At 51.6% G+C, this 57,671-nt stretch carries 52 protein-coding genes; 22 read left to right on the top strand and 30 right to left on the bottom strand.

Going from position 1 to position 57,671, the window contains the following annotated elements:
* The first annotated feature begins 25 nt into the window (after nt 1–25).
* The 5 genes from ACFMKP_RS13570 to ACFMKP_RS13550 all read left to right on the top strand — a co-directional run bounded on the left by ACFMKP_RS13570 (nt 26) and on the right by ACFMKP_RS13550 (nt 4,638).
* Complete coding sequence (locus tag ACFMKP_RS13570) at nt 26–790, top strand: glycosyltransferase family 2 protein (protein WP_204756603.1); 765 nt, start codon at nt 26–28, stop codon at nt 788–790.
* 20 nt (nt 791–810) lie between these two features.
* The gene (locus ACFMKP_RS13565) at nt 811–1,800 is read left to right on the top strand and encodes an NAD-dependent epimerase/dehydratase family protein (RefSeq protein ID WP_204756602.1); all 990 of its coding nucleotides are present in this window, start codon (nt 811–813) and stop codon (nt 1,798–1,800) included.
* Between the two features lie 135 nt (nt 1,801–1,935).
* Complete coding sequence (locus tag ACFMKP_RS13560; RefSeq protein WP_382292512.1) at nt 1,936–3,237, top strand: glycosyltransferase family 4 protein; 1,302 nt, start codon at nt 1,936–1,938, stop codon at nt 3,235–3,237.
* On the top strand, nt 3,234–3,869 hold the full coding sequence (locus ACFMKP_RS13555; protein WP_382292511.1) for a hypothetical protein: 636 nt from the start codon (nt 3,234–3,236) through the stop codon (nt 3,867–3,869). Before ACFMKP_RS13560 ends, ACFMKP_RS13555 begins: the two co-directional genes overlap by 4 nt.
* Nucleotides 3,853–4,638: a helical backbone metal receptor gene (locus tag ACFMKP_RS13550; RefSeq protein WP_382292510.1), complete on the top strand. Its 786-nt coding sequence runs from the start codon at nt 3,853–3,855 to the stop codon at nt 4,636–4,638. Before ACFMKP_RS13555 ends, ACFMKP_RS13550 begins: the two co-directional genes overlap by 17 nt.
* A 3-nt stretch (nt 4,639–4,641) precedes the next feature.
* On the opposite strand, the gene ACFMKP_RS13545 is transcribed toward ACFMKP_RS13550, so the two are convergent.
* Nucleotides 4,642–5,028, bottom strand: a complete 387-nt coding sequence (locus tag ACFMKP_RS13545; protein WP_382292656.1) for a winged helix-turn-helix transcriptional regulator — start codon at nt 5,026–5,028, stop codon at nt 4,642–4,644.
* A 110-nt stretch (nt 5,029–5,138) separates the two neighbouring features.
* Here ACFMKP_RS13545 and ACFMKP_RS13540 point away from each other — a divergent pair, with 110 nt between their 5' ends.
* Together ACFMKP_RS13540 and ACFMKP_RS13535 are read left to right on the top strand one after the other, a co-directional pair.
* Nucleotides 5,139–6,077 carry an NADP-dependent oxidoreductase gene (locus ACFMKP_RS13540; RefSeq protein ID WP_382292509.1) on the top strand — a complete coding sequence of 313 codons (939 nt, stop codon included), beginning with the start codon at nt 5,139–5,141 and terminating at the stop codon, nt 6,075–6,077.
* Between the two features lie 356 nt (nt 6,078–6,433).
* Complete coding sequence (locus tag ACFMKP_RS13535; RefSeq protein ID WP_382292508.1) at nt 6,434–7,471, top strand: choice-of-anchor J domain-containing protein; 1,038 nt, start codon at nt 6,434–6,436, stop codon at nt 7,469–7,471.
* A gap of 68 nt (nt 7,472–7,539) precedes the next feature.
* Here the strand turns inward: ACFMKP_RS13535 and ACFMKP_RS13530 are convergent, their stop codons facing one another.
* Nucleotides 7,540–8,703 carry a glycoside hydrolase family 27 protein gene (locus tag ACFMKP_RS13530; protein ID WP_382292507.1) on the bottom strand — a complete coding sequence of 388 codons (1,164 nt, stop codon included), beginning with the start codon at nt 8,701–8,703 and terminating at the stop codon, nt 7,540–7,542.
* 164 nt (nt 8,704–8,867) lie between these two features.
* Between ACFMKP_RS13530 and ACFMKP_RS13525 the strand changes: the two genes are divergently transcribed.
* The 6 genes from ACFMKP_RS13525 to ACFMKP_RS13500 all read left to right on the top strand — a co-directional run bounded on the left by ACFMKP_RS13525 (nt 8,868) and on the right by ACFMKP_RS13500 (nt 13,164).
* The gene (locus tag ACFMKP_RS13525) at nt 8,868–9,491 is read left to right on the top strand and encodes a TetR/AcrR family transcriptional regulator (protein WP_382292506.1); all 624 of its coding nucleotides are present in this window, start codon (nt 8,868–8,870) and stop codon (nt 9,489–9,491) included.
* The gene (locus ACFMKP_RS13520; protein WP_382292505.1) at nt 9,433–9,954 is read left to right on the top strand and encodes a DUF2867 domain-containing protein; all 522 of its coding nucleotides are present in this window, start codon (nt 9,433–9,435) and stop codon (nt 9,952–9,954) included. The genes ACFMKP_RS13525 and ACFMKP_RS13520 overlap by 59 nt, the downstream gene beginning before the upstream one ends.
* Before the next feature lie 9 nt (nt 9,955–9,963).
* The gene (locus ACFMKP_RS13515; RefSeq protein WP_382292504.1) at nt 9,964–10,359 is read left to right on the top strand and encodes a hypothetical protein; all 396 of its coding nucleotides are present in this window, start codon (nt 9,964–9,966) and stop codon (nt 10,357–10,359) included.
* Entirely contained in the window at nt 10,359–10,784 is a 426-nt protein-coding gene (locus ACFMKP_RS13510) for a hypothetical protein (RefSeq protein WP_382292503.1), read from the top strand. The genes ACFMKP_RS13515 and ACFMKP_RS13510 overlap by 1 nt, the downstream gene beginning before the upstream one ends.
* Before the next feature lie 95 nt (nt 10,785–10,879).
* Nucleotides 10,880–11,833 carry a DUF6263 family protein gene (locus tag ACFMKP_RS13505; protein WP_382292502.1) on the top strand — a complete coding sequence of 318 codons (954 nt, stop codon included), beginning with the start codon at nt 10,880–10,882 and terminating at the stop codon, nt 11,831–11,833.
* A 98-nt stretch (nt 11,834–11,931) separates the two neighbouring features.
* Nucleotides 11,932–13,164 (top strand): hypothetical protein, encoded by a 1,233-nt coding sequence (locus tag ACFMKP_RS13500; protein ID WP_382292501.1) that lies wholly within the window; start codon nt 11,932–11,934, stop codon nt 13,162–13,164.
* A 429-nt stretch (nt 13,165–13,593) separates the two neighbouring features.
* Here the strand turns inward: ACFMKP_RS13500 and ACFMKP_RS13495 are convergent, their stop codons facing one another.
* The 15 genes from ACFMKP_RS13495 to ACFMKP_RS13425 all read right to left on the bottom strand — a co-directional run bounded on the left by ACFMKP_RS13495 (nt 13,594) and on the right by ACFMKP_RS13425 (nt 37,811).
* Nucleotides 13,594–14,373: a DUF4388 domain-containing protein gene (locus ACFMKP_RS13495; protein ID WP_382292500.1), complete on the bottom strand. Its 780-nt coding sequence runs from the start codon at nt 14,371–14,373 to the stop codon at nt 13,594–13,596.
* Between the two features lie 126 nt (nt 14,374–14,499).
* Entirely contained in the window at nt 14,500–23,814 is a 9,315-nt protein-coding gene (locus ACFMKP_RS13490) for a beta strand repeat-containing protein (RefSeq protein ID WP_382292499.1), read from the bottom strand.
* 31 nt (nt 23,815–23,845) lie between these two features.
* Complete coding sequence (locus ACFMKP_RS13485) at nt 23,846–24,967, bottom strand: ABC transporter substrate-binding protein (RefSeq protein WP_382292498.1); 1,122 nt, start codon at nt 24,965–24,967, stop codon at nt 23,846–23,848.
* A gap of 21 nt (nt 24,968–24,988) precedes the next feature.
* Nucleotides 24,989–25,486 (bottom strand): phage tail protein, encoded by a 498-nt coding sequence (locus ACFMKP_RS13480; protein WP_382292497.1) that lies wholly within the window; start codon nt 25,484–25,486, stop codon nt 24,989–24,991.
* Between the two features lie 42 nt (nt 25,487–25,528).
* Nucleotides 25,529–26,044: a phage tail protein gene (locus ACFMKP_RS13475; RefSeq protein ID WP_382292496.1), complete on the bottom strand. Its 516-nt coding sequence runs from the start codon at nt 26,042–26,044 to the stop codon at nt 25,529–25,531.
* A 53-nt stretch (nt 26,045–26,097) separates the two neighbouring features.
* Nucleotides 26,098–26,610 (bottom strand): phage tail protein, encoded by a 513-nt coding sequence (locus ACFMKP_RS13470; RefSeq protein WP_382292495.1) that lies wholly within the window; start codon nt 26,608–26,610, stop codon nt 26,098–26,100.
* A gap of 17 nt (nt 26,611–26,627) precedes the next feature.
* Complete coding sequence (locus ACFMKP_RS13465) at nt 26,628–27,110, bottom strand: GNAT family N-acetyltransferase (RefSeq protein WP_382292494.1); 483 nt, start codon at nt 27,108–27,110, stop codon at nt 26,628–26,630.
* A gap of 62 nt (nt 27,111–27,172) precedes the next feature.
* The gene (locus ACFMKP_RS13460) at nt 27,173–28,324 is read right to left on the bottom strand and encodes an ABC transporter substrate-binding protein (RefSeq protein WP_382292493.1); all 1,152 of its coding nucleotides are present in this window, start codon (nt 28,322–28,324) and stop codon (nt 27,173–27,175) included.
* Nucleotides 28,325–28,618: 294 nt separating this feature from the next.
* Complete coding sequence (frr, locus tag ACFMKP_RS13455; protein ID WP_110519021.1) at nt 28,619–29,179, bottom strand: ribosome recycling factor; 561 nt, start codon at nt 29,177–29,179, stop codon at nt 28,619–28,621.
* 28 nt (nt 29,180–29,207) lie between these two features.
* Nucleotides 29,208–29,954 carry a UMP kinase gene (gene pyrH, locus ACFMKP_RS13450; protein ID WP_204756580.1) on the bottom strand — a complete coding sequence of 249 codons (747 nt, stop codon included), beginning with the start codon at nt 29,952–29,954 and terminating at the stop codon, nt 29,208–29,210.
* A gap of 155 nt (nt 29,955–30,109) precedes the next feature.
* Nucleotides 30,110–30,694 (bottom strand): translation elongation factor Ts, encoded by a 585-nt coding sequence (tsf, locus tag ACFMKP_RS13445; protein ID WP_239583929.1) that lies wholly within the window; start codon nt 30,692–30,694, stop codon nt 30,110–30,112.
* 122 nt (nt 30,695–30,816) lie between these two features.
* Nucleotides 30,817–31,584 carry a 30S ribosomal protein S2 gene (gene rpsB, locus ACFMKP_RS13440; protein ID WP_110519027.1) on the bottom strand — a complete coding sequence of 256 codons (768 nt, stop codon included), beginning with the start codon at nt 31,582–31,584 and terminating at the stop codon, nt 30,817–30,819.
* Between the two features lie 659 nt (nt 31,585–32,243).
* On the bottom strand, nt 32,244–33,560 hold the full coding sequence (locus ACFMKP_RS13435) for a nucleotide sugar dehydrogenase (RefSeq protein WP_382292492.1): 1,317 nt from the start codon (nt 33,558–33,560) through the stop codon (nt 32,244–32,246).
* A gap of 83 nt (nt 33,561–33,643) precedes the next feature.
* A complete protein-coding gene (locus tag ACFMKP_RS13430; RefSeq protein WP_382292491.1) occupies nt 33,644–34,876 on the bottom strand; it encodes a glycosyltransferase in 1,233 nt (410 codons plus the stop codon).
* 112 nt (nt 34,877–34,988) lie between these two features.
* The gene (locus ACFMKP_RS13425; protein WP_382292490.1) at nt 34,989–37,811 is read right to left on the bottom strand and encodes a glycosyltransferase family 39 protein; all 2,823 of its coding nucleotides are present in this window, start codon (nt 37,809–37,811) and stop codon (nt 34,989–34,991) included.
* 32 nt (nt 37,812–37,843) lie between these two features.
* On the opposite strand from ACFMKP_RS13425, the gene ACFMKP_RS13420 reads away from it, so the two are divergent.
* Nucleotides 37,844–38,548: an HAD family hydrolase gene (locus tag ACFMKP_RS13420; protein ID WP_382292489.1), complete on the top strand. Its 705-nt coding sequence runs from the start codon at nt 37,844–37,846 to the stop codon at nt 38,546–38,548.
* Here ACFMKP_RS13420 and ACFMKP_RS13415 read toward each other — a convergent pair.
* Nucleotides 38,524–39,333, bottom strand: a complete 810-nt coding sequence (locus tag ACFMKP_RS13415) for a TrmH family RNA methyltransferase (protein ID WP_382292488.1) — start codon at nt 39,331–39,333, stop codon at nt 38,524–38,526. The genes ACFMKP_RS13420 and ACFMKP_RS13415 overlap by 25 nt on opposite strands.
* A 400-nt stretch (nt 39,334–39,733) precedes the next feature.
* Here ACFMKP_RS13415 and ACFMKP_RS13410 point away from each other — a divergent pair, with 400 nt between their 5' ends.
* The 5 genes from ACFMKP_RS13410 (at nt 39,734) to ACFMKP_RS13390 (ending at nt 44,040) form a co-directional block, all read left to right on the top strand.
* Entirely contained in the window at nt 39,734–40,489 is a 756-nt protein-coding gene (locus ACFMKP_RS13410; protein ID WP_382292487.1) for a class I SAM-dependent methyltransferase, read from the top strand.
* Between the two features lie 33 nt (nt 40,490–40,522).
* Nucleotides 40,523–41,134 carry a class I SAM-dependent methyltransferase gene (locus ACFMKP_RS13405; protein WP_110519106.1) on the top strand — a complete coding sequence of 204 codons (612 nt, stop codon included), beginning with the start codon at nt 40,523–40,525 and terminating at the stop codon, nt 41,132–41,134.
* Entirely contained in the window at nt 41,103–41,513 is a 411-nt protein-coding gene (locus tag ACFMKP_RS13400; protein ID WP_382292486.1) for a hypothetical protein, read from the top strand. Before ACFMKP_RS13405 ends, ACFMKP_RS13400 begins: the two co-directional genes overlap by 32 nt.
* 214 nt (nt 41,514–41,727) lie before the next feature.
* Nucleotides 41,728–42,102 carry an EamA family transporter gene (locus ACFMKP_RS13395; RefSeq protein WP_382292485.1) on the top strand — a complete coding sequence of 125 codons (375 nt, stop codon included), beginning with the start codon at nt 41,728–41,730 and terminating at the stop codon, nt 42,100–42,102.
* 15 nt (nt 42,103–42,117) lie between these two features.
* On the top strand, nt 42,118–44,040 hold the full coding sequence (locus tag ACFMKP_RS13390; RefSeq protein WP_382292484.1) for a hypothetical protein: 1,923 nt from the start codon (nt 42,118–42,120) through the stop codon (nt 44,038–44,040).
* A 399-nt stretch (nt 44,041–44,439) separates the two neighbouring features.
* On the opposite strand, the gene ACFMKP_RS13385 is transcribed toward ACFMKP_RS13390, so the two are convergent.
* Together ACFMKP_RS13385 and ACFMKP_RS13380 are read right to left on the bottom strand one after the other, a co-directional pair.
* Nucleotides 44,440–45,537 (bottom strand): M20 family metallopeptidase, encoded by a 1,098-nt coding sequence (locus ACFMKP_RS13385; RefSeq protein WP_382292483.1) that lies wholly within the window; start codon nt 45,535–45,537, stop codon nt 44,440–44,442.
* A 417-nt stretch (nt 45,538–45,954) separates the two neighbouring features.
* Nucleotides 45,955–47,079, bottom strand: coding sequence for a S1C family serine protease (locus ACFMKP_RS13380; protein ID WP_382292482.1), 1,125 nt, complete (start codon nt 47,077–47,079; stop codon nt 45,955–45,957).
* Between the two features lie 184 nt (nt 47,080–47,263).
* On the opposite strand from ACFMKP_RS13380, the gene ACFMKP_RS13375 reads away from it, so the two are divergent.
* Nucleotides 47,264–47,941 (top strand): YitT family protein, encoded by a 678-nt coding sequence (locus ACFMKP_RS13375; RefSeq protein WP_382292481.1) that lies wholly within the window; start codon nt 47,264–47,266, stop codon nt 47,939–47,941.
* Nucleotides 47,942–48,208: 267 nt separating this feature from the next.
* Here ACFMKP_RS13375 and scpB read toward each other — a convergent pair whose 3' ends face one another.
* The 7 genes from scpB to ACFMKP_RS13340 form a co-directional block, all read right to left on the bottom strand.
* The gene (scpB, locus tag ACFMKP_RS13370) at nt 48,209–48,985 is read right to left on the bottom strand and encodes an SMC-Scp complex subunit ScpB (protein WP_382292480.1); all 777 of its coding nucleotides are present in this window, start codon (nt 48,983–48,985) and stop codon (nt 48,209–48,211) included.
* A gap of 32 nt (nt 48,986–49,017) precedes the next feature.
* Nucleotides 49,018–49,770, bottom strand: coding sequence for a succinate dehydrogenase/fumarate reductase iron-sulfur subunit (locus ACFMKP_RS13365; RefSeq protein WP_382292479.1), 753 nt, complete (start codon nt 49,768–49,770; stop codon nt 49,018–49,020).
* 28 nt (nt 49,771–49,798) lie between these two features.
* Nucleotides 49,799–51,289: an FAD-binding protein gene (locus ACFMKP_RS13360; RefSeq protein ID WP_382292478.1), complete on the bottom strand. Its 1,491-nt coding sequence runs from the start codon at nt 51,287–51,289 to the stop codon at nt 49,799–49,801.
* A 12-nt stretch (nt 51,290–51,301) separates the two neighbouring features.
* On the bottom strand, nt 51,302–51,703 hold the full coding sequence (locus tag ACFMKP_RS13355; RefSeq protein ID WP_382292477.1) for a succinate dehydrogenase, hydrophobic membrane anchor protein: 402 nt from the start codon (nt 51,701–51,703) through the stop codon (nt 51,302–51,304).
* 22 nt (nt 51,704–51,725) lie between these two features.
* The gene (locus ACFMKP_RS13350; protein ID WP_054536518.1) at nt 51,726–52,121 is read right to left on the bottom strand and encodes a hypothetical protein; all 396 of its coding nucleotides are present in this window, start codon (nt 52,119–52,121) and stop codon (nt 51,726–51,728) included.
* 30 nt (nt 52,122–52,151) lie between these two features.
* Nucleotides 52,152–53,306, bottom strand: coding sequence for an aminotransferase class V-fold PLP-dependent enzyme (locus ACFMKP_RS13345; RefSeq protein ID WP_382292476.1), 1,155 nt, complete (start codon nt 53,304–53,306; stop codon nt 52,152–52,154).
* A 165-nt stretch (nt 53,307–53,471) separates the two neighbouring features.
* On the bottom strand, nt 53,472–54,323 hold the full coding sequence (locus tag ACFMKP_RS13340; protein ID WP_382292475.1) for a tetratricopeptide repeat protein: 852 nt from the start codon (nt 54,321–54,323) through the stop codon (nt 53,472–53,474).
* A gap of 285 nt (nt 54,324–54,608) precedes the next feature.
* On the opposite strand from ACFMKP_RS13340, the gene ACFMKP_RS13335 reads away from it, so the two are divergent.
* A complete protein-coding gene (locus ACFMKP_RS13335; RefSeq protein ID WP_382292474.1) occupies nt 54,609–54,902 on the top strand; it encodes a hypothetical protein in 294 nt (97 codons plus the stop codon).
* 24 nt (nt 54,903–54,926) lie between these two features.
* The gene (locus ACFMKP_RS13330; protein WP_382292473.1) at nt 54,927–55,574 is read left to right on the top strand and encodes a hypothetical protein; all 648 of its coding nucleotides are present in this window, start codon (nt 54,927–54,929) and stop codon (nt 55,572–55,574) included.
* Nucleotides 55,575–55,700: 126 nt separating this feature from the next.
* Here the strand turns inward: ACFMKP_RS13330 and ACFMKP_RS13325 are convergent, their stop codons facing one another.
* Genes ACFMKP_RS13325 through ACFMKP_RS13315 form a run of 3 tightly spaced genes read right to left on the bottom strand, consistent with a single transcriptional unit; the run spans nt 55,701 to nt 57,380 of the window.
* Nucleotides 55,701–56,324, bottom strand: a complete 624-nt coding sequence (locus ACFMKP_RS13325) for a histidine phosphatase family protein (protein WP_382292472.1) — start codon at nt 56,322–56,324, stop codon at nt 55,701–55,703.
* Nucleotides 56,317–56,523 (bottom strand): YwbE family protein, encoded by a 207-nt coding sequence (locus ACFMKP_RS13320; RefSeq protein WP_382292471.1) that lies wholly within the window; start codon nt 56,521–56,523, stop codon nt 56,317–56,319. The genes ACFMKP_RS13325 and ACFMKP_RS13320 overlap by 8 nt, the downstream gene beginning before the upstream one ends.
* A gap of 29 nt (nt 56,524–56,552) precedes the next feature.
* On the bottom strand, nt 56,553–57,380 hold the full coding sequence (locus ACFMKP_RS13315) for an MOSC domain-containing protein (RefSeq protein ID WP_382292470.1): 828 nt from the start codon (nt 57,378–57,380) through the stop codon (nt 56,553–56,555).
* Nucleotides 57,381–57,671: the final 291 nt, after the last annotated feature.

Genomic DNA, 57,671 nt, shown 5'->3' with positions numbered 1-57,671 from the left:
TTAAAAACCAGTCAAAGGATTATAAATGACCAGCGAACGTCCAAGTATTTCGGTCTTCTTTCCTGCCTATAACGATGCTGGCACCATTGGTAGCTTGGTGATCACAGCATTTCACGTTTTACCCGAACTCACCGATGATTATGAAGTGATCGTGGTTAACGATGGTAGCAGTGATTATACCGCGCAAGTGCTTGATGATTTAGCCACCAAATATCCACGGTTTCGCCCAATTCACCACCCCAAAAACCGCGGTTATGGCGGAGCGTTACGCACCGGCTTTGCCTCGGCCACCAAAGATTTGGTGTTTTATACCGATGGCGATGCCCAATACGACCCCAATGAATTACGCGATTTGTACCAACAGCTAACCCCTGAGGTTGATATTGTCAACGGCTATAAGATTGCCCGTTCTGACCCATTGCATCGGAAAATTATTGGCCGAATCTATCACCATGGAGTCAAATTTTTATTTGGCTTTAAATTACGTGATGTTGATTGTGATTTTCGTTTGATTCGGCGCAATGTCTTCGATGTGGTCAACCTTGAATCGGATAGTGGCACAATTTGTTTGGAATTGGTGAAAAAGTTGCAGGATGCAGGCTTTAATTTCGCCGAAGTGCCAGTCCATCATTATCATCGGACATATGGCAAATCACAGTTTTTTAATTTTCCCCGTTTGTGGCGCACGCTGATTCAGCTGTTGCAGCTGTGGTGGAAATTGGTCATCCTTGGCAAGCATCTTAAGGAACAAGCCGCTCGCCAACGTGCGCTTGGGCGTGACGTAGGCTAAATGGCTCGTATGGAGGTTGTGTGATACAGCAGGCATTTCGCGGTAAACGCTGTTTGATTACTGGCGGTTTGGGTTTTATTGGCTCGAATTTAGCCTTTCGCTTGGTTGATTTAGGCGCAGAAGTTGTTATCGTTGATTCATTGGTGCCAGAGTATGGCGGCAATATGGCGAATGTGCACGGCTTGGCCGACCACGTTCGAATTAATATTGCCGATGTGCGCGACCAACATTCATTGCAATATTTGGTGCAAGGCCAAGATTATCTGTTTAATCTTGCTGGCCAAGTTAGCCATATTGATTCAATGGAAAATCCCTTCAACGACTTGGATATTAATTGTCGGGCGCAGCTTTCGATTTTGGAAGCTTGTCGCCACAATAACCCTGCGATCAAAATTGTCTTTGCCAGCACCCGCCAAATCTATGGCCGCCCCGATTATGTGCCAGTCGATGAGCAGCATCTGTTGCACCCAACTGATGTGAATGGCATCAACAAAATGGCTGGCGAGTGGTATCACATTCTCTATAATAATGTCTATGGGATTCGGGCTTGTGCCTTGCGCATGACCAACACCTATGGGCCGCGCATGTTGGTGCGCCATGCCCGCCAAACGGCGTTGGGCTGGTTTGTGCGCCAAGCGCTCGATAACGAAGTGATTAGCATTTATGGTGATGGTGAGCAGCAGCGTGATTATACCTATGTCGATGATGCGGTTGAAGCCTTTTTGTTGGCCGCAATCAATCCTGCCGCCGATGGTCAAGTGTTTAATCTTGGTGGCCCTGAGCCAATTAGCCATTTGCAGTTGATTTCGACCTTGACTGAGGTGGCGGGCACTGGCTCGTATCGTTTGGTGCCGTTTCCCCCCGAAAAAGCTCGCATCGATATTGGCAGCGTCTATAGCGATTATCGCCGAATTCAAGCAGTATTGGGCTGGCAACCAACCACCAGTTTGCGCCAAGGCCTAGAGCATACAGTCGGCTTTTATCGCGATTTTCGCGAAGCTTATTGGTAGTTTTGGGTATGCCCTCACCCCCAGCCCCTCTCCCACTGAACGCGGGAGAGGGGGAACCACTCAATCAAAAAAGCCCTTTTCTGCATCGTGGGCGAGGGGTTGGGGCGAGGGGCTTTTGTTTAGTTTGGTTGTGCAATGTCACCAACGCCTGCGCCTTCAATCGATGATCAATTGCGTGTCGCCATGCTTTGTCGGGCGGTTTTTCCGTTGCACGGCTTTGGTGGCATCGAACGCCATGTTTTTCATTTGGTCACCCATTTGAGCGATTTGGGCGTTAAGCTTGATCTCTGGACTCAAACGATTCCCAATGCTGCGCCAAGCTCAGGCACGGCCTATGATCGTTTGTGCCAAAACCCGTTGATTAAGTTGCACGAAACCCGCTATGATCGCACCAGCCCTTGGTTGCGGCCAAACAGCATTCTTGGCCGCCAAATTAATTATCCGATTTTTACCTGGCAGCAAGCCAGCGCGATGGCAAAAACCGCCCAGCAAAGCCAGATTGACATCGTGCATAGCCAAGGCTTGTGTGCTTTGGGCTGGGGCTTGGTACGCCAACAGCAGCCAGATTTGCGCCGCATTCCGCATATTGCCAACCCGCATGGCATGGAAGAATATAAGAATATTGATTGGCGCAAGCAAATTGCTTACGCGCCGTTTCGTGCCCAATATTCGTGGAGCCATCGCCAAGCAGATTGTGCGATTGCCACCGATGCCTGCACCGCCGATGATCTGCCGCACTTTTTGGGCGTTGATCCTGCGCGGGTGGCGGTGTTGCCTTCGGCGATTGATGTTGCCGAAGCCTTGGAGCAGGTTGATGCTGAATTGGGCCATGATTTAGCGCAACGCTTGGATTTAGCCAGTAGCGAGGTTGTGTTTTTAACCGTTAGTCGCTTGGAGCGCAACAAAGGCTACCATCTGCTGCTGGCGGCCTTGGCCGAATTGCGTACTGTGTTGCCTGCAAACTGGCGCTTGTTGATGGTTGGCACTGGCAAAGAGCAGCCAGCCTTGGAGCAGCAGGCCCAAAATCTGGGCTTGGCGCAACATGTCAGCCTGCTCGGTCGTCTGAGTGATCGTGAATTGCATTCATTGTATGAACATGTTGATTTGTTCATTCATCCAACCTTGTATGAAGGTTCGTCGTTGGTCACGCTTGAAGCGATGATTCATCGCTTGCCGGTGGTAGCAACCGCTGCTGGCGGCATTCCCGATAAAGTTATCAGCGGCCATAATGGCTTGTTGGTGCCAGCGAACAATCAACAGGCTTTGGCCAATGCGCTGCGTTTAGCGCTCGATTTGCGCGAATACTGGCCGCAATGGGGTGCTGCTGGCGCGGCGATTGTGCGCCAGAGTTTTGATTGGCCGGTTGTGGCGCGGCAAACCCTAGCCACCTACCGCGAACTTTTGCAAGCTCGCTCTTTGCGTGGAGGATTCCAATGAGTTTTCGTAACCCTCAGCCGTCGTCATCACAATCTGCTCCATCGTCGCCGCCATCACCTCCCATCCCAACAATGCAACTTCCTGAACTGCTACAAGCCTCGATTGCCTTGGCTGGCAAGCCCAGCGAGCCGCCATTTGGCCTTGTGCGCGGGCGTGGCTCGCTCAAAAATGCTTTGATCTATGTCGCAATTGGGGCGTTTGTCAGTGGTTTGTTGTTGTTGGTGATTGGTTTGCTGATTTATCATTATCCAGCTAAGTTGGCTAGCCAAAGCTTGGTAGCTAGCGTGGTTGGGCATACTGCTGGTTTTGCGGCCTTGATTTCATTTATTGCCCAACGTCAGCGCCTCAGTTTTCGCCAACGTGATGAATTTGCCACGGCCTTAGCCATGGCTTGGCCGCCGATTATGCTTGTTGTAGGTGGGCTTTTCTATTTGCTAACGGGCTTTGTGAGCTTTGTTGGTGGAATTTCGAGCTTGGCTTTGAGTTTGCTGTTTATGGTTGCAACTTTGAAGGCGCTGCGGGTGCTTTTTTCCAAGCCCTATGAAGAAACCTTCGTCAGCGTTGCCTATGGTTTGCTGTTCTATAACCTGATTCTGAGTTTCTTGGGGTATTTGATTGGCCAAATCGTATAACATAACCGATGATTTAGGGCGTGAATTGCGCTTCGATCGCGTGCCACAGCGGATTGTCTGCTTGGTGCCAAGCCTCACCGAGTATCTTTTTTGGTTGGGTTTGGCCGAGCAGATTGTCGGGATTACCGATTATTGTATTGTGCCCGCCGCACAAGTGGCCACAGTGCCCAAAGTGCGCGGCACGAAAAATCCCAATCGCGAGCAGATTATTGCGCTTGCGCCCGATTTAATTATCGCCAACAAGGAAGAAAATCGTGAGCGCGATATTGCCGCGCTCGCAGCCGCTGGCTTGACGATTTATGTGAGCGAGATTGATAGCGTGCAACAGGCCATGGCTTCGTTGCAAACGATTGCGAGCATGCTTGGACGGACCGCGCAGGCTGCGCCCTTGATCGCCGCGATTCAGGCTGAATTGGCGCTTGCGCCTGTTCGGCAACAACGAGTGGCTACTGCAATTTGGCGCGACCCATGGATGTGGGTTGGTAAAGCGACCTACGCCGCCGATTTGTTGGCATACTGTGGGGCAAGCAATTGTTTGGCTGATCCAGCGGGCCGCTATCCACGCTTGGAATTGGCTGAAATTGCGGCTTTGCAACCAGATCGCATTTTACTGCCCGACGAACCATACCCATTTAGCCAAGCAGATGCTGAGGAATTGCAGGGCTTGGCTCCCCAAATTAATTGCTGCGATGGCCAATTGCTCACCTGGTATGGCCCGCGAATTCCACTTGCTTTGCAAACCTATCGCCGCTTGTTAAATGCCGATTGATATTTAGTTGGTTTGGCTCGCTTGACGGGTTTTGGTATCCACAATCGTATCACGATACTCCTGGCCCCAATCACGCATCAGAAAGAGAATTGGCCGCAAACTCTCGCCAAACTCAGTCAGGGCATATTCGACTCGTGGCGGCACTTCGGCGTAGACGGTGCGGCTAATCACGCCATCGGCTTCAAGTTCGCGCAGTTGCAAGGTCAGCATACGCTGGGTAATTTCGGGCAAAAAGCGTTGCAATTGGCTAAAGCGCTTCTTGCCATCGCACAGATGAAACAAAATCACACACTTCCACTTGCCACCAATCACCGCAATGGTTGCCTCAACTGGGCATGAATAGCTGAACCTATAATCATGACACATACTATTTAGCCCTTTGTAATCCAATAGTATCAAAATTGTTAGTACCCAACAAAATTGTGCGTTCTTGTAAAAATCATAGCACGGTTTATACTTATGGCAAAGTTATGGTTCTCTAGATGGAAGGATACCTGGATATGGCAACGATGCAAGCAGTTCAAATTAAGCGCTATGGTGGCATCGACGAATTGGAGCAGGTTGAAATTGAGCGGCCTGAGCCAGCAGCTGATCAAGTATTAATTAAAGTGCATGCGATTGGGATTAATCCGGTTGATTATAAAGTGCGTTCGGGCATGGTTGCCTTTTTTGATGAAGCTGCTTTTCCGGTGGTGCTGGGCTGGGATGTGGCGGGCACGATTGCTGCGGTTGGTGCGAACGTCGCGCAGTGGCAGGTTGGCGATGCAGTCTATGGCATGGTCAATTTTCCAACGCCTGCTGGAGCCTATGCAGAATATGTGCTTGCGCCAGCGAGCGAAGTTGCGGCTAAGCCCGCCAGCCTGAGTTTTGAAGCAGCGGCAGCTGTGCCATTGGTGGCCTTGACCGCTTGGCAAGCCTTCGATCTTGTTGGTTTGCAGGCTGGGGATCGGGCGCTGATTCATGCTGCTGCTGGTGGCGTTGGCCATGTGGCGGTGCAATTGGCCAAGTTACGCGGCGCACATGTGATTGCGACTGCTTCGGCCCGCAACGAAGGCTTTGTGCGCGAACTGGGCGTTGATCAATATGTTGATTATACGGCTGCCCCATTTGAGCAACAAATCGAGCCTGTTGATGTAGTGTTTGATACGGTTGGCGGCGAGGTTCAAGCGCGTTCGTATGCAGTGCTAAAACCCCACGCTGGCTTGGTCACGATTGTTGGCTCGCCCCCAGAAGATTTGGCTGCGGCCCACGCAGGCAAGAGCTTGAGCCACTTAGTGCAAGCGAATCAAGCCCAACTTGCCGCAATTGCCCAACTGATCGACAGCCAACAACTGCGGATTGAAGTTGAGCATGTTTTTGGCTTTGCCGAACTTGCTGCGGCCCACGAGCGCATGCAAAGCAATCGGGTGCGCGGCAAAATTGTGGTCAAAGTGATCTAAGTTTATTTATCCTCAATGGCAGATAGTCCTAGTAACTATCGATACTGATTCATTGAGTTGGCAACCGTGTCCCCTCACCCCCCAGCCCCCTCTCCCACGAAAACGCGGGCGAGGGGGAGCAGATGTTTTTACCACGCAGTGTGGTAGAACCACGCGATTAAAGCCCCTCGCCCGCCACGTGGGAGAGGGGTTGGGGTGAGGGGATCAGGCGGTGGTTAACCTGATGTACCAGTACAACTATCTGCCATAGGCTACGCACGCGCCTAGGACTATCTGCCCATTTGCATGTTGCAGATTGTTAAGTGTTTTCTTATACTTAGGGCTATCTGCACTTATATGGGGAGGTCATCGCACACATGGCAACACGCTTTCGAGCTTCGCTTTTAGGGATACTCTTGCTAGCCGGGATCGGTCTACAGGGTTTGGTTCAGCCGCAAGCGCCTAGCGCACCGGCAGCACCCACCGTTTTGAATGAAAACTTCGATTCATTTTCCGGAGCCTTAGCTGATGGCTGGGTGATTGTGAATGCTAGTGATCCAATTAACCCAGACACAACCGAGCATGATCGTTGGAAACAAGGTCGCTCTAATGGCTTTACAAACATGGGGTCTCATTCAGGTGCAGCGAATTCATTTGCTGGATCGGCTTGGGAGGCGGCAACATCCGATAGTGATGCAATTGTCAGCAACTGGTTGTTAACCCCGCCATTGTGGCTCGAAAATGGAAAAACTGTTTCATTTTGGTCACGCTCAGTTGGCTGTACAGGCGGTCCCGATCGCTTGGATATTCGCTATAGCCTTGCCGGAACCAGCACCAATGTTGCGAGTGGCAATAACACTGGTGATTTCTCAAACCTGCTTGGTCGAATTAATCCCGATCTGGAATTTGGTAATGATCCTGATGGTAGCGATGGCTATCCATGTAACGATTGGGCCGAATTTAGCTATACGATCAGTGGCCTGAATCAACCGATGATTGGACGGATTGGGTTTCGCCACCACGTTGTCAATACAATAACCCGTGGTTTGTATCTTGGGATTGACGATTTTAGCTATTCGGGCAATGTGGCTGGTGGCGATACCCCAACCCCAATTACCCACACGCCAACGCCTTCAAACACCGCTACAGCAACAACGACAGCTACGAGCACGGCAACCAATACGCCAACTAACACGGCAACCAATACGCCAACCAACACGGCAACTAACACGCCAACCAACACGCAGACTCCAACCGGTACGCCGCCAACGATTACCCCAAGCCATACCCCAACCAACACCCCAACCCGAACCCCAACGAATACGCCGACCAACACGCCAACGATTACCCCTAGCCGCACGCCTGAAATTCCAGTCTTCAAAGTCTTTATGGCCCCAATCCAAAAAGATGCCTAAGCTTGATTAAGCAAAAAGCCCCGTGAGATGTTATAGATCTCACGGGGCTTTCGCTTGCGGCGTTAATTTTAGGCTTTGATTTTGAGCAATAAGGTTTCGTGGGGCTGGATGCGGGTTTGCCATGCTTCGCCAAATTCAGCAATATCTTCTTGCTCCCATAAGTTGCGCACCGATTTTGGTGTGTCGAGCAGGCCAATATCGCAAGCGCGCAAGGTCAAATCGCTGCCATTCGCGCCACGATTAATCAAGGCAACCGCAACTGAGCCATCAGCCAGCGGCTTTTTCCAAATTTCGCAGCTGCCAATTTGCTTGACTCGTCGGCCTGCAATGCCCAACAGATCTTGGTTAACGGCCAACACTTCGCGGTTGGTTAATAAGCTGTTGGTCTCGCGATCCATGTTGCGAATATCGCAGCCGATCATCAAGGGCGAACAGGCCATGACCCACAATGACATATGGGTTTGATATTCGATGAATGATAAGCCGCCGCCGGAGATTTGGCCTTTGCCCTTCAACCCGACCACCAGCATATCCAAATCGTTCCACGCATCGGGGCCTGCGTATTCAGCCAAATTGGCAGCAATATCAATTGCCGTGTCAATGCCTAGGCCATAATATTTGTGCGGCGCGACCCAAATATCGACCCAGCTATCGAAAATATCGCCAGTGACCCGCCACATATGTCCGCCAACCGAGCGGCCCCAAAGCTGTGGGCTGCGGCCACCCCACTCACAGAGCGAGTAGAGAAACTGACGGTTGGTTTTGCGCAAGGCCTCGCCCATGCGGCTGTAGCGGTCGATCGCTGTGGCTTGGTCGGTTGGCGCAAAACAAAAATCATATTTCAGAAAATCGATGCCCCACGAAGCCCATAATTGTGCATCTTGCTCTTCGAAGCCAAAGCTACCAGGATAGCTGGCGCAGGTCAGATGCGCTGCGTCGGAGTAGATGCCAATTTTCAAATCTAGGCTATGAATATAATCGGCCAGCGCTTTGATGCCGCTGGGGAATTTTTCGGGGTCGGCGACCAAATTGCCATTGCCATCGCGGCCAACTTTGGTCGACCAGCAATCATCAATCACCACATAGTTATAACCAAGATCCTTAAGCCCTGAGCTAACAATCACGTCAGCTGTGGCCCGGACTGAATCTTCATGAATCGTACTACCAAACATGTTCCACGAGTTCCAACCCATTGGCGGAGTAGGTGCGAGAGGTTGCTCTGAAGTAGTCATACATTTCTCCATGTGATAAGGGCCGTTCCTTACCATAGGATCATTGTAGATGTTGGGCTTTGCCAATGTCAAAGCTTTTCATGGATAATATTTTTAGAATTTTAAGCCTACTTGACAATACCATACAGTATGGTATGTTTTAGCTATGGCATAACGGAGGCAGTATGACTCGGGTACGCCGTGAAGATTGGTTGCACCATGGGCTGAGTATTCTCAGCAGCGAATCGGTTTCGGCCTTGACAATTGAGCGTTTGACGACCGATTTGGGGGTGACCAAAGGCTCGTTCTATCATCACTTTGGCGGCTGGCCAAGCTACAAAACTGCGCTTTTGCAGCAATTCGAGCAACAAGATACCTTAGATATTATTCAGCATTTGGCGAGCTATACCGACCCTAGCCAAAAATTACGCGCTTTGTTTGATTTGCTGACGATAGTGGCGATTTATGCAGCCAACGACCCGTGGGATGTGGAAATTGCCATGCGTGGCTGGGCGGCGCACGATGCTGAAGTTCGGGCGATGATCGAACGCATCGATAGCCTGCGCGTGAGCTTTGTGGCCGAAATTTGTAGTGCAATTACTGGAAATCCCGATCAAGGTTTATTGATGGCCCAGCATGCCTATGTGATTTTGCTTGGCGCTGTATTGATGCAACCAATGCTGCCAATGTCACGTTTACGCCAGCTCTACGATGAATTTTTACGTTTATATGCAATTCCTGGAGGCCCTGATGTCGATCCAGCAGCACCCAATATTGGCACCGCTGATCGCCCAAGCGAATCACGTTGATGTTAAAACCCGCCAGATTCGTACCACCGAACCTGAGCAAGAATTACGCCGTTTTATCGCCGCCATGATTGGCTATAACCCAGCTTGGATGCAAACGTTGTATGCGATTCGCTGGGGATTTGTGCGCCTGTTGGGCATGCGCCAAGATGGTATTCCTAACAGCAACCAACTACGGCCTGAGCAAGTGCCAATGCAAGCAGGCCAAAACTTGGGTTTTTTCAAGGTTACGGCGGCGGCGGAAGGCCAGTATTTGCTGGCCTCGGCCAGCGAATCGCATCTGACTGCATGGTTGGCGGTGGTTTTGGAGCCAGTTGCTGGGTTAGAGTACAAGCTGCATACGCTCACGATTGTGCGCTATCACGCTTGGACGGGGCCAGTCTACTTTAATGTGATTCGGCCATTTCACCATGTGGTTGTCAACCAGATGATCAAGGCTGGGCTGGCCAACTTGCAAGCTGCATAGGAGCAAACGATGCTAGCACGCACAACAATTGTGGGCTTGATTGGCGGGGCGACGGCGTTAATTCATGGTGTAGCTGGCCAATTAACCAGCATTCAAGCCTTGAATCAAGCCAATCTGGCCGCCAGCCCACGCTTAGAACTCTTGGCAACTTGGCATATGCTGACGATTCAGCTTGGTTGGTTGGCCTATCAAGTTTGGCGCTTAGAACGCCATCCTCGGCCAATTGAACAAGCGCGAGCAATTATTGGTCAATATCTGGCTTACAGCGCGCTGTGGTTGTTATTGAACCTCGTAGTTGCTCGGCAGCTGTGGTTGGCTCCGCAATGGATTTTATTGGCAGCGTTGGCTGGGCTAACGTGGTGGGCAACCCCACGACCAAACCTAATTATGCAAGGAGCAGATTGATGCAAACCTCATTTCTGGGCAAGCTTGGCGCATGGATTTTTATAATCGTTGGGCTGGGCCATCTTTACTTTCAATTATTTGCAACTGAAGCAGATTCAAGCGCAGCCAGCCAGTTGCGCCAAATTCAGGTGCAGTTGCCTGGCGTTCAACGCAGCATGTTGCAATTGAATAGCGGCTTTTCGTTGACAATGGGCTATCTATTGATTGGCTATGGTGTGTTGAATTTGCTGATTCTACGGGCGCTGGGCAACGAGCCAGCTCGTTTGCAGGCAATTTGGCGCTTCAATAGTGCAGTCTCGTTGGGCTTGGCAGTGCTTTCGTTGCGCTACTTTTTTATCTTTCCTAGCAGTTCTTTTAGCATCACCACGGTGTTGTATGCGTTGGCTAGTCGTCAAGTGCAACCCCAACATCCATCGCAAACCTGAAACCTACCGCCTCAGAATCGAGTATAGTTAGCACGATATAGATGCCAAGATCGGCGAGAGCGATCTTGGATTTTTAGTGCAATCGAGGCCTCTTTATGCTACGTCGGATGTTGGTTCTGTTCGTGTTGGTTGGTTTGGTTGCTTGTGGCACAAATGATAAAGCTGCCACGAACAGCGAAAATCTCACCTTGAAATTAAATGTTCAGCCAAATCAAAGCTATCGCTATAAATCGACCCAAGTGCAACATGTGACTCAAAGCATGTTCATGACTGAGCAAACCCAAGCTACTACCACCACCATGACCATGGACCAAAGCGTGGTTTCGGTGTCGCCTGAAGGCGAAACCGTGATGCGGATTGTGATCGATTCAATTCGGGTTGAAAGCCATGCTAATGATCAGGCAATGGTCTATGACTCAAGCGATCCTGCTGCGAGCACCGATTCGCCAGAATTCGCCCAATTTGCAGGCCTGATCAGCCAACCAATGACGCTTACCTTGAGTCCAGAAGCGAAAGTAACCAAGGTCGATGGTATCGATCAACTGATCGACAAAATGCTTGGTGGCAGCGAAGAAAACGAACAAACCGTGATGATGCGTGATATGTTGACCAAAACCTTTGAACAATCGTATGCCAAAGCCACGATTATTCCGTTTGGTGGTAAACCCATGGCAATTGGCGATTCATGGCAAGATGTAACCGACATGAATGTGCAGATTTTTTCGATGGTTTTGACCAACACCTACAGCTTGAAAGAGCGCAATGCAGGCCTCGCTACGTTTGATCTGACTGGTGAATTTGCCATCGGTGAATTAAAATTGCCTGATCTGCTGGAACGCGACGATATAAAAATGTCGATTGACAAAGGCAATGGTGAAAATAGCCAACGCGGCACAGTTGTGATTGACGAAGCCACCGGCATGCTCAAATCGAATGTGCTTGATCAAACCATGTCGATGGTAATCAGCATCGAAGGTTCGGATGCTGATCAATCGCTGACAATGCCGATGACCCAGACCTTGCATATGGAAGTGCAACTCCAACCATAACATCAGCTTTTTTTCAGCTGTGATTAAGTTGTTTATCGTGGTATATCGATCTGCAGCGTGCTATAACCATAGCACGCTTTTTATGTGAGGAGTTTTCTATGCGCTTACGCGTTTTGAGTGGCTTGTTGAGTTTGCTGCTCTTGGCTGCATGTGGTGGTCAAGCCACCAGCCCAACAATTACGCCACCGCCAACGATTACGCCAGCCAGCCAAGTTGAAGTCTTGGCCACGGCAACCTTAGATTCGAGTACGCCAAGCGAACCAACCGCTGAGCCAACGCAGGCAGCTGCTGAGCCGAGCAACCAGCCAGCCACGCCAGCCAATGCTGATCCCAATGCCTTGGTTGATACATCGATGCTGACCGGCAGAATCTATTTTGTTGATCCTTTGGGATTTGCGATTAACTCAATCGCGGCGACTGGCGGCGATTTACAAACGGTCTATAAAGAGCAAGGCCCAGTGCCCTTGGCCCGCTTGGGGATTGACCCAAGTTTGCAGTATTTGAGCGTCTTTAAGGGCGATTTTCTACACATTTATAGCCTCGACTTCCAAGAGCTTTTGCGCTTGCCCACGAGCTTTGAGCCAATTTGGTCGCCCAATGGCGATGGCAAGTTTGCGCTGCTCAAATTAACCGATATGGGCGAGATATTTGTTGATGTGTATGATTTGAAGAGTGCTAAACCAGAAAATATCGTGGTGAGCACGCTTGGCTATCGGGCTGCGTGGCTCAGCGATGGTAGCGCGTTGGTGGTGCATAATGGCAATCAAATTGGCGAGGCCAGCTTGACCGATGGTGCATTTAGCCCGCTTGGCGAGCTAGTTGAGGATGAGAACGGCAGCTGGGTGGTTGATGCTATTTTGAGCCACGATGACTGGATCTATTTCCATGGTGGCCAAGTTAATTTGCTTGGTGCATCGGGCAATGGCATGCAATGGTGGGTTTTGCTGGATGGCGTGCCGCAAGCGCTGAGCGAGATTGGTGGCAATGGCGTAACCCGTGCCCAATTGAACGCGCAGCGTGAGCAACTGGCCTATATTGATAATTTTCATGTCAGCGCCTGTTTGACTGCGCAAGTGTTAAGCGTGCAAAATGCCGATTTCAGCTCGGCGGCGCTTACGCCTAATTTAGGCCCAATTGCTGATAATACTGGCCAAGAAATTCATGGCGCGACCTGGAATCCAAGCGGCGATTGGCTAACCTTTGCCAAGGGCAGTTATACCTGTGCTGACTCAGGCCCGATCTATGCAACACCGCAAGTATTTGTTTGGAACCCAACCAACCAAGCGCTGCAAGCCTTTGAGTATGGCAGCTATCCGGTGTGGATTCGTTAAGAAGAACATAGAGCAAAGAACATAGAACATAGGCGTAATGGTTCATTGGATTGGCTGGCAACTATACCATTCCCTCACCCCCCAGCCCCCTCTCCCACGAAAACGCGGGCGAGGGGGAGCACCCATTTTTACCGACGCATTGCGCAAGAACCACGGCCTGAAAGCCCCTCGCCCATCGGATGGGAGAGGGGTTGGGGTGAGGGGATCTTAACAACCTACCCTTGTAAGTGACCCCCGCTCCCGCCAGCGCGGCGAAACCACTTAATGATGCTCCCCTCGCCCGCGTTCAGTGGGCGAGGGGCTGGGGGTGAGGGCATGCAGCTGATTGTTAATCCAATGAACTATGCCACAGAGAACATAGACAAATGCGCGCCGGACACGAGCAAATTATTCGTGTCCGGCGCGTATTGTATTGATAGTTTTGCAATTTTAGCGGCGGGCTGGGCCTTGAGCCAAGCGGCCAAGCAAGCCACCTTGATTTGGGCGGCTACTATCGCTCGAAGCAGGCGTTGATGGTTGCGCTGGCAACGATGGAGTAACCAACTCAGCTGGTTGGGCTGGCGTAAGGGTTGGCGTAAAGTTAGGGTTTGGGATAGGTGCACTGGCCGGAACTACAACCTTGGCGGCTATGCTTTTGGCGGGATCAACCCCGATAATTGCCACCACGCCAGCTTTGATTAGGCGCACAATTGCCCGTGAAACATCGATTGGCTCGATGATCAAGCGTTCGGCAATGCTGCGAATGCTCTGTTCGCCATTGATTGTGCGGGCAACCGCTACAGCCATTGAATCGAGTGGCTGGCTGGGCATAGCGCCACTGCGAATATAGGGAATTGCATTATCGCTGGGGATAAAATTGCGTAATTCGCTCCATGAACGGGCGCGATCCTCAGCCTCATCGCATAGGCTGGTTGCATCCGAAACCATGGTTTCTTGGGTAAGTTCGCGTAAATCTCGCACCGCAAATTGGGCATTCGATTCCTCGAATAAGAGCCAAACTGCCTCAGGGCCGACTTTATCGCTATATTCTGCGTGGCGCACCAACCCATCGCGGGTGAGAATCACTCCACGCCCGTGTTGGCCGATAACTTCAAGCTCGCCACACATTGAGCTTTGCTGCATCAATTCGAGTAATTCGCGTAACGGAAAGCTATTGAATGTGCCTGTTAGTTCCATGGCAACCTCCGAATCTGCTTGCCATAGTAACATATCTCGCCTTGGCATATGTCAATCCGTAGTCCCCTTCTCGGTTAGTACTGAGATTTAGCTCTGCGGTTAAACCAATCACGGGGCAGTACCACTGCCCCGTGACTTTCGTTCAACATTGGTTTTAATTTAGCGGCTGGCTGGCCGTTCAGGCACGCCAATCAAATCGGCTGGAGTGCTTGGGCGTTGCTCATCGAAGACCAAATTGGTGGTTGCAGGCACAAGGTATGGCCCGCGAATGTTGTTGTAGGTTCCCCCATAGATTTCGTGAGTTTCCAAAATCGCGCCGTAATTGGTCAAGCCATACGAATCGGCTTGGGCGTAGATTCGGCTGCCAGCGTTGAGTTGACCGGCTGGGACGAAGCTCAAATCTGAGCGATAGTATTGACCGCCGCTGATCAAGGTCAGGGTCGCATTCGGCGCTAAGGCTGGTGCATTGGTTGGAATTGCCCAGGCCATACCGAAGTTGCCAAGGCTGTTCCATGGCTGGTTGGCAGCGGTTGGCGCTTGGGTTGGATTGATGTAAGCATCGACCCAATAGCCGCCAGCCAATGGCTCAGTGCCTGCGTTGCGCACGGTCACGCGCACGGTGCCGTTGACCACTTGAATGCTATCAACCACTAAGTCTACCGAGGCTGGCTTCAGCACCATTGGAATGTAGACCACAGCGCGATCGTCGTTGATGATGGTGATCGTGCTGGTGATTGGCGTGCCGAAGGCTGTGCCAACTGGGTTGCTCAAGCTGAGCACGATGGTTTCGCTTAGTTCGTAGGTGCTGTCATTGGTAATTGGCACCACCACTTGCACGCTGGTTTGGCCGCGTGGGATGGTCAGGGTCTGGGTAACTGGCGTGTAATCGTTGAGATTGGCAGTGCCATTGCTGGTTGCAAAGTTCACCTGAACTGCGCTACTTGGATTTGGTGCGTTCAATTGAACCGTAACAGTTGCGCTGCCAGTTGATTCAACTACTTCATAATTGGCGAGGCTGAAGTTGATTCGTGGCACAACGATGGCCACAATCGCGCTCGCTGTGTTGTTGGTTAACAATTGGTCAATATCATCGCGAACGCTCACGTTGTTGACCAAGGTTGTGTCGCTGGCCAAGCTTGGGCTAATAATCCCCGCAATTTGAATCGAGCCGCTGGCAAATGGTTGGAGGTCGCTGACCGTCCAAACATAGCCTGGGTTCGCGCCAGTATCGTTGATTGTCAAGCCTTGGCTGCTGACCGTGACGTTGGTTAACAGTGGCGAAATAATGTCGGTCAAGACAATGTTGCTCGTTTGCAAATTGCCAGTATTGGTCAGATTGATGGTGAAGGTTACTGGCGTGCCTGGCGTGGCAACCTGTGGCGTGACGCGCTTGCTAATTGCCAAGTCAACACTGGTCACAGTCGCTGGAGCATCAGCACCATCTAAGTAGCTGCGTTCCAAATTGACCGTGCCTTGGGCCGAAGTCCATGTAAGCTCCACATTGTTGATCAATGGCGAACCGATGACCAAGGTTGGTGGCGAAGCTACCCGCGCTTGATAGCTGAGGACGCTGACTGAGCCAAGCGCCAAGCTATCGAAGGTTGCTTCGATGTTGCTGCCGTTGATTGCAAAGCTGGTTGGAGTTGGGCCTGAAATGACCGTCAACGAACCAACAACCGGAGTCAAGCCGACTGGCAGCGTATCTTCAATTGCCAATTCGTAGGCGGTTGAAGCGCTTTGGGCGGTATGCGATATTGTAATGGTGTAATTGAGCACTTGGCCAAAGTCTGGCGTGGTGTCATCGACAACTTTGTTGATTTCCAAGCTTGGGTCGATTACGGTTACGCTGACGCTATTATCATCGTCGCTCAAGCTTGGCTGGGCGCTGCCATCAACGCTGTTGGTCAAGACCGTGCCGCGCACGAGGCCTGGGTTACCATTGACGGTTGTTTGGTAGGTGATGGTAAAGCTATCGCTATCCACGGCATTGGCTGCATTGACATTGCCCGGATTGACCACACTACTCGCATCGATGATTAAGTTTTGGCCGCTAAGCATTGCCGTTAGGCCATTGATCGTCATGCCATTGGCATTGGCAACCGTCACCGAGCCATTGGTATAGGCCAAGCCTGCTGGCAGCGTATCAACAAAGCGCAAATTATTGGTTGTGCCTTCGAGCACAGTTGCGGTCAGAACATAGGTGACCACTTCGCCGAAGGTTACTTGATTGCCAATAGTTTCGCTAATGCTGGTGCTTGCTATGCCTTTTTCGAGCGCAAAGCTGGTTGCAATGCTGTAATTTAGGCTATTGCTGCTCGCAGTGAAACTTGGTAATTGCGAACCGCTGACATTCTTCCAGGTGATTGAACCTTGGCTTGCGGCCGTTGCGCCTTGGTTGACGCTGTTTGGCAAGTTGTATTGGACGATCACCGTCAGGCGTTGGTCGTTGCTGCCGTTGGTGTTGATTAAGAGATTAATATTGCCAGTGTTGACCAAATCGCCATTGGCATCGAAGCCCAGATTACCGCTGTAATTGGTGCTGGTTGCACCGTCGCTGACAATTGCCGAAATCAAGGTTGGCGTGCCAAAGCTTGCTGGCAAATCAACATTGAGGTCGACATCGTAGGCTGAGGCCAAGCTATTGGTGGTATGACTGATGACGATTTGTTGGCGCAGCGTATCGGCTGCATCCAAACCATCATCGGCGGTGAGCTTGCTCAAATTGATGGCGAGATCTGGTTCAACCACGGTTACGCTGACCGAGTTGTCGTTATCGCTCAAGTTCGGGCTGGCTGTGGCATCAACCTCGTTGCTGAGCACCGTGCCCGAAGCGACGCTTTGGTCGATCGTTGCGCGATAGACCAAGCTAAAGCTATCGGTGTCGAGGCCAGCTTCTGGGTAGCTGCCAGGATTGGTAGCTGGATTGACACGGAAGATCAAGGTTTGACCAACGCTGGTGACGGTGAAGTTATTCAGCGTAATCCCGCCGTTGCTCAAGATTGTGCCTGAGCCACCGACGTAGGTCATGCCCACTGGCAAGGTGTCGGTCAGCACAATATTGCTCGTGCTGCCTTCGATCACTTCGACCGCGAGCGTGTAGGTGACGGTTTGGCCTGCGGAAACCGTGCTGGCTGCTGGCACAAGCGCCTTGGTTACTGCGAAGAACGAGGCGATTGTGGTATCGGCGCTGGCGCTCTTGGCATAGCGTGGCAAGCTAACATCGGCTGGATTGCGCCATGTCACGCCACTTTGCATGCTCACCAAGCTGGCTGGAGCAGCAGTGTTGTTCACTTGAGCGCTAATTGTCAGCACAATTTGCGAGCCAATTGGCATCGTTGCTGGTGTGTTGGTTGCGAGATTGTTGCCAACAATTGCAAAGTTGCCACCAGTTGCCCCGCCCGTTTGTTGCACATTCACCAGATTTAGGTTGCTGAGATTGCTGGTGAAGCTGCTGGTAATTGCCACAGTATTGGCAGTTTGGGCATTGGCTCCTGCTGGATTATCGATCGTCACGGTGAAGGTGATTGGATCGCCAGCTTCGAGCTGAGCATCGCTGCTTTGGCCAACACTGAGGGTCAAGGCTGGCTCACTCACACTCACGCTGACTACATTGTTGTTATCACTTAGGCTTGGGTTGGCGGTTGCATCAACATCATTGGTTAGGGTTGCGCCCAAGCTCACATCGTTATCAACGCTTGCTTGGTAGCGAATGACAAAGCTATCGCTATCGGTAGCCGTTGCGTTATTGACATTGCCCGGATTGACTACACTGCTGGCGCTGATGGTGAGCACTTGGCCGCTGACCGAGGCGTTGAAGCCATTGATCGTCATGCCATTGGCAGCCAGCACTTGGGCCGAACCCGGCATATAGCTCATGCCAACTGGCAAGCTATCGAGCCATTGAGCATTATTGGTTGTGCCTTCCAAAACTGTGGTAGTGAGCGTATATTCGACAACTTGGCCAGGTGAAACGGTGCTTGCTGCTGGCGAAATTGCCTTGGTTATGCTCCAAACACTTGGCACAGTGATGGTTGGCGCTGAGCCAGTTGCAGTATAGAGTGGACGGCTAACTCCGCTAGCATTCGACCAAGTTGTGGTGGCCGAGTTGCTAAGCGTGGCGGCTGGGGTAACGCTATCGGCGATTGTGCCTTGCACAACAACCGTCAATACTTGGTCGTTGCTGCCGTTGGTATTGATCAAGAGGTCGATATTGCCCGTTACGCTGAGTACACCACCGCTCAACGAGAAATTACCGGAAACATTAGTACTCGTCGCGCCATCGCTGACAATCGCCGAAACGAGGGTCAAGTTTTGTAAGTTTAAAGGCAAGGTATCGGTCAACAAGACCTTGGTTGCATTGCTATTGCTGCTTGGCACGTGTGCGACGCGAATTTGATAGCGAACTGTATCGCCTGCATCAACTCCGCCAGTGGCGGTGGTAATAGTTTTGACCAAGCTCAAGGTTGGCTCAACCACGGTGACCACAACTTGATTGTTGTTATCAACCAAGCTTGGGCTAGCGCTTGAATCAAGGTCGTTGGTCAAAACTGTACCGCCAGCAACCGTGTCAACCACCACTTGATAGGTCATCAAGAAGGTGTCGATATCAACGTTGCCAGCGTTGTTGGAATTACCAGGGTTGACGATGCTGGTAGCGCTGATCGTCAGAGTTTGGCCGCTGAGCGCCACATTGAAGCCGTTCAGAGTCACGCCGTTGACATTCGAGATTTGGGCCGAACCTGGCACATAGGTCATGCCGTTTGGAATTGTATCGACCCAAACTGGATTGAGGGTTGTGCCTTCAATCACGGTCGTGCCGACGGTATAGGTCACCAATTGACCAATACTGACTTGGGAGATTGGCGGCACAATAAATTTGTCAACTGTCCAGCGGCTGGCCACGTTGATTGTGGGTGCCGTAGCAGTGGCGTTGTAGTTGGAGTTGAAGAAGCCACCTGGATTGCGCCATGTGAGGTCGGCGGTATTGCTGATCGTGCTAAGTGGCGTGGTTGACGTTGCGACCAAACCGCGAACCATCACGGTCAACACTTGGTCGTTCGCACCGTTGGTATTGAGATCAAGCCCAAGATTGCCAGTGGTGCGCAATTCGCCACCAACAATTGTGAAGTTGCTGGCAACATCGGTGGTGGTTGCGCCATCGCTGACGGTTGCCGAAAGAATGCTAGTCGCAGTCAATTGGCTGGGCAAAGTGTCGGTGATCATCAGGTTGGTGGCGTTGGCTCCGCTGGTAGCAGTTGGCTGAACCTTGATCAAATAGCGCACTTCATCGCCAGCGTCGATGCCAGTTGTGGCTGAATTGATCGTTTTGCTGAGCGTGAGTTCTGGCTCGACCACGGTGACCGTGACTTGATTGTTGTTGTCGCTCAGGCCTGGGTCGGCACTAGCATCAACATCGTTGGTCAGCACCGTGCCGCTGGTGGCGTTGCCTGCGACGTTTGCCTGATAGGTCAGAGTAAAGCTATCGCTATCGGCGGCAGTGGCGTTATCAACATTGCCCGGATTAAGCACGCTGCTCGCGTTGATGGTCAAGACTTGGCCGCTGAGGTTAGCAGCAAAGCCATTAATTGTCATGCCATTGGCATTTTCAATCACTGCCGAACCCGGCACATAACTCATGCCTGCTGGCAGGGTATCAACCCATTGCAGATTATTGGTTGTGCCTTCGATGACGCTTGTGGTTAGGCGATAGGTGACAGTTGCGCCAGCCCCAACTGCGCTGCCAGGCGCGGCAACACTTTTAACCACGTTGAAGGTGGCGGGAATCGTAATGCTTGGCGCAAGGTCGGTTGCGGTATAGCTAGCCCGTTGAACCCCTGCCTGATTGCGCCACGTCACAGTGGCTGCATTGGCAATCGTGCCACCTGGGCTAATTTGGTTGCGCACTTTGCCTGCCACCACCAGCGTCAACACTTGGTCGTTGGTGCCATTGGTGTTGAGCAACAAGTCTGGCGGCGTAAGGGTAACCAAATCACCTGAGCCATTGATGTTAAAGTTGCTGAGCACATTGGTATTGGTTGCGCCATCGCTAATTGTGGCGCTTTCGATGACCATGCCGATGATGCCAGCAGGCATGTCATCGCTCAGGTTGAGGTCAAAGGCATTGGCGGTGCTTGCAGCCTGATGCGAAACCACAATCTGGTAGCGCACGGTATCGAATGCATCAACTCCGGCTGTGCTGGTGGTGATGCTCTTATCGATTGCCAAAAGTGGCTCAACCACGGTAACGCTGGCCGAATTGTTGTTATCGGCAGGAACACCAGCGGCGCTGCCATCGGCATCGTTGATCAGCACGGTGCCATTGACGGTGGCTGCAACATCATTGACTGTGGCTTGATAGGTAATTGTAAAACTATCGGTATCAGCGGTGGCTGAATTATCAACATTGCCTGGATTGAGCACGCTATTGGTTGTGAAGCTCAAGACCTGCCCAACGCGGGATACAGTCACAGGCGCGACAGTCATACCATTGGCAATAAGCGATGTAGAACCTGATACATAGCTCATCCCAGCTGGCAAGGTATCGACTAATTCTAGGTTCGTGGTTGTGCCTTCAATGACGGTTACGGTTAATTGATATGTGACTGTTGAGCCAACCACAACATTTGTACCAGAAGTAACCGCCTTGGCGAGGCTAAAGCTGGCTGGAACCGTAATAGTCGGCGCAGTGCTCGAATCGTTATAATTTGAGCGTTGGAGCGAGGTTGCATTCCGCCACGTAACATTGGCAGTGTTGCTAATTGTTGCTCCTGGAGCGACTGTATTATTGATAACTCCCCGCACAACGATTGTCAAAACTTGATCATTCGTGCCATTGGTGTTGATATTGAGATTCGTGGCGGTTGTAGTTGAAAGCTGACCTGATCCATTGATCGTGAAATTGCTTGCAACATCGGTCGTGGTGGCTCCATCGCTAATCGTGGCTGATTCAACCACAGGCGAGCCAAGCACCGCAGGTAATGCATCAACCACGCTCAGATCATAGGCTTGGGCGGTGCTGGCGGCAGTATGGCTAACCTGAATCTGGTAGCGCACTGTATCGCCAGCATCGACCGCAGAAGCTACGCCAACGATGGTTTTGCTTACATCTAAGAATGGTTCAACAATCGTCAGATTATGGGTGTTGCCGTTATCAACTTGGCTTGGGCTAGCCGAGGCATTGACATTATTGGTCAAGATGTCACCGCTGACATTAGCTGGCACATCAAGCACTTTTACTTGATAGGATAAACGGAACACATCGCTATCAGCGGTTGCAGCGTTATCAACATTACCTGGATTGACCACACTGCTGGCATTGATCGTCAAGGTTTGGCCACTGACACTGGCGGTTAAGCCATTGACCGTCATGCCATTGAAATTACTCACAGTAATGGAGCCAGCAACATAGCTGGTATTGGCTGGCAAAGTATCGATAAACTGTAAGCTATTGGTCGTACCTTCAATCACGCCAACAGCAAGGTGATACGTAATATCTTGGTTGATCAAGGCCTCGGTTTCAAGGCTCGATTTACTAACGCTGAAGGCTTTGGCCACATTGAAATTAACCGCTCCAGTGCTATCGGTTAAGCCAGTAACCGTGGTTAGCGACGCACTATTGCTCCATGTGATATTGGCGCTATTGCCAACAGTTGCGCCAGCAAGCGCAGTATTGGCAACTTTGGCGCTAAGCACCAAGGTTAATTTTTGGCTGCTATTGCCATTCGAGCGGTAGCGCAATGGCATTGGGGTCGTGGTAGAAAGGTTGTTGCCACTAACCGCGAAATTGCCAGCAACATTGGTATTGGTTGCGCCATCGCTGATAATTGCGCTGGTCAGCGTTACATTGCTTAGTTGCGCTGGCAAAACATCGCTCAGATTAAGATTAAAAGCATCGGCCAAACTGAGCGAAACCGTATCTGCGCCTTCAACAATTGTCGCGTGCTCAACTTCGATTTGGTAGGTGACCGTATCGAAGGCATCGACGTTGGTTGTATTGCTGGTAATGGTTTTGCGCACATTTAGAATTGGCGTAATCAATTGGCCAAAAATTTCTGATTCGCCAGTTGCTTGGCCATCACGATTATCAGCCCCACCCCAAACAACTAAGGTATGGTTCTGAGCTGCGCCACCATAAGCGATGCCAATATAGCCATTGGCAAAGTAGGTATCGCTGCCGTTTGGCCCCATATCGCTAACTTGCACATCGAAGGGAGCGATGCGTGCGCCAGTGGCGGCATTAATTTTTTGGCTAAAAATCTCGCGCTCGGCATTGCCAGCAGCACTGGGAGCCATCCACGCAATAATAAATTGATTATCGCGCGAGTTATAGGTAATGACTGGATCGGTTGAAACCCCATCGCTGGTTGAGCTGAGGGCCAATAAGCCGCCGCTCAACGCTCCAGCTCCAGTGACTAATTGACCATACACGTTATAGACGCTATCAGTCACATTATCGCCCGACCAAATGACCAAATAAAGGTTATTGGTGGGGTTGTAGCCAAGATTTACATCAAACGAATCTTGGTTAGGATTGTTCGCGATCAAGAAATCATCAACGCCAACTTCGGCCAAACTGGCAGTTAAGCGTTGACCATAGACATCAAAATCGCCATTTGTGCCACTATCATCGGAGCGCCAAGCCACAAGATATTCGTTGTTGAGGCTGTTCCAAACGATAGTAGCATCTTCAGGTCGCAGGATTGGATCGCCATTTGATCCAACATCAGAAATCTTAACATCGCCGCCAACCTCAACAAGGTTGCCGCCGCTATAGCCTAATAACTGAACATAAACTTCAAACTCGCCATCGACCCGCCCACCAGCTTTATCATCGCCATGCCAAACGACAGCATATTGATTGTTGGTGGCGTTATAGGTAACTGCTGGTTTATCAGCATCTGATAGCGAATCACCATCAGCTCCTGTGTTGCTGACGCGAAAAATCGAGCCAAGCAAAGCCCCGCTAGCTGAAACGCGCTGAGCATAAATCTCGAGTTCATCGACAAGCCCACTTGTGCGAAAATCGCCTACAAAGACAACTAGATATTCATTTTGAACGCTATTCCAAACTATTTGAGGTCGAGAATAAGCGTCAGCCGGATCGGGATGATTGGCAATTAAAAAATCGTTGCTACCAATTTCCAGCCCTGTAGCTGCATCGATCAACTGGCCATGGATATCGAGTGCCCCATCTACTTCCAACCCTTCCCACACGACCAAATATTGGTTATTGGTGGCATTGTAGGCAACAACTGGATTGGTAGCAATGCTGCCATCACTATTGCCAAGCCCACCCATATCGCTCAACAACACATCGTTGGAGCCAAGCAGGGGCGCTGCCATTGGGCGTTCAGCAGACTGTTGAGCTTGCAGCAGAGGCTTTGGAGCGGCAAAGGCTCCACTTCCTTGCAGCACAAAGAGCACCCCAGTGAGGAGTGCCATGACCACAGCAGAAAGTCGAGATTGTTTCAACACAGCGGGATACCTTTCTGTTTGGTTACCTTCGTCAGACACACAAATAGGAGTTGAGCCAGCCACTGCGCGGCGCTTGTTCGATGCTGCTTTGCAGTGGGCGAAGATCAAGTGCCGCTTGCTCAAGTTCAAGCACTTGATTGCTGGTTTGATCGGTTGGATGCGTTTGAACCAGATAGAGCTTGGGCACACTCGTTTGTTGGTTTGAATAGCGTTGAATTGGGCCACGTGAGGTTGACCATGCGACCTTGGCAAGTGCCTGCACAACCATTTGATCATCGGCGCTGGTTGCTTCGGGCAACGCTTGCGCCAACCACGCCCCAGCCTCGGTTCCTAAAAGCTGAGCTAGGGTTGCAAAAGGTTGCTCATGGGCAGCTGGAAGTTCGTTTGGATGCCATGGCAAACATGTCGTTAGGGCTAGCTTGGTGCGTAACTCAGGCTCGATTGCAAGCCAGGTCATTGGGCTAACGACTAACTGGCGCTTGCCGACAAACGGGCTATCGCTCCACGCTGCTAAAAATTGTTTTGCTTCTGGGCCGCATGCCGTATAAAAGAGCAGCTCGCTAGGGGTTTCTGCCAAATAATTCCAAAGCGGCGCAAAATTGCCGCGATCGGGCGGAACATGGCTCAGGTAGTGGCCTACTGGCTCGCCGCCTGCTTGCTCAAAGCCTGTTACAAGCGCATAATGCAAATCGTAGCCGCTATCGTAGTGGCTCAGTGCATGGATTGTAGTATGCCCCAAATGTTCGGCCGCCCATCGGCCTAAGGCATAGTGTGCTTGCCATAAGCCCAAACTGTGTTGAATAATCCACGAATGCTGTTCGCTGGTGCGCGGAATATTTTCGCCAAGATTGACTACCAGCGTTGGGCGGGGCATGCGTGCCAAAAATGGCGTAATATATTCGATTAAGCCAGTTTGCAGCCAAAGTACCAACACATCGACATGGCGATTGCTGAGCAGCTGTTGAATTTTTTGCTCAAGCATCATTGCGCTCGCCCCAACTGTTTCGCTATAGAGTTGAAGATCGCCGATTGTGCCCGTTTGGACGCTCGCTGCAAGCGCGCTGCGTAAGCCATGCTCAAATGCTTCGTCAATTGGGCTGCGATCGGCTGCCAAGGGCAAGAGCATGCCAATGCCCAAACGCTGATAGTTCATAGGGTTAAAACCTCAACCAGATTAAGTTTGCGACGGAAAGATGCCTTGTAAGGCAATACAAAAATTAATTGTCAAAAAAGGAGCCATATTCAGGTGGGCTTGGCTACCGCCAATATTGCCAACACTCAAGGCGTTCATGGTTCCAGTTGGGCCTGCGCTGGTATAGCCGTTAACCCCGCTTGAACGGGCTGGCGGATAACCACTGCCGCTATTGGCTGGTTGGTTTGAGGCCGCAACAGTATGGGTATGGGTTGGCAGTTCGCTAATTGAAAGCGTATGCGCTTGCTCGCCGCCACGTTGGCCTAAAGTAAAGCTACTGTCAAAATGCACAGGCACGCGTCCGCGTAGATCGGGCAAGGCAAAATTGACGCGGCCATCGCCACCATAAGTTGTGCCTAACAATGAAAAGAGAGCCTGATTTTGGTTGATTGGCAAGAGTTGGCCGTTACACCAGGCCCAACCTTTGGGAGGAAAGTCGAACGAGAATAGCCGAATCTCTGATAAAAATGGTTCTGCCATAACAGTGTCATCCTCTAACTAGCTGTATGCACGCGTTCGAGCTTAGCCACGGGGCGGGAAGACCCCCTGCAAGGCAATAATAAAATTCAGGGTCAGATAGGGCTGGAGATTATTGTGCGGCTGATCGCCGCCAGTCAGCGAAAGCTCTTGTGGCGATAGGGTTGTATCAGGCGTAATTCGAAAGGCATCGGTTGTTTCTGGCGCACCTAAAACATTGCCAACCGGATTGGCATTATTGCCATTGATGCCTACATAATTGAGTTGATGACTATGGCTAGGAATTTCGCTTTGTAATAAGCTGACCGTTTCCGAGCCGCCAGTTTCGCCGAGGTCGTGCAAGCTCAAGCCTGGCCCTTGGCCGGGATGCATGGGCGACCGACCTTGTAAATCGGGCAGGGCAAAGTTGCTTCTGCCATTGCCGCCATAGGTTGTGCCCAAGAGCGAAAACAAAGCAGTGTTTTGTGAAAGCGGCAATAATTGGCCATTGCAAAAAGCCCAACCGACTGGCGCAAAATTAAACGGGACGATGCGAATTTCAGCCACAAATGGGTCGGCCATACAAGTACCTCAACAACTACAACTACTTAACGATTCAAGTCCAAATTTTTCGCCTAGGTTTGCGATGGGAAGATCCCAAACAACGAAATAATAAAATTGATACACAAGTAGGGTGACATATTGGTATGCGGCTGCGAGCCGCCAACTGGGCTAATCGTATTGGCGGCAAAGGGCGTAAGATCGCCTTGGGTTGCGCCAGCAACATACAAATTTGTCGAGCCTGCTTTGGCCCAAATTGCACTTTGGGGAATATTGGTCGTGCCATTGTTTGCGCTAGCCAAGGGAATATGAGTATGAGCTGGCATTTGCGAAACCGTCAGCGTGACTTCTTCAACACCACCAGTTTCGGCCAAAATAAAGCCATTACCTTGATGAATCGGCAAGCGCCCACGCAAATCGGGCAAGGCAAAAGTCGATTGGCCATTGCCCCCGTAGGTTGTGCCAATTAATTGAAACAGGGTTTCGTTCTCTGAGATTGCTAATATTTGGCCATTGCAAAGTGCCCAGCCTATGGGGGCAAAATTGCCACCAAACATCCGAATCTCACCAACATAGGGTTGCGCCATGTGCGATCCTCCAAAAACTAAGGCCGCCATTCCATTTCGGTGTACATACTCAAGCCACCGATAGCTTGAAATCCCAAGCGTTTGTACCAAGCACTTACGCGCAGATTTTCTTTATAGACATACAAGCGAACAGGACGTTGGCTGGCTTTGGCTTGGGCCAAAAACAATTCAAGCAATTTGCTCCCGATGCCACGCCCGCGAAACTGTGGCAAGATCGTTATATCTAAAACGCGCATCAGGCTTGAACTTTGAAATGTGTACCAGTCGCCAATTGCTTGCTGTTTGTGTTGAATAATTTGAAAGCTCGCATCGGGGTAGTGTTGCAGATAGTGGGTGTGCTGAGCATGATATTGCATGCTGATAAACTCAGCTTTGCGCAGATCATCCCAATCGACGCGGGCCATTTCGGCGGCGCGCGTCGAGGCATACAAATTAAGCAGCAGCGACTCATCCTTCGGAGTCACTGTCCGCAAGCTCAGCGGGGCTGCTAATCCAATCATCGGTGATCTCCTTCAGCACACCAAACTCTAGCGTATTAAGCGAACCGCAGCTTTAGCCGTGATTAAACATAGGGTTGGGTTATGCCGCTGCGAATAGCAGTAAGCTGTTGTTGAACCTGGGCTTGATCAAGCGCCGCAAAACTGATTGGCGCTGCTTGGCGTTTTTGGCTGACTAAGAAGTGTAGATAGGTTGGCGCATTGGTCGTTTGGAAGCGATCGATGCTGGTTGGGCCACGCAAGCCTATGTAGCTGGTAGCTTTCGCGCTTGCCGTGGTGCTGGCAATTAACAAGGCCGTATCGTAGCCTAAGGCGTGATGTTGGCTTGGCTCCGTGCCATAGGTTTTGCTAAATGCTTCGCGAAATGCTTGCTGCGTGGATGGATTCCAGCCGCCTGCATAGGCCAATTCGAGGCCTTGTTTGCGCAAGCGTTGAGCGAGGTTTGGCTCAAGGGTTGGGTTGGAGGTAATCCACAGCGCTTTGCTGCTCTGGGTAAAGCTATGCCACCACTGCTGCGATTCGGCGGCGTTCAATGCCAAATAGACCAGATCGGGGTTGAGGCTGGCGACTTTGGCAGCTAGCTCGTCGAAATTGGCCTGCGCATTGACGTTAAAGTCGGCAATGAGCTGTGCTCCACCAGCCAACAAGCCCTGTTCAAAGCCCCATGTGCAATCATAGCCGCTGAGGGTTGTTGAGCGCAGAATAAGCGCCCGTTTGCCACGTTGCTGGCTGGCCCAAACCGCGCTTTGCCAAGCAGCATCGGCCATGCCAAAACTATTGATCACCAGATTAGGGCTGGGATTGGCAACCGCAAAATGTTCGCCGAGCGAGGCTGCAATGATCGTTTGTTGAGGCAAACTTTCGCTGAGCATTTGCAAGCCCAAGGGCGTGCCAAGGCTCAACCAACGGGTTGCTGTCGTTTTGGTGCTCAGAATTTGATCGATCGTTTGGGGGGCTTGAAATTTAAACGTGAAGGGCACCACTGCTTGTGCGCTGGCGAACTGCAAACCGAGCAATAATTCCTGAACTGCATGCTGACTATGCAGTTGCGTGGGCAGACACAGGCCAACCTGCATTACCTCTGGCTCTCGTTGCCGAATAAGGCTTCTCTCGCTGGCAGCCGCTAATTCGGGCATGCTGGCAAGCACCCCTGAGATAGCGCCCAACTTGAGAAACTGCCGCCGATTGATGGCTTGATTGTGATCTTGATCGGACATGGTGGCATCCTCAATTGTATTAAGTTTTTGCTGTGGATCGGGCAATGCGCCAAAAGCATACCATAGCCTTTTAAAACCCTTATAGGTCAAAGGTCATAGGAGGATATAGTACCTAGGCTGATAGATAAAAGATTAAAAACCACCGCATGGGGGTGCGGTGGTGAAATGAGCCTTGGATAAAGCAAACCTTACACTTAGCTCAGGCCAATTTTGAGGCTTGAATAGGCAGTTTGGCCAAAACGGCTGGGCCTAGTTCTGCTAGGCCCACTCGTAACGATGCCAAAACCACAAGTCCTAGACTTCCATGACCTCGGCTTCTTTAGTAGCGCCGATCGTTTCGACCTCTTTTTGGAAGCGGTCGGTCAATTTTTGCAAATCTTCTTGGCCACGGCGCTCGTCATCTTCCGAGATGGCCTTATCTTGTTGCAATTTGCGGATAGCATCTTGGGCTTCGCGGCGAACATTGCGAATTGCCACTTTGCCATCTTCGATTTTGGCTTTGACCTGTTTGACCAACTCCTTGCGGCGTTCTTGGGTCAACTGAGGAATTGCCAAGCGAATGACGCGGCCATCGTTGCTGGGGTTGATGCCCAACTCTGAATTTTGAATGGCCTTTTCGATTGCCTTGATCGCGCCTTGGTCGTAGGGTTGAATCGTCAGCATGCGTGATTCTGGGGTGGCGATATTGGCCAATTGGTTGAGTGGCATTTCAGCGCCATAATATTCAACCTTCAAATCTTCGACCAAGGCGGGAGAAGCGCGGCCAGTACGCACAGCGCCAAGGGTATGGCGCAACGAATCGATGCTCTTTTTCATTTTGGCTTCGGCATCGCGTAAGACATCTTTAACTGTCATACAAAAAACTCCTTGTAGTTGGCTAGCGCTACGCAGAGGTAGCGGGGGCTTCAGTACTGGCATTGCTAATCAAAGTTCCAACCTGCTCACCTAGCACAATTCGTTCCAAATTGCCTGGGGTATCGAGGCTGAATACAATGATAGGCAAGTTATTATCCATGCAAAAGGTCAGCGCCGTACTGTCCATAATCGTTAAGCCACGGGTCAGGGCATCAAAATAGGTGATATGGTCAAATTTGGTTGCGCTGGGGTTGGTGCGTGGGTCAGCGCTATACACCCCATCAACCCGATTTTTGGCCATCAGAATCACATCGGCATCGAGTTCGGCGGCGCGTAAGGCAGCGCCCGAATCGGTGGTGAAATAGGGATTGCCGGTGCCAGCGGCCAAAATGACCACCCGCCCTTTTTCCATATGTCGCACCGCTCGCCGTCGAATGTACGATTCAGCGACTTCATCCATTTTAATGGCTGTCATGGCCCGCGTTTGCATGCCGTTGCGCTCGAGCGCATCTTGCAAGGCCAAGGCATTGATAATGGTTGCAAGCATACCCATGTAGTGGGCTTGGGGTGGTTCCATGCCAGCTTTGATTGCTGGTCCACCACGCCAGATATTGCCGCCGCCAAGCACAATTGCCACTTGCACCCCATGCGCCAACAATCGCTTAATTTCGGCTGACATATAGTTTAACACGTCAGGCGAAATATTGGTTTTGCCATCGCCAGCCAAAGCTTCGCCGCTGAGCTTGAGCAAAACCCGTTTATAGCGTGGTTGCATACCAGAACCCTCCAAGTGAAAGTCAAAAGGTCAAAAGCAAGGAAGAAACAGACACCTGCGTGATTTCAGAAAAAAACCGCCGCCTGCGGATTGAGTACAATCCACAAACGACGGTTGAGAGTGCATAGATTGGGTTGCGCCAATCGTCGCACTGTTTAGTTGCTGCCAACTTCAAAGCGGCTGAAGCGGCGTACGACGATGTTTTCGCCCAATTTTGCAATCGCTTCTTGCACCAAATCTTTGATTTTGACGCTTGGATCTTTGACGAATTCTTGTTCGAGCAAGACGATTTCGCCATAGAATTTCTCGATGCGACCTTCAACAATTTTTTCAACAATGTTGGCAGGCTTGCCGCTGTCGACATTTTGTTGGCGCAAGATTTCGCGTTCGCGCTCGACTTCTGCTTCAGGCACATCTTCGCGGTTGACATAGGCTGGGTTGGTTGCAGCAACGTGCAAGGCCAAATCGTAAGCCAATTTTTTGAAATCGTCGGTTTTGGCCACGAAGTCGGTTTCGCAGTTTACTTCCACGATAGCAACAACTTTATTGCCTGGGTGCACGTAAACTTCAACCCGACCGTCGCTGGCATCCCGTGATGATTTCTTGGCGGCGGCAGCCAAGCCTTTTTCGCGCAAGATTTTGATTGCAGCGTCAACGTCGCCGCTGGTATCCGTCAATGCTTTTTTGCAGTCGAGGATGCCAGCACCGGTACGTTCGCGAAGTTCCTTGACTTGATCCATCGAGATGCTCACAGGGTATTCTCCTTGTTGTAAAAACGGACGAGCATTGTTGCTCGTCCGGGGTTCGGGTGTCTATCGATACTAGGACGGCATTCGCGAGCGCAGGCCGGAATGACCTCGGCCTAGAATGCGTCTTCTTCGTACTTGGTTTGTTCGGCCAAAGCACGTTCTTCGACATGTTGTGATTGACGGCGGTTTTGGCCTTCCAACGCTGCGTCGGCAATTTTGCCAGCCATCAGGCGGATAGCGCGAATCGCATCGTCGTTTGATGGGATTGGGTAATCGATTGGATCGGGATCGCAGTTGGTATCAACCATTGCCACCACCGGAATCCCCAGCTTCTTAGCTTCGCTAATCGCCAAGGTTTCTTTGTGGGGGTCGATCACGAACATAGCTGCTGGCAAGCGTTCCATCGTTTTGATCCCGCCGAATACGCGGTTCAATTTGACGATTTCGTCTTCCAACTTCAGTGCTTCAGCCTTGGTAACCAAGTTGAATTCACCACGGTCGCGGCGCGCTTCCAAGTCGTGCAAGAATTTCAAGCGGCTTTTGATCGTTGAGAAGTTGGTCAACAGACCACCCATCCAGCGTTGGGTTACATACAATTGATTTGAGCGGGTAGCTTCGTCGCGCACAGCTTCTTGAGCTTGCTTCTTGGTGCCTACGAAAAGCACCTTGCCGCCGCCAGCAACTGCATCGGCTACAAAGCGATAAGCGCTTTGCAACGTGGTAACAGTTTGTTGCAAATCAATAATGTGAATCCCATTGCGATCCGTGAAAATAAACGGACGCATTTTGGGGTTCCAGCGCTTGGTTTGGTGGCCGAAGTGAACACCTGCTTCAAGCAGGGCCTTCAGCGACACTACACGGTTGGTAGTTGTGTCGGTCAAGGGATGACTCCTTACAAAATAATGTTTTCCTCCGCCGCCGCAATTATTCCAGCACTGAACCAATCACCCATAGGATCGGCAGGAGCGGTGCCATGCAGACGACGTGCGTCACTAGCGACCAGCCCAAGGCTGGCACACCGTCGATTAGTATAGCACGACTAGGAGTTAAAATCAAAAGGCAAAAGGCAGAAGTCAGAAGCAAGAACAAAGAGCATAGAACATAAAATCAAAAGTCAAAAGGATGAAGGATGAGGGATGAAGCGAGAATATAGAACATAGAACATAGAACATAAAATAAAAAGGCAAAAGTCAGAAGTCAAAAGGATAAAGGATGAAAAGATGTGGCTATGGGCTTTTGGCTAGCGGAACAATTGTTGGATTTCAAACCAATCTCCGCTAGCCAAAAGCCTTCAGCCTATAGCCTCTGGCCTTATTGGTTTGTTGAATTGGCACTGCGGTGCATGCCCTCACCCCCAGCCCCTCTCCCACTGAACGCGGGCGAGGGGAGCACCCATAGATGACCACGGATCATGCGAAAACCACCAGATTAAGCCCCTCGCCCGTCCAACGGGAGAGGGGTTGGGGGTGAGGGGACGGTCGCTCCGCTAGCCAAAAGCCTTACTTCGTGCTCTTCGTGTCCTTCGTGGTTAAAAACTCGGCTACAACAGGCGAATTTTTTCGCGGTGGGTTTTGACTTCGCGGGTGGCATTGCGGGTATCAACCACAACTTTGCTTTGGGCAACGATGTTGGCATAATCAAAAGCACTGTGGTCGGTGATAATCACGCTACAATGGGCTTGTTGCAGTAGTTCATCGCTCAAGGGCACGGTTTGGTATTCATGATTATGGTGATCATAAAATACGGTTACATGCGGATCGCAACAATAGACATTTGCCCCATCAGCCGCCAGCAAATCCATCACTTTGAAGATTGGTGATTCGCGGTAGTCGTCGATGTCTTTTTTGTAGGCCACGCCCAGCAGCACAATCGTCGAGCCTTTGATGCTGCGCTCTTGGTCGTTCAAGGCATGGCTAATGCGATCGCGCACAAAGCGCGGCATGGTCAAGTTGATTTCGCCTGCTAGCTCAATAAAGCGCGCCGAAATATCGTAGTGACGTGCCTTCCACGCCAAGTAGAAGGGATCAAGCGGAATACAATGGCCGCCCAAGCCCGGGCCTGGCGTGAAGCGCATAAACCCAAAGGGCTTGGTCGCTGCTGCATCGATAATTTCCCAGACATTCAAGCCCATTCGGTCACAAATCAAGGTTAATTCGTTGACCAAGGCAATGTTGACGTTGCGGAAAATATTCTCGAACAGCTTGGTCATTTCGGCGGCTGCTGGCGACGAAACCTCGGTTACCGCCGAAACGATATGCCCATAGAACAACGAGGTCAGTTCGTTGCACTGTGGCGTAACCCCACCAACAACCTTGGGAATATTGTGGACTTTGAAATTAACCGAGCCGGGATCGATTCGTTCTGGCGAGAAGGCCAAAAAGTAATCTTCGCCAACCGTTAAGTTGCAGGCATCGAAGGCTGGCTTCAAAACCTCAACGGTTGTGCCCGGGTAGGTTGTGCTTTCGAGAATAATTAATTGACCGGGGCGCAGGCGTTCGGCAATCTCGTTGGTTGCCGCCTCGATGTAGCTCATATCAGGGTCGCGGGCTTCGTTGAGCGGGGTGGGCATACAAATAATAATAATGTCGCAATCACGCAAGCGCTCAAACTGGGCGGTTGCCTCGATCAAATTATTATTGCGCAGCGCAGCCAAATCGCTGCTTGGCACATCGCCGATGTAGCTCACGCCATTGTTGATACTGGCGATGCGTTCGACGCTAATATCGAAGCCAAGCACATTAAACCCAACATTGCCAGCGCGGGCCAACATTGGCAAGCCAACATAGCCCATGCCGATAACCCCAACTTGAGCACGCCGTGTTTCGATCGCGCTGCGTAAATCTGCAAAGGTACTCACGCTAAATCCTTTATTGTTTCATAGATTTGCATCTATGCGAAACTGAAAACCATGCGCCAAGCAGGCTCAGCGCTACAATGATGTTAAGCAGTTGCTTTGAGCGCCGCTGCATATAGCCGTTCAAGTCGCTCTGCATAGCGATTCCATGTTAGTTCATGTTCAACTCGCAAGCGCGCCGTTGCGCCGAGCATCGCCGCTCGTTGTGGTTGATTGAGTAAATCGATGATTGCCGCACTAAGTGCTTGGGGCTGGGCTGGTGGCACAAGCACGCCATGTTCGCCCGCTGTGATGACCGCTGGCACACCGGCAATCTTGCTGGCCACAATTGGCCGTCCAGCGCCCATGGCTTCGAGCAAGGTATTGGGCAAACCATCGACGTTGCCGCTACGGTCGCGCACCGACGGCAGCACAAAGATCGTTGCTGCATTCAAGGCACTGTTAATTGCATCGTGGCCAATTGCCCCGGGAAACAGCACACTCGCGCCCAGCCCTAATTCAGCAACTTGGGCCTGCAATTGCTCCAAACCTGGGCCATAGCCACCAATCATCAATTTGGCAGTTGGATGCTGGGCCAACACGCTGGCGAAGGCTTGCACCAAATAATTAAAGCCTTTTTTCTCGACCATGCGCCCGACCGTAAATAACAATGGCGTGCTGTCATCCAGCCCGTGCTGGTGGCGAAAGGCCGCGCCCGCCGCAGCATCTGGCTGAAAATCGTGGGCATCGACACAATAGGGTAGCACATGCAATTTGCCTGGTTCAGCGCCCAACGCCGCCGCACGGGTGGTTAAATCGCTCGATGGCGCGGTGACTGCCGAGGCATAGCGCATAATCGCTGTATTGATCCAGCCAGTTGGCGCGCTGCGTTCAGCGACCGAAACATCAGAACCATGGGTGCTGATAATCAACGGCAATTTGCGCTGGCGAGCCAAGAGCCAAGCAGGAAAGCCATTTGGAATCGCCCAATGACCATGAATCAGATCAAAAGGTTGGTGTTTGGTGAGCTGCGCCATGCTGCGCCACGCTGAAGCAACCGCCAAGGGAGCAACCAAAAATGCTGCATTGCGCATCTGCACATCATTATGCAAGGCTCCAGCATAGCCCCAAACACTCAAGCTCGGATGCGGCGCATAGCGATAGCGATGCAGCTTGATGCCCCGAACCACAGCGCCGCGTTTTAATTCGGGATGCTCAGGCAAGAGCATGTGCACCTCGTGGCCACGCTCGACCACGGCGGCGGCAATTTCTTCGATAAAGGGCGCAGTCATCTCACCGGGATATTTGGGAAACGACGACGCAATCATGAGTATGCGCATACAATCACTATTCGCTCATAAGCTAGTAGCCAACGCTATAGCCTCGTATGATGATGAATTCAAGCTTGGAGTCGAACCTTGGCGCGCCAGTTTTGGCTCCAGCAAACTGGCGTTATTGAATTTCATAGATGTAGACTGTGCGGTTTTTTGGCCCCGCAAAACTGGCCCGTAACTTAAAGCCTGCTAGTTCCTCGCCTCTGAGCAAGTGACCTAAGCCAATTTGGGCTTGATCTTTGTTGTTTTGCACAGCATTGACCACGATAAACGAGGCTTTGTAATACGTTGCAACCTGTTTGATTACGTTCAAATCGGCTACATTTGGGTTCATCACCGCAGCCCGTTCAGCATGGAAATTCAGCTGCCACGGCACGCGGGTCATCACCACTGCCTCTGGTGGTGTGTTTTGGCGCAACCATTCAAAGGCCTGCAAATCAGGCTGCCACTCGGCGTATTCGCTGCCAACCACGGTCGCGCTTTTATTGGCGGCCTCGACCCAGCCAGGCGTAAGCGCCAAAACCAGCAAATAGCCAGCAACCACCAAGGCCAAAGGCCGCCCGCGCTGATTCCAGCAACGAGCGATGGCATCGTGAATCGCCACCAATGCGCCTGCTGCCAGCAAAGCCAAAAACGGCACTAACGGCACAAAATAGCGTTCTTCGTCGGCGTGCCAATAGAATGCCAAAAACACGATATAGGGCGCAAAACTAGCTGCAACCAAGGCCATCAGGCTTGCTTGTTGGCGGCGGGCTGCCAGCAAGCCAATTAAACTCAGCCATGCGCCCAACATCAACCAAACATAGGGCTTGCCATTTACACCCTGATCGTTGTTGCCCATCAAATTGCCGCGCCCGCTCAACATGCCCAAGGCCGGACTGGCTGGTAACAGGTAGTTGCGGGTGGCTTCAAATTGATTGCCAATTTTATCAAAGGTTTTTTGATAGCCCCAACGCAAAATCCAGCTTGGCTCAGGCAGGCCATTGCTGCCCGGCAAGCCTTGCTCGTTGGTGTAGATATTGTAGATCGAATCGAAATTTGTGTAGCCGATGATCCACGCGTCGTAGCTTTCGGTCGAAAAAGCAGGCTTGCCAAACTCGTGGAGGTTGCGCGCGATGTAGGGCGCAAAGACCAAAACCGCTGGCAAAACCCACCACAATGCTGCTGTGCGATAGGCTTTCCAGCGATCGTCGACCTGCCACAAACGCCAAATCAGCCACAAGCCCATGCCAATTGCCACAATTACTGCGCTGGTTTTTTGCCAACACATCAGCCCAATGATTAAGCCCGAGCCAAGCAAGCGCTCTTTGCTGTGGGTCACAAGGCTACGCCAGAGCAACCAAATTGCCGCAGCGTAAAACAGCACAAACGCCAAATCCGAAGTGCTATAGATCATCAAGCGAAACATATGCCGATTGATCAACACCAGCAGCACCGCGATCAAGCCAACTCGTGTATCCCATAATTGGCGGGCAATGTGGTAGACCAACATCGAAAGCAAACTAAAAAAGATCAGATTGGGAATTTTGGCGGCCCATGGTTCTGGCCCAAACAAAGCAAAAAACGGCGCAATCCAAACTGGCTGCAACATAGGCCATGTTTCTTGCACCCGCGTCACGCTGCCATTAGGATAGAGCCTGAAAAACTGGGTGACATAATCAACAACCCAGCCACGGCCAGCGACCAAATTGCGGGCCACCACGCCATTATCCGAGTAATCGGCGTTGCCAAGGTAATTGATTTGGCGAATCACGCTCCAACTATAGAGCAGCCAAACCCCAACCAGCACGCCAAGCACCGCCCAGCCCAAGCCTTGGCGGGTGCGCAAGCGTCGATTGAGGCGATCGAGCATGCGATTGAAATCGCCCCAGTAGAAGGCGACGATAAACAAACTTGCCACCGCCAACGACACCACAATAATCGCCCCAGGATCGTACATTCGAGCTTTGGGCAGCCAGGTATTTGCTGCCTGTTTCAGTGGCGGCCAACTGAGCGCCAGCAAGCCAATAATCGCCGCGAAGCCCAGCCCATAATCGAAATGTTGGCTCAGCCGCTCGCGGAAATGCAACCAGCCATCAATCAGCAGTTGGCGTGCATTCCAGAGCGCTTGCAAACCCACGCTGAGCAACACAAGCTCAAACGATGGTTGGAGCCAGTGGCGGGCAAAATAGGCTAAATTCAGCCAAAAAGCCACCAAAACCAAGCTGAGCAAAAACAGCGGCCAGCGCGCCCGCACGCTCTGCCAGCCAGCCAAAACCAGCAAGCCCAAGGCTACGGCCATGCGCCAAATCAGGCTCCAAGCAGGCAAATTCAGGCCAACGCTGTTGCTCGTAGCACTCACGCCATACAAGCGCAAGCCATGCGGGCGGCGGTCGCTGGGGTAGAGGGTTGTGCCAGTAAAGGTGGCAGTATTATCCAAGGTTGGGAGTTGCTGAAGGCTATCGCTGAGCCGCAATTCAAGCTCTAAGTTGCTTTGGCTGAGCGCTGGGGTGCTTAATTGATAGATTGTACGTTGGCTTTGGGCCTCAAACACGCCGATAACTTGTTGATTGACCAGCACATGCACGAATGGTTGGCGCAGGTCGCTGCGCAACACATCGTCGGGCCAGCCAACCAGATCAAGCGCCAAGCTATAGCTGCTGTTTGTGCCAAGCGCTGGAATTTGAATTTGCGTGCTGCCACGTGTCCAGCGAAAACGATTGCCGCTGGCATCGAGTTCATCGGGGAAAACGGTACCAAGATCGGTTGCTGCTTGGCCAAGTGCCTCGCTAGAAACCAAAAAAGGCTGATCGCCCAGCCCATCGCTGGCAATCCGCACCTGAGTTGGCAACTGATAGAGTGCCGTTAAAAGCCCAAGTGCTATCAGCAACACACTTGCGATTGTAATGATCCATTGACGCAGCGACCATGCAGCGCGGCGTTGCCACCAGTGTTGTATCAAGCCAGCCTCAATATCGTTTCATCGATCACAACGTGGCATTATACCAGAGCATTGCGACGCTGCTTTTCAGCCATTTTTCATTGTATTTGGCCTTGGTTTTATGCCATGATGGCGGGTATTTGGAGGCAATGATGATCAAAGCAATTGTTTTTGATATTGGCGGTGTGTTGGAAATTACGCCCCCAACTGGCTGGATTGAGCGTTGGGAGCAACAGTTGGGTTTGGCTGCGGGCAGTATCAACCAGCAAATGCACGACCTTTGGCTCGGTGGTAGCATCGGCACGGTTAGCGAGCAAGTGGTCGAAGCGGGCATCGCCGAACGCTTAGGCTTGGACGAACGTCAATTAGCTGCCTTTTTAGCCGATTTATGGGCTGAATATTTGGGCACGCTTAATCACGAATTGCTTGAATTTTTTGCCAGCCTACGCCCACGCTATACGACTGCGATTTTGAGCAATAGTTTTGTGGGTGCACGCCAGCGTGAACAAGCCGCCTACGGCTTTGAAGATTGCTGCGATTTGATTATCTATTCGCACGAAGAAGGCTTGAAAAAGCCCGACCCAGCCTTTTATCGTTTGGCCTGCGAGCGGCTTAACATCCAGCCTCACGAGATGTTTTTTCTCGATGATATTGAGGTGGTGGTCGAAGCCGCCCACGCTGTTGGCATTAACGCGATTCTGTATCGCTCAAATCAACAGGCGATTGCCGAGATTCAGGCCTTGTTGGCAGCTGCTTGATCGGCTTGGGCCAAAATTTCATACAACAGCACGCCCGTGGCTACCGCCAAATTCAGCGAATCGGCTTGGCCGTGCATTGGCAGGCTGACCAAGGCTTGGCACTGTGCTTGTTGCTCTGCATCCAAGCCTTCGCGCTCGCTGCCCATCAGCAAAATTAATGGTTGGGGGTAGCGATAGCTGCGATAATGGTTGCTGGCCGAATCTGCCGCCCCAACCAGATTAAAGCCACTTTGGCCGAGCCATTGGCGAAATTCAGCCCACGCTGCTTTGACCAAGCGCTGGCTAAATAAGGTTCCCATGCTGGCGCGTCCGGTTGCTGGATCATAGGGATCGGTGCAATCGCCAAGCAAGATCACCCCAGTTGCGCCGACCGCATCGCCAGTGCGCAAAATCGTGCCCAAATTGCCGGGATCGCTGATCGCGTTGAGCGCGATCCAGCACAGCCCTTGATTGGGCGTAATATCGTTGAGGCTAGACCATTGTTGCTGGACAACTGCGGCCAAGCCTTGCGGGCCATCTTTGCTCGAAAGGCTGGCAAAAACCTCGCCGCTCACTTCGAGAATTGTTGTGCCTTGTTGGCGTTGCTGCTCAACTAATTCTTGGGCAAATTGGCTACGCAATAAGTCGGGCGCGACAATCAATTGCTCGATTGGAGCGTTGGCTTGGGTTGCTTCGGTGACATTGCGAATGCCTTCGATAAAAAAGCGGCCGCTGGCTTCACGCTCGCGGCGCTGGCGCAAGGCTCGAATCTGTTTAATTGTGGGGTTATTTCTGCTGGTTAACATGGTTTAAAACTTTCTGGTTGCAATTGGTGCTAGAGCTATTGTAACAACCAATGCGCAAAATTGATCCACGAAGCGCACGAAGGGCCGAAACCACGAAGGGCACGAAGCGCACGAAGAGCACGAAGGTTAAGTTTTTGATCCACGAAGGGCACGAAGAGCACGAAGGATGATTCTTTGAGCCACGGATTGTTGCAATGAGGCTTTTTGACTTCTGCCTTTTGACTTTTGATTTTATTTCATCCCTCATAATTCATCCTTCATAATTTATCCCTATGCTCTCTGTTCTTTTGACTTTTTCTTTATGCTCTCTGTTCTTTTTGCCTTTTGCCTTTTGATTTTTGACTTGATCAAGGGCTTTTATGGTATAGTCTGTGCGGAGTTCTTGCTAAAAGGCAACATTGTGGAAAATATTGAATATAGCGTGATGGCGGCGGTTGAGGAGCAACATTGGTGGTATGTTGGCATGCGCCACATCGCCCAAACATGGCTTGATCAATTGCCAGTGCATCGCGCTTGGCGCGCGCTCGACGCTGGTTGTGGCACGGCGGGCAACGTCGCTTATTTGCTTGGCGATTATGGCCCAGCCTATGGCTTGGATTTAATGCGAGCAGCGGTGCAATTGGGCCGCCAAAAAACCGATGCGCCACTGACCCAAGGCTCGGTGCTGACCTTGCCTTATCGCGATGCAAGCTTTGATCTGGTGACCTCGTTTGAGGTGTTGTACCATCGCGCAGTGCCCGACGAAGTGGCGGCCTTGCAAGAAATATATCGCGTGCTCAAGCCTGGTGGTTGGGTTTTGCTGCGCATGCCAGCTTACCATTGGCTCTATTCTGCTCACGATCGTTCGGTGCATACCCGCCGCCGCTACACCAACAAGGAAGTTCAGCAGTTATTGCGGGCCGCCGATTTTACGATTGAACGCAGTTCGTATATCAATAGTGTGCTGTTTCCCTTAATTTTGGTGCAGCGCTTGATCGAGCGGCTACGGCCAAGTGTGCCAACCAGCGACTCGGCGATGCAATTGCCAAGCCGCTTGGCCAACAAACTATTTGGCGCGGCCATGAACTTCGAAGCCCGTTGGCTCGAATCGGGCGCACGCTTTCCATTTGGGCTATCAATTTTGACCCTCGCCCAAAAACCCAATCATTCGGTATAATCACACGATAGATTTATAGATTGAGAACATTACATGCAAGCTTTTTTAACCAATATTGCCCAACGACCAGCTTTATGGGCCACGTTGCGGCGGATTGTTGAAAATAATTATGTTGGCGAACGCGCCGCAATTGCCGACGAACTTACGCCATGGCTGCAAACCAAGCCGCGGCGCTTTTTGGATTTTGGCTGTGGCACTGGTGAATTTGCTGCATCGTTTCCGCAGCATAGCTATATGGGCGTTGATCTTTCGCAAGGCTATGTGCGCTATGCCGCCACGCTCAGCGAGCATCGTTTTGGCGTGATGAACGGCAATGCCTTGGCCTTTGGCGATGCCAGTTTCGATGCAGCCTTAATTGTGGGCGTGATTCACCATCTTGATGATGCATTGGCCCAAGTTACGGCCCGCGAACTGCACCGCGTTTTGGCTCCTGGCGGCGAAATTTTGATGCTTGAGGATATTCCAGCCCAAGATTGGTGGAATCTGCCCGGGCGTTTGATGCATTGGCTTGATCGGGGTGATGCAATTCGCCAAGACGAAGATTATGGCCGCTTATTCGCGCCTTACTTTACCATCCAACGCCGCTGGTCGATTCGCAGTGGAATTTGTGATTATGCAGTTTACCGTTTTAGCCGCGTCGATTAAACGGGGAGTAGGCGAGCATGGCACTGCTATTCGCTTGTTTAGCAGTGCCATTGGCTTGCTGATCGCTGGTCAATTGTGTTATCGCAAGGCCTTGCTGACTGCATCGCAGCATAGTTTAAATAGCTTGTGGCAGGTGAGCCAAAGTTTCTGGGGCATTTTGGGCATTGGCCTGATTTTGCTTTCACTCATTCCATGGCTTGCCTTGCTGGCGCGCCGTCAATTGAGCTTTTTCTACCCATTGTGGAGCATCGCCACGATTATTGTGGTGCTGATCAATTGGTGGTGGTTTGGCGGTGGCATGTCGTGGCAAACCCTTGCGGGCATTGGATTGGTCTTTGTTGGAGTCAGCCTGTTGTTTCGCGGTGGGCATAGTATTTAACAAGGGGTCAGAAAGTATGAAGGATGAGGGATGAAGGATGAAATGAATTGAGACAAGCGTTGGATTTAACGCAGAGGCGCAGAGCATGGGCTATGGGCTGACAGAAATTTGTTGGGCCAATAGCCTAGATCCTAGAGCCTCATGCCTTTCGTGAATCAAACCTTATCCCTGAAGCCTAGTCCCTGACCCCTACATACAACAAACGAGCAAAGACATGATGCAAACGTGGTGGATTATTGGTGCGGTGCTGGCGATGATGCTTGGCAATTTAATTGTTCGCGCAGGCATGGTTGGGGTACAACTAGCCCACACAAACCGTTTAAGCACCTTGCAAGTCTTGCGCTATGGCCTCCGGCGTTGGCAAGTTTGGCTGGGCATGCTGTTGCTGTTTGTTGGCATCATAGCCTGGATTAGCAGCGTAGTTTGGTGGCGTTTGGAGCTGAGCTATACCCTGCTTGGTTTGAGCTATGTCGCGACGATTGTGTTTGCATGGTGGTTTGTCGGTGAAACTCTGACCCTCGAAAAGATGTTTGGGGCGATTATTATTGTGGTCGGCATTCTGTTGATTATTCGTGGTAGCGGATTTTAAGGGGCGTTTGTGCAGATGGCTGTGGGTCGATATGCCCGTGTAATTTTGCTAAGCAGCATCGTTGCTGGGCTGTTGCTATGGCTTGGCTGGCAACGTTTAGTTCCTTTCAACTTGGCGATTGGTGGCGATTTAGTTATTGGCGAGTCGGGCGAGCAATTTGCCTTGATGTACGATCAGCCTTATCTTACCAATGTGCATGCCCCCGAACCAGCCACCGTTGATCTGAGCACCACAGAAACCTATCGCTGGACGCAGCCAGAAGCAACGATTGATGTGCCCTATCTGAATGGCAGCGCGCAGCTTGTTCGGCTCAGTTTAGCGCCGCCATCAGTGCCCCAAACCCCGTTTTTGCTCAAAGCCAATGCTGCTGAAGTTCGCACCGATTTGCCACCAGGCCAACGCACCTTGCATATATTTGCCCCAGCCAGCGCCGATGGTGGCCTCAAGCTCGAATTGCAAGCGCCGACCTATAATGCCAGCCCAGACCCGCGCTTGTTAGGCGTAGTGTTGTATCGCATGCAAGTTCAGCCGCTGAGCCATACTTGGTTTATGCCATGGGCTGGTTGGCTCGATTTGCTGGTGTTGGTGATTGTGGTTGGCTTGGGCGCGGCGTTGGCAGGCTTGGCTCCGCTGACGGCTGCTGGCGCAATGCTGGTAACGAGCAGTGGTTTGGGCGTGTTGTTGGCAACAGTGCGCACGATCATCACGCTCGATACATGCCAATTGCGCACAATTAGCTTGGGCTGTTTGCTGGTGGTTGGGTTGGGGCGGTGGTTGGCTGAACGTCGCCAAAACCCCGAAATTGCCTTGGTCGCTGGCATGACGGCGCTTGGCTTGGCCTTGCGCCTGATTGGCATTCGCCATCCGCAAACCAACTTTAGCGATCTGCTGTTAAACGTCAACAACCTTGCCAGCACCAGCTCTGGCGATTTGCTGTTTACCGAAGGTTTGCCCTGTGCTGCGGGTGCTGGCCGTTCGCCCTATCCACCTGGCACCTATCTCTTCACCCAACCATTGAGTGTATTGCTGCCAGCCAGCCTCAATCGAGGCATTTTGATTCAGGTGCTTGGGGCGTTTGCCGATGCGATGGTTATTCCGTTGCTGTGGTGGCTGGTGGATCGCACTCGCGATGCGCGAACGCCAGCGCGGGCGGCATTGTGGGCGGCCAGCCTGTATCTTGCGCCATTGGCGATGCTGCGGGCAATGGTGATTGGCGAATGGAGCAATGTGCTGGGGCAGGCGCTGGCCTTGCCTGTGCTGGCGTGGCTTGGGCTGTGGCTGGCCAGCAATCAGCCGCGAGCTTGGCAACCAGCCCTAATCGCCGGCCTGACGGTTGCGGCCTTACAGCATAGTGGCACGATGTTGTCGCTTGGGTTGTGGGGCGTGGCGCTCGCCGGATTTTTGGCTTGGCAACGCCAATGGTCGGTGCTTGGACGCTTGGTGGTGATTGGCACGAGTGCAGTGGTGTTGGCGGTTGGTTTGTATTACAGCAATTTCTTGGGCGACCCAACGCTCGCCAACAATGGGGTAATTTGCCCAGCGCCACGTCCGCTCGGCCAAAAATTGTGGGGCGTGGTGTGGAACGATCTACTTGCGCTCGACGGGCGGGTTCCGGCTTGGTTTTGGTTGGTCGGCTTGGGCGGAGCATTCAGCTTGCGCCATGGTTTAGCCCGTTTGGCAACGCCAATTTGGGCTTGGCTCGCAACCTTTGTGCTTTCGCTTAGCTCATTAATTTGGTCGGAGCAAACCGTGCGTTGGTGGCTGTTTATCTTGCCTGCTTTGGCGTTGAGCGGCGGGGTTGGCCTTGCAACATTGGCCCAACGTGGGCGCTTTGGCCGTGCCAGTGCGATTGCCGCCAGCTTGTTCATTATCGCCGCCTCAATGGTGCTCTGGACTGACTTTATCATCGAGTATCGCACTGGGGCGTTTGTGCCGTAGAGCCATTAAGAACATAGAACAAAAGTCAAAATTCAAAAGTGCGATGAGACTATGGGCTATGGGCTATCGGAACATTGCATTAACGACGGTTTGACCCCTCACCCCAACCCCTCTCCCACGTGGCGTGCGAGGGGCTTTAATCGCGTGGTTCTTGCGCACTGCGTTGGTAAAAACCGGTGCTCCCCTCGCCCGCGTTCAGTGGGAGAGGGGCTGGGGGTGAGGGCATGAAACATGGTTGCCAACCCAATGAACCAGTACAGCTATGGGCTAGCGGAACGTTTTGTGGTAGAGCAATAGCCCAGAGCCTAGAGCCTTATCTTCGTGTCCTTCGCGCGCTTCGCGGTTCCGTTTCACTGAACCCTGATCCCTCGCCCCTCATCCCTCGCTCTCGTGGATCAATTACAGCCCAAGCAAGGCTTTGACCGCGTGATAGTAATCGACTAAGCCAGCGATGCTGACCCACTCGTCGTCGGTATGCAGGCCTGCGCCTTCTGGACCCCAACAAACCGCTGGAATTCCCGCATCGCTGTAGAAACGGGCATCGGAGCCGAAATGCTCACGGAATAGCTGGGCTTGGCGGCCAAGGCTGGTTTGCTGAGCATCAACAATCCGCTGTAAATTTGGCTCCTCAGCAGCTGTGTTGAGCGCCGTGCCGCGATGCAAAATTTGTACGTTGGCATTCGGCTCGCTGGGCGTGGCAAAAGCTTGCTTCACATTATCAATCACCGCATCAGCGCCTTCTTCTGGTGTCCAGCGAATATCGAGATTAAGCTGGGCATTGGCGGGAATCCGATTGCCAGCATCGCCGCCTTTGATAATCGACGGCGTAACCGTGGTACGCCAAATTTCTTGCTCAGGGGTTGGATAATAGTCGTACAAGCGCCCAAGACCGCTGGCCAAGCGTTCAATTGGATTCACGCCCTCCCAAGGCCGCGAACCGTGAGCAGGCACGCCCGGTTGTTCAACCGCCAACCACAAAATGCCCTTGGCTCCATGGCAAATATTGAGGTTGGTCGGCTCGCCAGCAATAAATAAATTGGCATGCCAGCCTTCATCGCGCAATAAGGCCGTGCCATTAGCCCCGCCAATTTCCTCATCGGTGACAAATTGGAAGCTCACGCTTGGGCGTTGTTCGGCAGGCAATTGAGCAATTTCTTTGATAATTTCAATGTAGACCGCCGCTGATCCCTTCATGTCTTGTGTGCCGCGCCCATACAATTTGCCATCGCGCTCGAAGGCTTGCCATTGCTCAGGGCGGGCTGGCACAACATCAAGGTGGGCGTTTAAAATAATATCGCTAGTCAACTCTTGGCTAAAATTAACCACCAACATCGGGTAGCCGCTTGCATCGCGATGATGCAACTGCGCCGCTGGATAAGCGGCTAATTCGGCCACCACTAAATCAATCACTGGCTGTAAATCGCGCTTTTCGGCGGAAACACTGGGAATTGCCACCAAGCGCGTGGTCAGATCAACCAAGGTTGTACGAATCGACACACAAAACCCCTTTCGCTAAGCCTAGCTGTATTGTAACAAAAGCCCTAACGCAATGCGCTAGGGCTAAAGAGCGAAGATCCCCTCACCCCAACCGCTCTCCCGTGGCGCGGGCGAGGGGCTTTTACGGTGGTTTGCACCTGATTCGTTGGGCATTCCCGACGGCTCCCCGTCGCCCGCGTTGAGTGGGGCGGCGGCTGGCGGTGTTGAACCCCTCACCCCAACCCCTCTCCCACGCGGCGGGCGAGGGGCTTTAACAGCATGGTTCGCTCCCAATTCCTTGGTGAACCACGGGTGCTCCCCCTCGCCCACGTTTTCGTGGGAGAGGGGGTTGGGGGGTGAGGGAACGCTCCACCGCCGACCAATCGCTCAAAACCGACCCTTGAAAGGAGGGGGCTGGGGGGTGAGGAAACCTACCTTCTAGCGGCCTGGACGTGCACCAACTTGGACTTGCACGTCGCGGGTGCGCCCACCACCCTCGGCTACCGAGACCGTAATCCGATCGCCTGGTTGGGTGGTTAGCTCCAAGATTGCAATCACGTCACCAGATTCGAGCACTGCTTGACCATTGATTGCTACAATCACATCGCCAACTTGCAACCCTGCTTGTGCCGCTGGCCCTTCGTAGAGCTGGGTAATCACAACGCCTTTGCTGGGCAGGTTATTGGCTTCGGCAAAGTAGCTGTCGGCGCTGGCCAAGGCTGCACCGAAGAATGGGTGGGTATAGCTGCCATCACGAATAATTGCTGGCGCAACCAGCTTGACCAAATTGGCTGGCACTGCGAAGCCCAAGCCGATGTTCGCGCCCCGGCCTGATGGGTCGAGAATGAAGGTATTGACCCCAATCACTTGGCCTTGGCTATTGAACAACGGCCCGCCCGAATTGCCTGGGTTAATCGCTGCGTCGGTTTGCAAAACGCCCGGGATTGAGAAGGTACTACCGCCGCCTTCGTTCTTGGCCCCGCGAATTGCGCTAATAATCCCTGCTGTGGCAGTGCGATTCTCTCCATAGGGATTGCCAATCGCCACCACCACATCGCCAACTTGAATCGCTGACGAATCGCCAAATTCGACAGGCACTAAAATGTTGGGATTTGGATTGCGCACTTTAATTACTGCCAAGTCTGAATCGCTATCGATCCCAATCAAATCGGCAATTGCGGCCTCGCCATCGATAAAATTGACCAAAACGCTGCTACTTGTGCCGACAACGTGATTATTGGTCACAATATGGCCCTCTTTATCGATCACAAAGCCCGTGCCAAGCGATTCGCCTTGGCTGCTTTGCACATCGATGCGCACAACTGAGGGATTGCCGCGATTGTAGACCGCCCGAATCACATTGCTATACGCATCGACCGATGCTTGGTTGACCGGAAGTTGTGCAGCGGTTGTTGCCTGCGGCACATTCGACGGCACAATCGCCGCATCGGCGACGCTTGGCCGCGCGGTTGGCGATTGAGTAACGACATCGCAACTGACCATCAACAACATTCCCAGCAAAATTCCACTTAACATCCAGCCTAAGCGGTCACGAAGCTGCATACAACCTCCAAAAAGCTAGTCCAATTTGCAACCTACGCCGAGTATAGCAAAAGCAGCGCCATCCTCCTACAGATAAAGTTCGGTATAATTGTCCTGATCCATGTTTGCTGATTGTCACTCGTTGTCGCTAGGACAATCTGTTAAAACACATGCTATTGGATTATTGCTCCACAAGGATGGCTCTATGTTTGGTTCATTTATCGCCCGCCACTTCGATTTTCGGCCAGTTGCTGCCCGCCAATGGGTTCAATTAATCTTTGGCTTGAGCATGTATGGCCTAGCAATTAGTTTTATGATGCAGAGCCAGTTTGGGTTGGGGCCGTGGGATCTCTTTCACCAAGGGATTAACAAACTGACCGGCTTGAAAGTCGGCTTGGTCAGCGAATTGGTTGGCTTTGCGCTGATGGCAATGTTGCTGTTGGTTGATATTCGCTTTGGCTGGGGCACAATTAGCAATATTATTTTAATTGGGCTGGTCACTGATTTAACCATGCCGTTGATTCCCATCGTAGCAACGTGGCCGTGGCAATTGGGCTACTATCTGCTGGCGTTACTGCTGTGTGGTATCGGCATCGGAGCCTATATTGGGGCCAATATGGGTGCTGGCCCACGTGATAGCTTTATGCTGTTTTTGGTGCGGCGTTTCAACTGGCCAGTGCGCCATGTCCGAACAAGCATTGAGCTTTCGGTGCTCTTTTTGGGCTGGATCATGGGCGGCGATGTTGGCTGGGGAACCTTGCTGTTTGCGGTGAGCATTGGCCCAGCGGTGCAATGGGGGCTGAAATTGTTCAAGGCCTTGCCCCATTCGGCCAAACCTGAGCCTGTTGCAGCTGAGCCAGTCGAGGCTGCACCGTTGGCGTAATGGATGTTCCCTCACCCTCCAGCCCTCTCTCCCACTGGACGCGGGCGAGGGGGAGCACCCGTTTTTACCAAGGAATTGCCGAAGAACCATGGCGTTAAAGCCTCGCTCCCACTTGGCACGAGCGCGGTGGCGCACTGATTTGTTAGCAGATAATTTTGTTAAATCTAGCAACCAAAAGCCCCTCGCCCGCGCCACGGGAGAGGGGTTGGGGTGAGGGGATCTCAACCAAAAGCCCCTCACTCGGCCAACGGTTTGGGCTGAGCGAAATTAAAACAACCGTTCTTGGGCAGCGTCGGAGTCGGCTGGAGCTTGGCGCTCAAAATTAAAGGCTGGCAATTCTTCGAGGCTGGTGATGCCAAAAATATGCAAAAATTGGCTGGTAGTGCCATAGAGCACTGGGCGGCCAAGCGTTTCTGCGCGGCCAACCTCGTAGATTAGCTCGCGTGCCAAGAGCGAACGCACTACACCACTCGAATCCACGCCGCGAATTGCTTCAAGCCCAGCTCGTGTGACTGGCTGGCGATAGGCGATAATTGCCAACACTTCGAGCGCTGCTGGCGAGAGTTTTTGCGGTTGGCTTACGCCTAAAAAGCGTTCGAGGGCGCTGGTGGCTTCGGGGGCGCTGACCAATTGCAAGGTGCCAGCTTGATCTTGCAGGCGAATCCCGCGCCCAGTGAAGCGTTGGCGTAAATCGGCAATCAACAAGGGCAAATCGTGTTCGCGCAATTCAAGCGCTTTGGCCAAGGTTGCATATTCAACCGCATCGCCTGCCACAAACAGCACAGCTTCGGCGCGCAACAACAAATCGGGGTGCAAATGCTCAGGGCTTGGGCTTGGCTCGGGGTTTGGCTGATCGATCGGCTCGATCAATGCTGCTGGCTCATCAACTCCAACATCGGCTGCAAGCTCAGGCTGATCGGTTGCGGTGCTAAGCATAGGTAGTTCTTGATCTACATTCATGGCTAAATGGCTTGGTGATTTGGCGAAGTGTTGAACCAAACGGGCAATCACCACGGCAAACAGCTTGAGCCAACGGCGCAGCATAGTTTGTCGTGGTGATTGCCCGCTCATGCAATTTAGACGGTTGCTTCGGTGCGAGCAACTTTAACTTCAATCCGCCCAAGGCCAATCTTGTTAAGCATGATTTTGCGCTTGAGGGCTTGAATATTCTCGCCGTTTGGAATGGCTTTGGGGCATTCCGAGCAGTTGAAAATGGTGTGACAGCGCCAAACCCCAGTTTCTGAGCCAACAATCTCCAAGCGCGCCTTGATGGCGGTGTCGCGTGAATCTTCGACAAAGCGATAGGCGCGGGTCAAGGCCGATGGGCCGTAGTATTCACCGTTGCTCCAGTGAACTGGGCATGCCGATGTACAGCAGCCACATTGGTTACAGGTTGCAGCCAAGGCAATGCGATTGGCATCTTTGGGGCTTTGCAAGCGCTCTTTGCCATCTTCTGGCTTGGCGATGTCGGTCACCAAGTAGGGCAACATCACTGCATCTTTGGCAAAGAACGAATCGAAATCCACGACCAAATCGCGAATGACGGGGAAGCCAGGTAATGGTGCCAAGGCAATTTCGGTTGCGTTCAAGCCCATCACGCGGGTGGTCGAGGCCAAACGATTGCGGCCATTGACCATCATGCCACAACTGCCGTCGATCCCCGATTGCGAGCCACGGCGAAACGCCAAGGTGCTATCTTGCTCTTCTTTGATAATGTTCAAAGCGTCAAGAATCGTGGTATAGGGCGTTACCTCGACGTGGTAGATCTGATATTTTGCGGTAAAATCGGTGGCAGCATCGAAGCGTGGCACACGAAAAGTTACTTTCATTGAAACTACTCCACTAGGTTTCTAGCGCTTAGAGCGCAGCCACGCTTGCTTTTGCCACAGCGTCGGCCACATCAAGCAGCCGATCAAGCTCTAGGGCTTCGAGCAATTCAGTATTAAAGCGGCGATTTTTATCGTGCAAGCCAATTTGGCCAAACTGGTCGCGCAGGCTATGCACAAAGCCAACTTGTTGCTCATTGCTGGCGCTTTGGCTGCTAAAGGCATGGCGCAGGTTTTTGCGCACCAAGCCTAGTTTATGCGCACCTTTTTGGCTCAGCAAGCCTTCAATTTCATCGCTGGCGTTGCTGGTGGCGTAGCTTGGCACATTGCCATAGACAGCTGTGCCAAGTTTGGCGGCAATTGCTGCGCCTGCCAATTTGGCAAATACCACAGCGGCGGCCAATTCGTTACCAGGCAAGGCTTGCTCGCCATGCACGCCGTTATTGGCACATGCCCCAACTGCATACAAGCCTTCGAAGCCTGCTACGCTGCCGTTGAGGTCGGTTGCCAAGCCACCAAGCGTCGCTTGTTGGGTTGGCTTGACTGGAATCAAATCGTGCTTGGGGTTTACGCCAGCGAAATCTTCGGCATAATCCAAGACGTGTGGGTAGCGCTCGCGAATTTGGCTGGTCGACAGATGCCGCACATCAAGCCAAACATGGCCATCAACTCCATTGCCAGCGGCAATTTCTGCATTGATTGCAGCGGTCACAACATCCAAGCTCGCTAGCTCGTTGGTAAAGCGCTTTTCGCTTGCGTTGAGCAGATGTGCGCCATCAGCCAGCACCCGTTCGTTGATAATCAAGCCAGTGTTGGCCACGCCCAACGGATGGAAACTGACCAGATCCATGCCTGTCAGACTGATGCCAGCGCGCAAAGCGGCGGCATGGCCATCGCCAGTTGAGGCATACGAATCTGCTGAATTGGCATACAATTGGCCATAGCTGCCTGTTGCCAGCACCGTTACTTTGGCATTGATGACGTTAATTTCGCTGCTCCGAATATCGAGCACGCTTACGCCACGCACATTTTTGCCATCGACCACCAAGCCCAGCATAAACTGCTCAGGATAAACTTGGATACCAAAGCGAATCACTTCGCCATACAAGGTCGTGACAATCGCATGGCCGGTTTGGTCGCCTGCGTTGGCCAAGCGTGGTTGGCTATGGCCATAGGCTGGTTGTTGGGCAATGCGGCCAGTTTTTAAGCGGCTAAATGGCAAGCCCATGTGCTCTAATTCGTACACAGCAGCGGGAGCCAGCTCGCACAGCGCTTTGACAGCGGCGGCATTATTGCTTTTGCCATAAGCCAGCGTATCGCTGATATGGGCTTCGACGCTATCGGCGCTGCTATTGCCTAAGGCGGCAGCAATGCCAGTGCGTTCGACCACCGAAGCGGCGCGCACTGGATATTGTTTGGTTACAATCGCCACATTCGCTTGCGGCGCAGTGCGTTTAATTTCAAGGGCGCAGCGCATCCCAGCGATGCCACTGCCAACCACAATTACATCATGCTGAATCACAGACGACACTCCTTATGCCAAAGCCCACAACGTCCAGAAACCCAAAATTGCTCCGGCGATACCCAAGACAATCAACACAAAGTTGACCGTATGGCGCACAGCGCTATTGGTTGTCCAGTCGTAGATGACATTGCGAAAGCCGTTTAAGCCATGAAACAGCGCACACAGTAACAACAACCCTTCGTTAAGCACATACCAAATTGGAAATGCGCGGAAGGTTTCACGAGCGCCTTCATAGGTCAGCACTGGTGTATCTAACTTGGTGAAATAGGTAAAATACAGGTGGATTGGCAAAAACAGCAACAAACCATACGAAGAAAGGCGTTGCAAAATCCACAACAGCGTGCCCGCACCAGGTTCTACTTTAACCTTTTGCGCGCGGCTTGTAACGCTGATAACGTCTCGGTGCACCATTGAAGCGATTCCTTTCCAGCCGTTATGCCGCGATATTGGCAATAATCTTAATAAAGAGCAGCACAAACAGCGCCACCGTCAAGACCAACGAAAGCCAGAATGAGGCGCGTTGGAAGCGCGCGCCAATGCCAGCCTCAAGGGTCAAAACCCGCAAGCCAGTCAGGGCATGCAACACCACCATCGCCACAACCACCGCATGGGTAATATGCCAAAAGGTTGTGTTATACGCTGCCATCGCCGTGTTGAAGGCCGCCGCAGCGGTGCCAGCCGGTTCGTCGCTGGTGCGAATAACCGTGCTCAATTCCCAAATGTACGTCAGCATATACACCGTGAGCAACAAGCCCGAAAAACGGAGTAAAATGCGCGCTAGATACGAGGCACTCGTTTGATAACGGTCCAAAATCGTGCGAGTGGACACGTAACCTCCTTATTGATGCTGAATTCCAAATTACTGGCTGAGAGCCTGTAAGCGTTCCACAAAAAGATCAAGCTCTGCTTCTACGGTATAGAAAAATGGCGATACCCGCACATGGCCAGGCCGGTGATCAACAATAATTCCCTGCTCAGCCAAGGCGGCCACTAGCTTGGCATGCTCGGCACTTTGGATCATCACGATCCCTGCATGCTGCTGTGGGTCACCAGCAATAGTTAATTGATAGCCTGCATCGCGCAGTTTGGCCACCAAATAGGCCACTAGCTCGCTCGTGCGTTGTTGAATTGCCGCAACGCCATGCTCAAGGATAATTTGCATGCCAGCATGGCCTGCATACACCGCCGCCAAAGCTGGTGTGCCAACCTCAAAACGCCGCGCATCGGGGGCAAACTCAAAGCTGTTTGGGTCGAAGGCAAATTGTTTGGCATGACCAAACCAGCCTGCAACCGTGGGCTTAAGCTGCGGAATTAAACTTGGTCGCACATAACATTCCACAATGCCCGTGCCACCAAGCAGCCACTTCAAGCCCCCAGTCATGTAGAAATCCAAATCGCTGGCAACGACATCAACTGGCACTTGGCCCGCCGCCTGATAGCCATCGATCAGACAGAGCGCACCTTTGGCATGGGCCAGTTTGGCAATTTCAGCAATTGGCTGAATCGTGCCACTCGCAAAAAAGACATGCGAGGTTGCCACCAAGGCTGTGCGCTCGTCGATTGCGGCCTCGTAGGCTTCAAGCGGCACGTGCACACCATCGGGCGAGGGCAATAGCACCACCTCGACCTCAGGATGCGCCAACCATTGATAGGGAATTGTTGGGAAATCAAGGACGGTTGAAATAACCTTAGGCCGTTGGCGATAATCCAAGGCACTGGCCAGCACCGAAAGTGCCACACCAACGCTTGGAGCCAAGGCCACCGAGCCAGCAGGCGCGTTGAATAAGCGTTCGGTGGTGGCGCGCAATCCAGCGCACTCGCCAAGCCAAATCTTATACCAAGCCGAAGCCCCGTACTCTTCCCATAAATCCAAATGCTGATTAACTGCCGAACGTACGCGGGTGCTCAATGCGCCAAGCGAACAGGTATTGAGATAGGTTTTGCGGCTTAAAATCGGAAACTCAGCCCGACTTGCCAACCAATCACGCGGTGCAGTGCTCATGGTTGTAAACACAAATATCACCTGCCGATCAGAAATTTCTGATCAGAGGCTCGCGAATCAGCAACTCCAGAAACTTGTTTGGATTATAGCGCAGTTTAATGGGAGTGTCGAACGCAAATCAATGCCTTGTAATCAGCAATTTTAGCCAATCAGTAGGCATTGATTCGCTTGAGGGGTCTAGGCTTTGCCAGCGCGAATTTTGAGGTTGAGTAGGCGTGCTGCCTCATGTTGCACAAACCATGGATCTTGGGCTAAAGCATTGAGTGCTTGCTCAAAATAGGGTTTGGCCGCCTCGTGCTCACCCAATGCCGCTAAATTCTCGCCAATTTCTTCGAACACAAAGCCATCGCTCTGCTCTGCTGCTTGTAATTCGGCGGCGAGCGTTTGTTGCAAGTCGAGCGCTTGCTGATATTCGCCCAACGAGCGTAAACAGCGGGCCACCGACCAGCGCGCAATTTGAATTTGGCGTGGGCGTTCACGCGCTATCCACGCTTGCTCTGCTTCTTTGAATAATGCCAAAGCTTCAGCAAACTTGCCCCGTTCATGGAAGTCCCACGCTGCATTATTCAGCATGGCGGGAATTAATGCTTGGGCTTTGGGGTCATCCGAGTTGCGGGCCAAGGCTAAGCCGCGCTGGTTCCAAACCAAGGCTTGTTCGCTGCCAGGATTGCTAATCGCCAGCATATGCGCCGCATCAACTGCCAAGCCAACCAGACCTGCTTGCGAGGCGAGTTCCCAAGCTTGGTTAAAGAAATAACTTGCCATTTCATGTTCGCCAGCAGCATTGTGGGTGCGGCCTCGTTCGAGGTAGTAGCGCACTTGAGGCCGTTCACTTGCTCCATTTAATTGAGCTTCCAGCTGATCAAGCCGTTCGTGGGCTTCGGCAAAGCGCCCACGCAACGAAAAGGTTCGCGCAATTTGGCTCAGCAGTTCAAGCTGATCATCGCCAGTTGTTTCGGCCAAGGCTTGAATAAAGCGACTCTCGCTCGCAGCAGGATCAGCATATTCCCACAGCGCATCAATATCCATGATTTTGGTGCTCCAATCCGATTAAATAGCACAGCCTTGCTATTTTAAAGAATTGCATGAATCACTGTCAAGCGTTCTGTGAAGTTTCTTTGCTGACAATTTTCATAACAAATAATTGCTACCATTTGATTAAAGCTCTGATTTACTGATAGATTTTGTTATAATTAATCATATCAAGTAATCGATGTCAACAGATGTAAAATATGCATTTATAAAGTATAATAAGGTATAAATTATTTTCTAGGGCTTATCTTCATATACTTACTGAAGCAGGAGCTGACTAGTATGAGTGGTATAAGTATTTCAAAAGTCAATCAAATCGTTTCTGATCTCAAAACTGCGGAAGGTTCGGCATTACTCGATCAGGTGAGAATTATCGCAACCTTGGGTGACTCGCATTCGCGCATCGTTGTAGCGCTTTTAGAATTATTTGATGCTCCTTATACTCCCTCCGATGTGCGAACTAAAATTGTTGAGGTGCTTCAAAAAGAACCCCATGCATCGATTGTTAATCGTAGTTCTTCGTGGAAATTGGCACTCCAAACATATATACCACAAGCTGTTTCTGTAGATAATTAACCAGCGCCAAGTGCAGCATTGCATATGAATCCATTAGCTATAAATCCTCCAATAATGACAAGTGGCACTATCAATCAGACAGTATCCGCCAACGCGGGCGTTGCAGCAACCAAACCTTGCCCCTATTGCGCTGAACAAATTTTAGTTGATGCTAAAAAATGTCGTTTTTGCAACGAATGGCTGAGTTCATCCACCAATCCTGCACCAATGGGTATAACCCAAACTTATGCTCCTCAAAAAACGCAAAAATTTCTAGCAATGGAACTTTCAACAAGAGTTATGATGATTACAGGGTTTATTTTATTTTTTCTTTTTTTCTCACCATTTGTCTCCTGTGGTCCAATCGAAATGTCCGCTGGAACAGTTGCTTTTGCCAGTGTTGCTGATGTTGCTGATAATCGTAACAATAACGATGAAGGATCGATCATATGGCTATCGCTGATATTAGTGCCAATTACCGCAGCAACATTGTTTGTTACTGGTATGTCAATGGCTCAGGAATTAGCAGCGAATATTACTCATCCTCAAAAACCAGAACGAACCCAAATATTAGTAATTATTACTAGTTTTATCGTAGCCGGTTTAGGAATATTAATCACATTTCATCCGATTATTGAATTGCTTTGGGGTTATTATGCAATTATGGGATGTTTAGCAACAGCATTTTGGTAATTAAGATGATGGATTAGGAATATTATTGTTATTCTGTCCATTTATTAGTATCTAAATGAAACAAAGTGCGCCATTTCATGATGCTACAGTCTTTTTGTCAGTAGCAGATCGATCATGGCGCATTGTTCAAAGCGTTGCCAAATGGCGTGTATCATTTAAGCTGGCAAGCGTGCGATTATTAAATGGTGTGCTTTGGGTTAGCCACGAAATGCTGCCCGAATTAACTTGAAATGCAACAGAGCCAAGCGCTTCAATTGGCATCCCAATCCAGGCCGCAATCACAAAGCTGGCAGCAAAGCCATGGGTCACAATCACCAGCTGTTGCGCTGCTGAGTTGATAATCGTTTCCATGGCAGCATAAACCCTCGTTGCCACTTCGCGCCGATTCTCGCTGCTTGGATAGACGCGATGATCAAGCCGACCTGCACCATGTGGCGGATAAATGATCTGCTGATCGAACCACGCTTGATCGCGACCTTCAGCAGCACCATAACTCATTTCGCGTAAGCGCTGATCGAGCACAACTTGGCTGTGCAAGGCTTGGGCGATGAATTCAGCAGTTTGGGTGGTGCGTTGCAAATCGGAGCTATAAATTGGGCTGGATTGGGGTAATTCTGCGCCCAAAACTGCCGCAATTGCCGTGGCTTGCTGCTGTCCAAGCTCGGTCAAACCTGTGTCATACCAGCCGCCAACTTTCTGCTCAACATGGTGTTGCGATTCAGGATGGGTTACGAGGGCAATTTTACGCATTCGCCGGGCCTAAAATCTGCTTGACGCGCCCGACTTCGCCGCTCACCAAGCGCACTTTGATGCCATGCGGGTGATTTGGCGATTTGGTCAAAATATCTTTGACAATGCCGGTTGTCGTTTTGCCTGTCGCCTGATCTTGCTTGAGCACAATCGCGACTTGGAGTCCTGGTTTGATTGTGCTGCGTTGTTGACCGTTCATTGTTGCTCCTCAAAAATGTAATTGCTGAATTATACAGGTTGCTTGAGCACAACGAGCTGATCGCCAAGCCGAATTGTGCCCAACTTGCGTGGGACTAATTGAATGCCAAAGGGTACGCCGCCAGCGGTTTTATGATAGCGAGCCAAGCTGCGCAATGGCTCTTGCTTAGGATGTTTCTCGCCAGTTGTCGGATCGACGGTGATCAGCACACAGCGCGGGCATGCTTGGGCCACTTCAAACAAACATTCGCCGATTTGTAGCCACTGCCAGTGATCTTCTTGGTAGGCTTGCTCACCATCGATCACAATATTTGGGCGAAACTGAGTCATGCTTGCTGGTTGTTCAAGCCGCTGGTTGAGGTCATCCAACGAAGCCTGCGAAGCCAGCAAAATCGGATAATCGTCGGCGTAGCTCACACGGTCGTCGCTGCGCCCAGTGTAGCCCGAAGCCATCTCGGTTGGCAACGCTCGCTCACAGCCTTCGCCCATATAAATCACCAAGCAATCGAGGCCAAGATACTCGCTGAAGGCCTGATTAATCGCCTCGTTATAGACCATGGCTGGGTGCTGTTCCTCGGCCCATAAATTGACACGCTCAATCGGGCTAAACAATTTGGGCAAGGCGAGCGGCTCAGCTAAGGTTGGTAAATGGACGAGCAAGCCTTCGGCAGTAATTTCGCTGCGAATTGCCAACAATTTGCCATGCTCGCGCGCTGTGATAATGCGCCGATTTTCGCTGGCAACGACTGCCCAACGGCGATCGTTGGCAAAGCCACGCAGCTCCAACCGCGCCTGATCGAGCTTAATCCCTGCTGTCGATTTAATTGGATAAATCGCCAGATCAATTACTTGTGCCATTGAATCCTCCTCGAATGCCAACAATTAAACGCATTATACGAGCAAGCACAAGGCGAGAGGATCAGGCTATAGGCTATAGGCTATAGGCTATCGGGGTTATTTGGTATCTTATTGTCAAAAGCCAATAGCCATATTTCTCTGCGCCTCTGCGTTAAACGATTGATCCCCGAAGGGCACGAAGAGAGGGTAGGTTTAAAAAAGCGTGATGGTCAAACATTCCCTCACCCCCCAGCCCCCTCTCCCACGAAAACGCGGGCGAGGGGGAGCATCAATGTTCACCAAAAATCATGC

This window comes from Herpetosiphon sp. NSE202, assembly GCF_042688385.1.
In the GTDB taxonomy this organism is placed as follows: domain Bacteria; phylum Chloroflexota; class Chloroflexia; order Chloroflexales; family Herpetosiphonaceae; genus Herpetosiphon.
The sequence above is the reverse complement of the archived record's forward strand: the minus strand, read 5'-3'. Positions and strand labels throughout refer to the sequence as shown.

Excerpts from the sequence above, each read along its gene's own strand:
- ACFMKP_RS13570 (WP_204756603.1), top strand. The coding sequence starts at position 26 with ATGACCAGCGAACGTCCAAGTATTTCGGTCTTCTTTCCTGCCTATAAC.
- ACFMKP_RS13560 (WP_382292512.1), top strand. The coding sequence starts at position 1,936 with ATGTCACCAACGCCTGCGCCTTCAATCGATGATCAATTGCGTGTCGCC.
- ACFMKP_RS13555 (WP_382292511.1), top strand. The coding sequence starts at position 3,234 with ATGAGTTTTCGTAACCCTCAGCCGTCGTCATCACAATCTGCTCCATCG.
- ACFMKP_RS13540 (WP_382292509.1), top strand. The coding sequence starts at position 5,139 with ATGGCAACGATGCAAGCAGTTCAAATTAAGCGCTATGGTGGCATCGAC.
- ACFMKP_RS13535 (WP_382292508.1), top strand. The coding sequence starts at position 6,434 with ATGGCAACACGCTTTCGAGCTTCGCTTTTAGGGATACTCTTGCTAGCC.
- ACFMKP_RS13530 (WP_382292507.1), bottom strand. The coding sequence starts at position 8,703 with ATGACTACTTCAGAGCAACCTCTCGCACCTACTCCGCCAATGGGTTGG.
- ACFMKP_RS13525 (WP_382292506.1), top strand. The coding sequence starts at position 8,868 with ATGACTCGGGTACGCCGTGAAGATTGGTTGCACCATGGGCTGAGTATT.
- ACFMKP_RS13520 (WP_382292505.1), top strand. The coding sequence starts at position 9,433 with ATGTCGATCCAGCAGCACCCAATATTGGCACCGCTGATCGCCCAAGCG.
- ACFMKP_RS13515 (WP_382292504.1), top strand. The coding sequence starts at position 9,964 with ATGCTAGCACGCACAACAATTGTGGGCTTGATTGGCGGGGCGACGGCG.
- ACFMKP_RS13510 (WP_382292503.1), top strand. The coding sequence starts at position 10,359 with ATGCAAACCTCATTTCTGGGCAAGCTTGGCGCATGGATTTTTATAATC.
- ACFMKP_RS13505 (WP_382292502.1), top strand. The coding sequence starts at position 10,880 with ATGCTACGTCGGATGTTGGTTCTGTTCGTGTTGGTTGGTTTGGTTGCT.
- ACFMKP_RS13500 (WP_382292501.1), top strand. The coding sequence starts at position 11,932 with ATGCGCTTACGCGTTTTGAGTGGCTTGTTGAGTTTGCTGCTCTTGGCT.
- ACFMKP_RS13495 (WP_382292500.1), bottom strand. The coding sequence starts at position 14,373 with ATGTTACTATGGCAAGCAGATTCGGAGGTTGCCATGGAACTAACAGGC.
- ACFMKP_RS13485 (WP_382292498.1), bottom strand. The coding sequence starts at position 24,967 with ATGAACTATCAGCGTTTGGGCATTGGCATGCTCTTGCCCTTGGCAGCC.
- ACFMKP_RS13480 (WP_382292497.1), bottom strand. The coding sequence starts at position 25,486 with ATGGCAGAACCATTTTTATCAGAGATTCGGCTATTCTCGTTCGACTTT.
- ACFMKP_RS13475 (WP_382292496.1), bottom strand. The coding sequence starts at position 26,044 with ATGGCCGACCCATTTGTGGCTGAAATTCGCATCGTCCCGTTTAATTTT.
- ACFMKP_RS13470 (WP_382292495.1), bottom strand. The coding sequence starts at position 26,610 with ATGGCGCAACCCTATGTTGGTGAGATTCGGATGTTTGGTGGCAATTTT.
- ACFMKP_RS13465 (WP_382292494.1), bottom strand. The coding sequence starts at position 27,110 with ATGATTGGATTAGCAGCCCCGCTGAGCTTGCGGACAGTGACTCCGAAG.
- ACFMKP_RS13460 (WP_382292493.1), bottom strand. The coding sequence starts at position 28,324 with ATGTCCGATCAAGATCACAATCAAGCCATCAATCGGCGGCAGTTTCTC.
- frr (WP_110519021.1), bottom strand. The coding sequence starts at position 29,179 with ATGACAGTTAAAGATGTCTTACGCGATGCCGAAGCCAAAATGAAAAAG.
- pyrH (WP_204756580.1), bottom strand. The coding sequence starts at position 29,954 with ATGCAACCACGCTATAAACGGGTTTTGCTCAAGCTCAGCGGCGAAGCT.
- tsf (WP_239583929.1), bottom strand. The coding sequence starts at position 30,694 with ATGGATCAAGTCAAGGAACTTCGCGAACGTACCGGTGCTGGCATCCTC.
- ACFMKP_RS13430 (WP_382292491.1), bottom strand. The coding sequence starts at position 34,876 with ATGCGCATACTCATGATTGCGTCGTCGTTTCCCAAATATCCCGGTGAG.
- ACFMKP_RS13415 (WP_382292488.1), bottom strand. The coding sequence starts at position 39,333 with ATGTTAACCAGCAGAAATAACCCCACAATTAAACAGATTCGAGCCTTG.
- ACFMKP_RS13405 (WP_110519106.1), top strand. The coding sequence starts at position 40,523 with ATGCAAGCTTTTTTAACCAATATTGCCCAACGACCAGCTTTATGGGCC.
- ACFMKP_RS13400 (WP_382292486.1), top strand. The coding sequence starts at position 41,103 with ATGCAGTTTACCGTTTTAGCCGCGTCGATTAAACGGGGAGTAGGCGAG.
- ACFMKP_RS13395 (WP_382292485.1), top strand. The coding sequence starts at position 41,728 with ATGATGCAAACGTGGTGGATTATTGGTGCGGTGCTGGCGATGATGCTT.
- ACFMKP_RS13390 (WP_382292484.1), top strand. The coding sequence starts at position 42,118 with ATGGCTGTGGGTCGATATGCCCGTGTAATTTTGCTAAGCAGCATCGTT.
- ACFMKP_RS13380 (WP_382292482.1), bottom strand. The coding sequence starts at position 47,079 with ATGCAGCTTCGTGACCGCTTAGGCTGGATGTTAAGTGGAATTTTGCTG.
- ACFMKP_RS13375 (WP_382292481.1), top strand. The coding sequence starts at position 47,264 with ATGTTTGGTTCATTTATCGCCCGCCACTTCGATTTTCGGCCAGTTGCT.
- scpB (WP_382292480.1), bottom strand. The coding sequence starts at position 48,985 with ATGCTGCGCCGTTGGCTCAAGCTGTTTGCCGTGGTGATTGCCCGTTTG.
- ACFMKP_RS13365 (WP_382292479.1), bottom strand. The coding sequence starts at position 49,770 with ATGAAAGTAACTTTTCGTGTGCCACGCTTCGATGCTGCCACCGATTTT.
- ACFMKP_RS13355 (WP_382292477.1), bottom strand. The coding sequence starts at position 51,703 with ATGGTGCACCGAGACGTTATCAGCGTTACAAGCCGCGCGCAAAAGGTT.
- ACFMKP_RS13340 (WP_382292475.1), bottom strand. The coding sequence starts at position 54,323 with ATGGATATTGATGCGCTGTGGGAATATGCTGATCCTGCTGCGAGCGAG.
- ACFMKP_RS13335 (WP_382292474.1), top strand. The coding sequence starts at position 54,609 with ATGAGTGGTATAAGTATTTCAAAAGTCAATCAAATCGTTTCTGATCTC.
- ACFMKP_RS13330 (WP_382292473.1), top strand. The coding sequence starts at position 54,927 with ATGAATCCATTAGCTATAAATCCTCCAATAATGACAAGTGGCACTATC.
- ACFMKP_RS13325 (WP_382292472.1), bottom strand. The coding sequence starts at position 56,324 with ATGCGTAAAATTGCCCTCGTAACCCATCCTGAATCGCAACACCATGTT.
- ACFMKP_RS13320 (WP_382292471.1), bottom strand. The coding sequence starts at position 56,523 with ATGAACGGTCAACAACGCAGCACAATCAAACCAGGACTCCAAGTCGCG.
- ACFMKP_RS13315 (WP_382292470.1), bottom strand. The coding sequence starts at position 57,380 with ATGGCACAAGTAATTGATCTGGCGATTTATCCAATTAAATCGACAGCA.